Source organism: Variovorax sp. CF079 (assembly GCF_900101545.1).
Taxonomy (GTDB): Bacteria; Pseudomonadota; Gammaproteobacteria; order Burkholderiales; family Burkholderiaceae_C; genus Variovorax.
Genome location: NZ_FMZU01000002.1, coordinates 56,877 through 111,855 on the forward strand (window position 1 = coordinate 56,877; position 54,979 = coordinate 111,855).

Genomic DNA, 54,979 nt, shown 5'->3' on the forward strand with positions numbered 1-54,979 from the left:
CAGGGCCGCCGCGGCCATGCCATCGAGTTGCTTGTGCCAGCTCTGCCCGCCGTCATCGCTGCGCAGGATGGTGCCCAGGTGGCCCGCCGCCCAGCCGGTGCGCTCATTGACGAAGCACACGCTGGTGAGCGTGGCCTGCAGCGGCACCCGGGCCTGTGCCCAGCGCGCGCCGTGGTCGTCCGACAGCAGCACCGTGCCGCGTTCGCCCACCGCCACCAGGCGCGTGCCTGCACGGCCCACTGCCAGCATGGCGGCGCCCAGCGCCTTGGGTGTGACCACCGCCGGCAACGACAGCACCGCGGGCGTGGCCGGTGCGGCACGGGCGCGCATCGGCAGCAGCGCGGGCACCGCACAACCGGCCAGCCCCACCACGGCCACGCGCCGTGTCAGCCCGATGGGTGCCGAATCGGCCATCAGCGTCCGCCCTCGTTGGCCAGGGCTTCCGGGCTGAAGAATGTGCGCGGAATCGGCGGCAACAGCTCGTACTGCTTGCGCAGCTCGTTGGAGGCCATGTTCAGGTAATAGGCGCCGGTCTGCATGTCATAGCCGCCCCACAGCACAAAGCTGGTCACCGCCGGGATGTCCGGCGCAGTGAGCATCAGCGAATAGTTGGTGCGCCACAACTGGCCGTTGGCGTCCCAGCCGTCGAACAGCACGATCTGCCAGGAGTCTTCGTCGATGTAGTACTTGCGCTTGGGCACGACGTGGCGCTTGCCCGCAGCCAGCGTGGCCTCCACTTCCCACACGCGGTGCAGCTCCCAGCGCACCTGCGCCGGGTTGAGCGTATTGGGCGTGACGAGTTCGTCCACCTTGGCGGCGGCCGCGCGGTTGTTGTTGTAGGGGATGTAGATCTCCTTCTTGCCCACCAGTTTCAGCTCGTGCTTGTCGATCGGGCCGAACAGGTTGAAGGCTTCGTCGAACAGGCCGATGCCCGAGGTCACCGAGTCGGGCGTGTCGTAGGCGACCGAGGGCGCCTTGCGCACGCGGCGCTGGCCCACCAGGTATTGCCACAGGCCGCGCGGCACCGACTCGTTCATGCCGTCGTGCGCCAGGATGGCCTCGCCGGCCTTGGAGCCGGGCTCGGTCACGAGGAACTTGCCGAACTGGTAGTAGCCGTCGAACTTCTCGGCGCTGCCGTCCTTGTCGTAATAGGCTTGGCGCACCGTCTGCACACCGCCCGAAGCCATTGCACGCCGACCGTCGGACGTCACCACCCACACGCGAACGGGCATGGCGTAGTTGCCGCCCTTCCACGCCAGGCGGTGGTTCCAGATCGCCTCGTAGCCGTCCTTCGGAACGGGGAACGGAATGCCGCCCCAGGCGCCCTCCACGCCGTGGCCTCCATCCACCGTCTTGGCATGCGTCGCGTTCTTGAAGGTGTTGTCGTACACCGATTGCGGAGCCGCCGCGGTGCGATGCGTGGGATAGACGTCGATGCGGAAGTCGGGGTACTTCTTCATCAGCGCCTGCACGCCGTCGGTCAACTTGTCGGCGTACTGCGCCATGTTCTTGGCGTTGATCGACAGCACGGGCTTCTCGCCCGCGAACGGGTCGGGCCGCACGTCACCGTTCTTGTAGCCGGGTGGCGCCTTGGCCAGGCCGCCGTCCCAGGTGGGGATGGTGCCGGCCTTGTTGCCGGCCTTCTCCGCGCCTACCGGGGTCAGCGTGGACTTGAGCTTTGCGGCCTCATCCGCGCTGACGGCGGCCTGCGCCGAAGCGGCGGATGCCAGCAAGGCGGCCAGCAGCAATGATTGTTTTGCGATGTGCATCATGGTGTGTCTCGATGAGTTTTTTTCAGAAAGTGCGGGAGACGGTGAACGACAGGTAGTTGCGGTCCTTCAGCGTCTGGCCATAGGACAACATGCGCGTGGGCGTGCGCGCGTCGGCGACCGTGAAGGTGTTCTCGCTGCCGAAGAAGGCGGTGTAGCTCAGGCCGATGTTCCAGGTGTTCTGGTACTTGCCCTTGATGCCGAGGGTCACATCGCCCGCATTGGTGGCGCCGCCCGCGAAGTTGAAGATCGCCGAGGAGCGGCCGCCGAAGTTGTAGCCCAGGCCCATCGGGATCGACAGGTCCAGGCCGGGCAGCACCTGGAAGTACTGCGGCTCGAAGATCATGCGGAAGGCGGCGGCCGAACGCGTGGTGTTGGGGTCCAGCCCGCCGAAGCCGGTCGTGCCCGGGTTCTTGGTGACGCTCATCACGCGGTTCCACGCCAGCTCGGCCAGCACCACGCCGCCGTCCCACAGGCCGGACTTCTTCAGCACGTAAATGCCCGACAGGTTCAGGTGGGCCGTCTTGCCGATGGCATAGCACGGGTTCGCCGCCGTACCATCGCAATTGACCGGCGGCATGAAGGGCGCGCCGCCCAGCACGGCCGGGTCGCTGGTGAGCGGCGCGTCGGCGCGCATCGAGCCTTCGAGCGCCCAGTTCAGCTGGCCGATCGACGACGTGACGCTGGCGCCCACGGTCTTGATGCCCTTGGCGTAAACGGTGTGCGCGTTGCCGTTGATCAGGTCGAACACCGGCACGGCCGGCGTCTTGTCGTTGTAGCGCGCCGCATAGACGCCGTACTCGAAGGCACTGCCGGTCGGCGACCAGCGCAACTGCGCGCCGAACTGGCCGTTGTTGCCGGGCGTTTGGTTCTTGCTGTCGTCGGTGACCAGCACCGGCGGCAGCGGCGGGCCGAAGTACACGCGGCCGCCGCCGATGTAGTCCTGATTGGAGAAGTAGCTGCCGACCCCGGGGATCTTGCTGGGCCGCCACTTGAGCTGGTAGTAGCCGCCCAGCGTCACGCCTTCGGCCACCTGCAGCGTGCCGGAGATCTGCTCCACCGGCAGCAGCACTTCCTTGAACTGCCAGTTGGGCACCGAGGCAATCTTGGCGATGTCCACCGGCCCTTGCGCCGCTGCAATGCCGTTCTGGCCGAAGAACAGGCTCTCGCCGTATTGCAGCGCGTGCTTGCCCACGCGAATGGAGGCGGGCATGTCGCCGAGCGATCCCTTGGCATAGACGAATGCATCGAGGAACTGTTGGCCCCGGCCGTGCTGGCTTCGCGTAGCGGGAATGAACTCGTTGGCCGCCTGGCCCAGCTGGTTGCTCACGCCCAGCGAGCCGTCGTTGGCGTTGGTGCCCAGGTACTTGGAGTCGTACCAGGCCGCGTGACTCAGGCGCACGCCCCAGTTGCGGTGGTTGAAGTCGAACTCGGTCAGCAGATCGAAGCGGTTGGAGACCACGCCTTTCCTGAAGTTGGCGTCGCCATCGTTCTCGTTGGTCACGCCGCCGTCGCCCCGCGCTGCGGGCGAGGTCAGCACGGCCGAAGGCTCCTTCAGCCGAGATGCCAGGCTGTACTTGGGCGTGAAGTCCAGCCGGATCTTGGCGTCGGGGTCGCTGGACTCCAGTTCCATCGACAGCGCCGGCAAGGCGCAAGCCAGGGAGCTTGCCAGGACCAGCGCGCGCGGGCGGAAGGGGATGAATGCAGATGTCATCGTGTCTCCTCGTCTCTCTATTTGTTGTGTGGATTGCGGCTCAGATGTAGGTCGATGCCAGTCCGCCGTCGACCGGGATGTTGGCGCCGCTGATCCAGCGCGCTTGGTCGCAGCACAGCCACGCGATCACCGGCGCGATCTCGTCGGCGAAGCCGGGGCGCAGCATGCGGTGCGCATCGGCCTGCACCCGCTCCTGGCCGAGCATGCTCACGAAGTCGCCCAGGATCGGCGTGAACACCGGACCGGGCGCGACGCAGTTCATGCGCACGCCGTGTTCCAGAAACCATTTCTGCGACTGCGTGGCGCTCCAGACGATCAGCGCTTCCTTGAAGTACTGGTAGCAGGTCTCCTGCGGCACGGGGTGGTCGCGCAGACAATGGGCGCCGGCCTCGAAGCCTTGCGCGGCGGCGAGGGCCTTGTGTGGCTCCAATCGCTGCGGCCATTCGGCGCCGAGGATGGAGGCCACGTTGACAATGGAACCACCACGCGGGATGCGTGGCAGCGCCTGTTCGGTCAGATGGCGCAGACCCAGGTAGTTGATGTCGGCGACGAGCTTGACGGGCGCCGTGCCGGGCACACCGGCGATGTTGCACAGCGCGTCGAAGCGCTCGGGCAATTGGGCCACAGCCGCATCGATGGCGGCGGCAGAACTCAAGTCGGCCTTGACGAAGCCGTCGAGCGTGAGGCTGGGGTCGTTGCGGTCCATGCCGATGACGCGGGCGCCGGCAAAGCGCGCGACGCGTACCACCTCGGCGCCAATGCCCGACGACACGCCGGTGACGACGATGGTTTTTCCTTGAAGCTGCATGAAATGTCTCCTCGTGGGTTCAGTCGATAACACTCAGAACGGATAGGGATGCGGCGCCTGCTTGATGGTCAGCCACTGCCACTGGGTGTATTCCTCCCAGTCGGCCGGGCCGCCCACGCTGCTGCCGTTGCCGGCGATGCCAGGGCCGCCGAAGGGGTTGACGCACTCGTCGTTGACGGTCTGGTCGTTGATGTGGACCATGCCGGAGTTCAACTGCGCGGCAATCGCCATGGCCCGTCCGATCGAGGGCGAGATCACCGCCGACGCCAGGCTGCCCTGGTGGTTGTTGGCCAGGGCCACGGCCTCGTCGTCGGTCTTGAAGGTGATGATGTTGGCGACGGGGCCGAACACCTCTTCGTCGTACACGCGCATGCCGGCCCTCACGCCCGCCAACACCGTGGGTTTGTAGAACAGGCCGTCGCTGCTGCCGCCGGCCAGCAACTGAGCGCCGGCCGCGATGCTGTCCTGCACGATGGCGTGCACGCGGTCGCGCTGCCTGGCGTCGATCAGCGGCCCCTGGGCCACCTGGCCGCTGGCGCCGTCGCCCACCGGCAGGTGCTGGGCCTTCGAGACCAGCCGCTGGGTCAAGGCAGCGGCGATGCTCTCGTGCACGATGATGCGATTGGTCGCCATGCAGATCTGGCCCTGATGCAGGTAGGCGCCCCAGGCGGCATTGCTGGCCGCGATGTCGAGGTCGGCGTCTTCCAGAATGATCAGCGAGTTGGCGCCGCCGAGCTCCAGCGTGACCTTCTTCAGATGACGCCCCGCCAGTTCGCCGATGCGCCGGCCCACGGCGGGCGAGCCGGTGAAAGCGATCATCGGCACGTGCGCATCGGTCACCAGGGCTTCACCGGCGGCGGCGTCACCGGGCAGCACCTGCAGCAGGCCGGCGGGCAGGCCTGCCGCTTCGAACACGCGGGCGATCATGAAGCCGCCGCTCACCGGCGTGCGCGAGTCGGGCTTGATCACCACGCCGTTACCGGCCGCGAGGGCCGGCGCCACGGCGCGAATGGTGAGGATGAGCGGAAAGTTGAAGGGCGAGATCACGCCCACCACGCCACGCGGCACGCGCCGCGCCAGGCTGGTGGTGCCGCTCGCGCTCGGCAGGATCTGCCCCTGCGCCTGCAGGGGCATGGCCGCCGCCAGATGGCACAGGGTGATGGCCTCGCGCACCTCATGCTGTCCTTTGGGCAGGATGGCGCCGGTCTCTCGGGCGACATAGAGCGCCAGCTCGTCGAAGTGCTGCTGGAACAACGCCGCGGCCCGTTGGAACACCGCGGCCTTCTCACGCGGCGCAACCTGCGTCCAGCTTTTCTGCGCTTGCGCCGCGGCGGCCGTGGCCAGCCCCACGTCCTGCGCGTCGGCGATGCCGACGGCCGCCATCACCTTGCCCGTGGCCGGCTCGACGACGTCGCGCACACCGCCTCCGGATGCGACCCACCTGCCGTTGAACACCTTGCCGGTCCAGGCCGCCGCGTCCAGGAACGCCGGCTTCTCCGAAACACCCATGACTCACCCCTTGCGAAAAAAGTTGATCGGCTGGCCGCGGGTGGAAATGCCCGCGGCACTGCCTTCTTTTCGCAACGGGCATACCAGCGGCGCCGCGGCGGGGTGGGCCGACGCCGCTGCGCGACGCTGTTTTTCATTTGAGGATTAGGGGAATTCCCGGAGTCGTGATAGTTATCTTGAATAACTGGTTTACCCTGATCAGCGCTTTCATCAAATGATGAAAAATCAGTCACGCGTTTCACCAAACGATGAGCTCGAAATTGACCAAAGCCACTGCCTCACCGGTCCCGGAGCGGATCTCGCTGGCCGAGGTGGCGCGCGCCACCGGCGCCGCGCTGGGCCGTTTCGACGGCGCCGAAGTGGCGCGTGCGATGAGCCGCTTCGAGGCCTCGCATGTGAGCAGCGAAGAGCACCCGACGATTGCCGACATCAGCGAATGCCTGTTCTTTTCGCCCGGTGATGGCCGCATCTGGCTGCAGGATCAGCGCATGGTGCTTCTGCATACCGAGGCGCTGGGCTCCCTGCGGCGCGAGCTGATCGACAGCCTGGGCCAGGAGAAGGCCCGCGGCCTGTTCACGCGCGCGGGCTACGTCAGCGGCGCGCGCGACGCGCGGCTGGTGCGCGAACATTGGCCCGAGGCCGAGCCGGCCGCGGCCGCGATGGCCGGCACCCGCCTGCATGCCCTGGAAGGCCTGGTGAAGGTCGAGCTGGTGCACGCGCGCTATGACCCCGAGACCTCGGACTACGAGGGCGAATTCATCTGGCACCACTCGAGCGAAGACGACGAGCACATCGCGGCCTACGGCATCGGCGGCTCGCCGGCCTGCTGGATGCAGGTGGGCTATGCCACCGGCTACGTCAGCACCCTGTTCGGGCGGCTGGTGGTGTTCCGTGAAGTCGCCTGTCGCTCGATGGGCGAGAGCCAGTGCCGCGTGATCGGAAAATCGGCGGAGCGCTGGGACGATGTGGAAGAAGACATGCGCTACCTGCGCGCGCGCGACTTCGTCGGCGTGTCGCAGTACGGCGACGCGACGCCGCAGGCCGCGGAGTTGCCCACGCCGCGGCGCAAAAGCGGCGCGATGGTGGGCGCGTCATCGGCTTTCAACGCGGCCTGCCACCTGTTGCATCGCGTTGCGCCGACCACAGCCACTGTGCTTTTTACCGGTGAGTCCGGCGTCGGCAAGGAAAAGTTCGCCAGCATGCTGCATAGCATCAGCCCGCGGCGCGACAAGCCCTTCGTCGCGGTGAATTGCGCGGCCATTCCGGAGACGCTGATTGAGTCCGAGCTGTTCGGAGTGGAGCGCGGCGCTTACACCGGCGCCGGCGCGGCGCGGCCGGGACGCTTCGAGCGCGCCCACGGCGGCACACTGTTTCTGGACGAGATCGGCACGCTGAGCTACGCGGCCCAGGGCAAGCTACTGCGCACGCTGCAGGAGGGCGAAGTCGAGCGCGTGGGTGGCACGCGCAGCGTACAGGTGGACACGCGCGTCATCGCGGCCACCAACGTCGATCTGCGCCAGGCCGTGCGCGAGGGCAAGTTTCGCGACGACCTGTTCTTCCGGCTCAATGTCTTTCCCATTCACCTGCCGCCGCTGCGCGAGCGACGCGATGACGTGCCTCTCTTGATGAGCCATTTTCTGCAGCACTACGGCCGCAAGCACGGCCGGCAGGTCACTGGCTTCACGCAAGCCGCTGTCAAGGCGCTTCTGAACTACGACTACCCCGGCAACATCCGCGAACTGCAAAACCTGATCGAGCGCGCCTTGATCGTCGCCCCCGAGGGCGGCCTGCTCGAAGTTCACCACCTGTTCACAAGCGGCGAGACGCTGGACAAGAACGTGCTGTCGGTACGACCGGATGGCCACTTGGCGGGCGTGGGCGCTGCCGGCGCCCCGACCCCGCAGGCCACGCCTGCAAGCCACGCCGTGCCGGACCGCGCCGGCTCCAGTTCATTGGGGCAAGCGGAAGAGGCGCTGATACGCCGTGCGCTGGAACAATGCGGGGGAAACCTCTCCGCGGCAGCGCGTGTGCTGGGCGTCACGCGTCCCCAACTGGCCTACCGTGCGCGCAAGCGCGGCATAACAAGCTGACGAGCGCTTGCTCCTGTCGGCTCTGTGCCACTGAATACTCGCTAGACCACCATCGGCGTCAGAGCGCCGTCCATCGTGATGAGCGCCCCCGTCACATAGCTGGCACAGTCCGATGCGAGAAAGACGGCCGCGTTGGCAATCTCCTGAGGATGCGCGTAGCGACCCAACGGGATTCGGGCTTCGTTGGCCTTCAGCAGTTCTTCCTCGGGCTTGCCGGTCAGACGCGATTCCGTCTCGAGCGAGTTCTTCACGCGGTCGGTATAGGTCGCCCCCGGATTGATGGCGTTCACGCGAATGCCGTGACCGCCCCATGCGTTGGCCAGGCCCGCGGATACCAGCATCAAGGCCGCATTGGCCGCCCCGCCCGGCAGGTGCATCGCGCTCGCGACCTTGCCACCCGTTCCGATGATGTTGACGATCGATCCCGCGCGCCGCGCGACCATCGACTTCAGCGCCGCGTCCATCGCGTGCACGTAGCTGAAGTATTTGGCGTCCATCGCGGTTCGCCAGGCCTGCGCGTTCAGTTCCGCCGGCACGACGCGCTTTGCGCCGCCGGCCGAGTTGACCAGCACGTCGATCGGGCCGAGCGCCTCTTCCACCTGCGCGACTGCAGCGAAGGCGCTGCGCGGGTCGATGAAGTCCGCCACGGCGCAAAGTACGTCGAAGCCTTCCCTGGCGAGTTCGGCAGCGGCGGCGCGCAGGTTCTCCTCGCTTCGCGAAGCGATCGCCACGCGCGCGCCTTCGGCCGCAAAGGCCCGCGCGCATGCCAAGCCGATGCCCTTGCTGCCGCCCGTCACCAGGACCACCTTGCCTTGCAGATTCAGATTCATCTCGATTCTCCTCATTGAAGGCGCCGCACCGGCACCGCACTGCGGCGCCCATTACTCAGCCTTGATGTTCGCCTCTTTGACCACCCGGGCCCAGCTTCTCAGATCGGATTCGATGACGGTCGCCATCGCTTCCGGCGTGCTCGAACGAACCTCGATTCCTTGCTTGGCAAGCACTGCCTGGACGTCCGGCATGGCGAGGACACGCATGACATCGGCATTCGCCTTGCGGATCACATCCGCAGGCGTCTTCGCCGGCGCGACGAAACCCGCCCAGATGTCGACGCAAAAGCCGGGCAGGGCTTCGCCCACCGTCGGCAGCTGCGGCAGCGACGCATAGCGAGTTGCGCCCGTACCGGCAAGCAGCCGCAGGCGCCCGGACTCGATATGCGGCAGCAACGCATTCGCCTGGCCAAGGAACAGATCCACGCGCCCCGCGAGCAGGTCCGGCAGCGCGGCCTGTGCGCCCTTGTAGGGAACGTGCTGGATCGATGTTCCGCTCATGCTCTTGAGCAACTCGAGCGAGAAGTTCTGCGGCGAACCCGGTCCGCCGGAGGCGTAGGTGAGTTGTCCCGGCCGCGCCTTCGCAAGCGCCAACAATTCCTTGACGTTCTTGGCCGGCAGTGCCGGATGGACCACGAGCAGGTTCTGCACGGAGATCGCAAGACCAAGGGGGGCGAAGTCCTTGACGGGGTCGTAAGGGACCGCGCCGAGCAACGGCGCGAAGACCAGCACGCTGTTCGGGGCTACCAGCCACGTGTAGCCGTCCGCGGACGCGTGCGCCACGGCCTTGGCCGCAATCGCCCCGCCGGCGCCCGGCTGGTTCTCCACGATCACCGGCTGTCCCCAGATTTCCTGGAGCTTCTGCGCCACGGTGCGGGCGAGCACGTCGGGACTGCCGCCTGGCGTGAAGGGCACGACGATCTTGACGGGCTTGTTCGGATAGGGCTGCGCAACGGCAAGCCCAGGGATGAGGCTCGACAAGGCAAACGCTACGAAAGCGCAGAAGCGCCATGAGCACATGTGTATGTCTCCCAATCAATTCGGCCGTACGGCGAGCATCCGGTCGATCAGGCCCGGAGTGTGCGCAGCACCTCGGGGTTGTGAACGGCGATCGGCTCGCCGGCCTCGAAGGCCAGGATTTGCCGAAACGCGTTCCCGTAGGCGATCTCGTGATTGTCGATCTCGACGTAGCCGATGTGCGGGGTGCACACTGCATTGGGAAGCGATAGCAACGGGTCGGCGGCGCCGAGGACTGGTTCGTGGTCCAGCACGTCGACCGCCGCCATCCCCGGCCTGCCTGCCTTCAATGCTGCCACCAGTGCGCCAGGGGCGATCAGTTCCGCACGGCTGGTGTTGACCAGCAGCGAAGTGGGTTTCATGCGTGCCAGGTCGTCGGCCGTGACGCTCCCGCGCGTGTCGTCGCTGAGCCGCAAGTGCAGCGAGATCACGTCGCAGCGCCGGAAGAAGTCGGCGCGGTCTCTTGCCATCGCGAGCCCATCGCCCTCGGCCGCGATGCGGCTGCCTTCGCGCCCCCACACGAGCACCGGCATCTCGAAAGCCTTGGCGTAGCCGGCGATCACTTTTCCGATGCGGCCGTAGCCGAGGATGCCCAGCGTGCGGCCCCGCAGCCCCCGTCCTATCGTGCTCTGCCAGCGCCCCTGCTTCAGCGCTTCGACTTCAAGCGGAATGTGGCGCAGGGCCGCAATCATCAAGCCCCATGTCAGCTCCGCTGCCGCGTAGGAAGGCCGCGACGTCAAGGTCGCACTGACAAGCACGCCATGACGCGTGCATGCCGCAAGGTCGATGTGCGGAACATGGCCGTTCTGACTGATCAGCTTGAGCTTCGGCAGTCGTTGCAGCAGCGCCTCGCCGATCGGCGTTCTCTCGCGCAGCAGCACGATCGCTTCCGCGTCCTGGAGCCGATCGGCGAGTACATCGAGGTCGCTCACGTAGTCGGTGTAGATGGTGACGGCCTTGTCCGCGATCAGGCTGAAGCAGTCCAGCTTGCGGACAACGTCCGCGTAATCGTCGAGGATGGCGATGTTCATGGGTGATCCGCTTCAGGCGTTCGTCGGCAGGTCCGCGACGGGGCGGCCTTCGTCGATGAGCCGGCATTTGCGCTCCTCGGCGGCGGCCTTCTTCAGGGCGAGTTCCAGCACTTCGCGCGCCCTGGCTCGAGGAATGAAGCAGACGCCGGTGTCGTCGGCGAATGCGATGTCCCCCGGAGAAACGCGAACGCCGCCGATGTTCACGTCGCCGTTGATCTCGACCGTCTCGATGCGCCACTTGCCTGTCATCGGCGTCACTTCGGTGGCCCACACCGGGTAGCCGACGTTTCGCGAGTGCGGCACGTCGCGGATGCCGCCGCTGACGATCGCGCCAGCCTCGCCCTGGCGCTTCCCGGTCTGCGCCGAGATGCCGCCCATGTTCGACACACCCGCCACGCCGTCAATCACGATGACATCGCCCGACTCGGCCAGGTTGTGCGCTTCGAACTCGGCCATCCTGTTGACCTTTGCGCGGGCAGCTTCATACGGGTGCTCGCGCAACGCGATGTTGCGTACTGTCAATGCAGGGCCGACGATGCACGTGCCTGCCATCGTCGGCTTGAACCAGCTGGCGGGCAGCACGCCCGTGATGCCGAGTTCGTCCATGATGTCCGACAGGATGCCGCTTGCGTCGCCCAGCGAGAGGAAGCCGGCGATCAGATCTGGATCGGGTCTCGGGAGCGCCGTCATGAGGATGCGCTCGGGCGCGATCTTTCCAGTGAGCTTTCGTTCTGCCATTGCGCGTCCTATCGGGTTGTGCTTGCGTCTTGCCTGAGCGATTCGCTGCCGGCCTTGGCAACTTGCCCGTCCTGGACCGACGTGCCGCCGCCCACACCGATCGAGCCCGCGATCTTCCCGTCCACGACGATCGGCACGCCGCCCTCCAGCGGCATGGCTCCTCGAAGCGCCAGATAGCGCAACCCGATCCCGCCTCGCGCCAGCACCTCCTCGAGGTCCTTGGTGGGACGCCTGAAGTGAAGCGCGCTGCGCGCCTTGTCCTCGGCTCCCGCCAGAGCACCGTACTGGGTGTTGTCGAGTTTCTCCTGCATGACGACGTGGTCGGCGCTGTCCATGACGACGATCACCATGCTCCAACCGTTCCTCACGGCCTCCGCCTCGGCAGCGGCCATCACCTTCTTGGCCTGGGCGAGGCCGATGGGCGAGCCGTAGGGCGTGGTAGGAGGCGGCGGCGGAGATGGCGCCGTCTGCGCGAATGCGGCAGCGGCAGAGAAGATCCAAGCGAGGGCGAACGGTGCGGCAATGGTCCGCCGTGTCGTGCGCATGGTGGGGCGCAAGGAATGGAGCTGTTGGAGCATGGAATCACCTTTCATATCATTTCGACTCGGCCGTGCTGCAGGTCAACGGCCGCGCGGCTCGGCCGGTGCGACGTCGAGTCCATCCACGCCGCTGCGCAACACCGAATCCGCCAGGAAGCCGCTCGCGCGCAGGTCGTCCAGCGCCGCGTTGATCCACTTCAGTCGATCACTGCGGTCTAGAGGAACCGCGATCGCTTGCGGTACGCCATAGAAGTTGTCGGGCAGCAGCCGAAGTCCCGATGCGTCTCGCGTATTGGCTGCCAGTCGCTGCCGGTTGCCGGCAAAGGCAATCACGGTTCCGTCCGTGAGCCATTGGACGGCCTCTCGCAACGTGTAGTCGGGCGTTGCACGAACACGCGCGGCGCCCAGCCGCTCTTGCAGCCATACGCCCACGCTGTCGTCCGTGTTCACCCCAACTGCTTGTTTGGCACCGTCCAAGTCCCGGACCGACTGCATCTTCGAGTCGGCGCGCACCAGTGCGCTTTGTTGCACCAGCATGTAGGTTTGGGAGTAGAGCACCGTGCCCTTTCGCTGCGGATTCGGGGCTACGAATCCGATGTCGGCCGATCCGCTTCGCACTGCTTCCAGGACATCAGCCGCCGTCGCGAGAGGTGCGATGGCCGTCGGCACGCCCGCTCTGCGACCCAGCTCACGGGTGAGATCGGCCACCACGCCCGAGACGACGCCGGTGGCGGGATCGCGGCGCGCCTGCGCCAGGTTGGCGACGATGTATGCAGCTCGCAGCTGACCCGTGGGCGCCAGGACCGGTTCGGCGGCCATGACGGTTCCAGCGAGCAGCGACAACAACAATGGGGAGTAAGTAGCCAGCCTGGTCATGCAACATCGCGCTTTCAGTGTCCGCCGTATTTCTTGCACGCATCTTCACGCGCATGGATGCACGCGTCCAATTTAGAATTCGCCGGTATCGTCATCATCCCAGTGAATAATGTGCGGCTGGATCTCAATCTGGTTTCCATCTTGGAAGCCGTCATGCTCGAACGCAACGTGACGCGCGCGGCGGCCAGTCTCGCGATGACCCAGCCCGCCGTCAGCAACGCGCTTCGTCGCGCCCGCCGACTGACCAACGACGATCTGTTCATCAAGGTGCCCAATGGCGTTCGGCCGACGGCGCGGATGTTGGCGATGTGGCCTGGGATCCATCGGTCGCTCGCCGTCTTGCGCGCCTCGATCGCGCCGCAGCACTTCGATCCTCGTGCGGACGCCACCACCTTTCGCATCGCGGTGACCGACAGCCTTGCATCCGAGGCGGTCTCCGGCATCACGCTAAAGCTGAGCGAAGCCTCTCCTTTCGGACGCGTCGTGTTCTCCCACCACACGAATGCCAGTTCACTCGAGGCGATCGAACTCGGCACGCTGGACTGCGCAGTCGGGATGTTTCCAACGCTGCCCCACAGCGTCCACGTGCACAGTCTTCGCGCGGACCACTACGTCTGCGTCATGAGGCGAGGGCACGATCTCGGTCGCGCGATGTCTCTGGATGCGTTTGCCGATGCGCGGCATGTGCTTGTATCGCCGTCGGGCCAGGACATGGGCATCGTCGACAGCTGGCTCAGCCTGCATGGCCGCGGCCGCAGCGTGGTCGCGGTCGTCAACCGCTTCGCCGACGCACTGCGGGTCGTGGCCGACAGCGACCTGCTGGTCTGCGTTCCCAGCGACCTCCTCCATGGCCAGTCTCGCAAGCTCATGGTCAAGAACAAACTTGTGACACGGGACCTGCCGTTCGAGGTCGAGAAGCTCCTGTACAAGTTGATCTGGCACGAGCGGCTGCATGCTCACCCTGCTCATCAATGGTTCCGCTCGCTCGTGGCGGAGGTCTGTGTTCAGGCGAGATAGTCGTGCTCGACCGTGTCGAGCGCAAGCGTCATGTCAGCGATGTAGTGGACCGCCGATTCGACTTCCAGCACCGGCAGATCGGCCACCGGCGCCAGCGCATGTGGGTGCAGCTCGAGCGAGGCCGGCGCGGTCCATGCGCCGTGCATCTTGACATCGACCATGTAGTAGCGCACGAGCTCGCAAATTCGGGCGCTGCCGTCGACATGCGGAATGATCTTGAGCAAAAAGTTCGGCCCCGCGATGCCCGCCAGGATCGACGCAGCATCGAGTGCGCGGTGCTTGAAGCCCATGGTCGCCTTGGCCACGCGTGCATTGCCGTAGTCGAGCGTACCGGCGATCGTCTCGGTCTCGTAGTCGAGCACCGGTGAGGCGATCTTTTTCGGGAAGCCCCAGAGCTCACGCCCGCCAGCAATGGGCGGATGGTCGTTGAGGTACATGGCATGCACGTAAGCGCCGTGCTCCACACCCTTGGCAGTGCGCAGTTGCACCGGAATGACCTGGCCCGACTCGGTGTAGTCGCCGAAACCAGTGGAGTCGGGCATACGGATGAACTCGTACTTGACCAGCGGCTCCACCACTTCGAGCGGCTCGGGCACCACGGCGCGCAATGCGTCCATGTCAGTACGGTAAGTGATGACGACGAACTCGCGCCGCGTGAAACGGTAGGGCCCCGGCGGAAAGGCCGGGCTGGAAATCGGCATGGCAAAGGCCTGCCGGCGCACGTCTGCGATGTTCATGGAACTCCTTTGGTCGGGAAAACAACCTTAGCGCGCCTTGGTGGACGGCAAGCCGCCTGACGCGATCGTCCTCATGGGTCGACGAATACGCGCTTCCCCGGGTTCGGTCAGGTCGAAGGTCGTAACGCCGCTGGCCTGCGTCTGGGTGCGCAGCAACTCCGGGTGCGCCAAAGTATTGCGCATGTCGCGCGCGCCGGCCTCCCAATGCTCGAGGACCGTGATGCGCGAGAACTCGTAGTCCTTGGAATCGAGTTCGTAGGGCTTGTAGCGGTAGATCAAGTGCACGATGTCGACCGGCTCGTGCTTCATGTGCGCACACAAGCTGGCCACGCCCGGCTCCTCGCGCATCTCGGGCGGCAGCCGGTCGAGCAGGTCGACCAGTGACTGCCGCAGGTTCAGACGGGCGGCACACGCGTCGGTATTCATCCGGGTCCGACTGGAGTGCTGGATGTCCTTCTGGCGCGCCATCACCTCGGCCAGCGTTTGTGGCATCGACCCGCGGGCGTTGAACAGGTCGACCTGCAGTGCCACGAGCGGCTCGCTGCGCGGGTGTTCGTCAAGCACCGCGGCGCGCTCTTGCAATCAAGACTGCAGCGCCCATTCATCCCTTTAGCGTCGACATGCGTACCGCCACCAAGGCGCTGGTGCTGCAGGGTGGCGGCGCACTGGGCGCATACCAGGCCGGCATCTACGAAGTGCTCGCCGAGCGGCCTGCTCGAGGCTGGCGACACCGCTGTCATCGGCGATGCCACCCAGAGCAGGAAGAAATCGAAGGCATCGAGCATCCAGCCGAGGAAGGTGGCGAAGACCACTCTCCTTTGTGCGGTGGTCAGCGGCATCGGTGTCGCTCCGGAGATCCGGCGTGAGGTCATCGCAGTAGCTCCTGTGTCAGTGGTTGAAAGGCCCCGAAATGCCGCAGCGTCACGAGTGCTGCAAGATTCGCTCGTGCGTGTGTCGGTACGGTTACTCCCGGGGCGACGGGAGATGACGTTTGAAGCTGCGCTACTGAGCGGGCGCAGTACGACGCGGGGCCCCAAGACACGTTCATGAGCGGATCCGATGGGTTCATTTGCTTTACTCGTTGGACAGGCCGAGTTCGAGCTTCTCTAATTCCTGCGTCACTGCAAGAACGAGGAGACGCTTCATGCTTCACATGTCCGGAAAGATCGCCGCCGCGGCCTGCGCGCTTGTGGTCGGATGCGGGAGCATCGGGGCCGCCGCCGCCGCCTCGATCGGCGGGCCCCTGAACCTGGCCGACGAAGGAATGTTCTTCGTCAACGGGAAGGCCGTCACTTCCAAACATCCGGGGGTTTCGCCTGCCGGTCCGGTTCGCCCAGGGACGGTGACCGTCAACCAGATGTACGTGCACTATCGCGTCCCCGCAAGCAGAACCAGCGCCATCCCCATCGTGCTGGTGCATGGCGGTGGGCTGACCGGCATGAGCTACGAGACCACTCCCGACGGACGGGAGGGGTGGGCAACCTACCTCGTGCGCAAGGGGCATGCCGTCTACGTCGTCGACACGCCCGGGCGCGGACGCTCCGGCTTCAACTCGACAGCCATCAACGAGGCCAAGGCCGAGGGAAGCGTCTCGGGGCTGCCCGCCAGCGTGTTGATGGTGACTGCCGAACTTGCCTGGCCTCTCTTTCGCTTCGGGCCTTCGCACGGAACGGCGTATCCGGATACCCAGTTCCCGGTCGAGGCGTTCCCGCGATTCGCTTCCCAGGGCGTGCCTTTTGCCGAGGCCATGCTCGAGGGAGGTGGCATGGGCACGGCCCCGCAGGCGCTCGCGGCGCTGCTGGACGATATCGGGCCCGCGATCGTCGTGGTGCACTCGCTGGCGGGGCCCTTTGCCGATGCCTTGATCGGTCTGCGTCCCGCCCTGGTCAAGGCGGTCGTCAACATCGAGGGTGCGCAGTCGGTCGTTCCCACCGACGCGCAGATCGCGGCCTACAGAGGTGTCCCCGTGCTGGAACTGTTCGGCGACCATCTCGACGCTCCCGTGTTCACGGGCCAGCCTCGCTATGAGGCACGCAAGGCCGTGGTCGAGCGGATCAATCGCCTCGAGGCAGGCAGGGCGAGCCTGGTGCGGCTTCCCGACGTGGGCATCAAAGGCAACTCGCACATGATGATGCAGGACAAGAACAACCTGGAGGTGGCTGACTTCATCCTGCGCTGGATCGCGGACAAGGTGCGCTGAGTCATCCGCCGGCGTTGTGTGACGGCAATGACGAGGCCGAACCAGCTCCTGTCCGACCGCGGGACCGGCCGTTCGCTACGAACGCGGCGCGTTGCCGCGATCCTCCGCCACGACATCGTTGCGCAGGATGCCAATGCCCTCGATCTCGACTTCGATGGTGTCGCCCACCTGGATCGGGCCGACGCCCGCGGGGGTGCCGGTCATGATCATGTCGCCCGGCAGCAGGGTCATGTACCTGCTGAGGTAGGAGACGATGGCAGGCACCGAGAAGAGAAGATCCGCGGTCGTGCCGTCCTGGCGCACGGCACCGTTGACCCGCGTGATGATTCCGAGCCTGGAAGGGTCCAGTCCGGTGGCGATCACCGGCCCCATCGGCGCGAAGGTGTCATAACCCTTGCCCGCCAGCAGGCAGCCGAATTCGCTTTCGCGGCGCTGCAGCACCCGATCGCTCACGTCGTTGCCGCAGGTGTAGCCGAGCACATGGTCCAGCGCATTCGCCGGGGACACGTGGCGCGCTTGTTTGCCGATGACAACAGTGAGCTCGCCCTCGAAGTGGATGTTCTGTCCATCGTCGGGGTAGACGATCGACTCGTTCGGACCAATGACCGTCGTGCTCGGCTTCATGAACAGCACGGGCAACTGAGGAACCGCCTTCCCGACCTCGTTCGAATGCGCGGTGTAGTTGTAGCCGAGCCCGAACACGCGCGGCCGCTCGATGGGGGAGAGAAGGCGCACAGCCGCAAGCGCATCGATGGCCCCGCTGCGCGTCAGGCCGTCAAGCGGCGAACCCTCCAGTCGAACGATCGTTGTCTCGTTCTCGATGACTCCGTAGTGGACGCATTCGTCCAACGCGTATCTGGCGATGTGCATGGGTGGGGTTCCGTTTCTTCCGTTGGGACCGATATCTAATGCTAACGTTAGCCTGAGAGGCATTGATTGTCAACGAAGGCCATGTACAAGTAATAATTTTCGAAAGATCGTTGACAAGCCGATTGCGCGTTTGCAAGAATATGCGCAAACGTTAGCACAAACAAGGAGACATTCGCTCATGAGCAAAGTTGGACACCATCTGCGGTTCGCCCCTGTCGGCACCGCATCGCCCGGACGGGATCCCGAGTCGGGCGCGCGCGCATCATGAGCCTGACGCTGCTCGCACAATCGGCCATCGGCGGCTTGTTGCTCGGTGGCATCTACGGGTTGCTTGCGCTCGGACTCAGCTTGAGCTGGGGCTTGCTGCGCCTGGTGAACCTGAGCCACTTCGCCTTGGCCTTCCTGGGTGCCTACCTCACCTATCAGCTGGGAACGCAGTTCGGCATTGCGCCGTGGTTGTCGGCGCTCGTCGTGGTGCCTGCGTTCTTCGTCGCGGGGCTCGCCTTGCACGCGCTCTTCGTGCGCTTTCAGGTCAGCGAGTTCGCGTCGATGCTGGTCACTTTCGGGATCACGATCCTGATCGAGTCCCTGATTCAATGGATCTGGTCTGCGGACTTCCGGAAGTTCGAGTCCGGCTACGCCCAGGAATCGCTGCGGATCGGAGCAGTGTTCGTGCCCGTGCCCGAGCTCGCCGCCTTCGCTTGCGCGGCGCTCCTTGCAGTCGCCGCGTGGGCAGGGCTGAACCGGACCTTGCTCGGCAAGGCATTGCGCGCCGCCGCCCACGATGGCGCTATCGCGGCAGCCTTCGGCATCAACGCCAGGCGGCTGTCGTACCTTCTTGCCGGCCTGTGCGCCGCCTCGGCCGGCGTCGCCGGTGTGTTCATCGCGCTGACCTCGACGCTCGCGCCCTCTCAGATAGAGGCCTGGATCGGCGTCGTCTTTGCGGTCGTGATCATCGGCGGGCTGGCCAGGCCGCTAGGCGCTCTTGCCGCCGGCTGTCTGATCGGCGTGTCCGAGTCGGTCACCATGGCGGCGGTCAATCCCGCCTGGGCGCCGCTGGTCGCTTTCTCGATCCTGATCGTCCTCCTGCTGTGGAGGCCCAAATGGCTCTGACCCGACAGCCTGCCCGGACGGCGGCAGTTGCGGCCGTCGCGCTTCTGGTCGCGCTTCCCTACTCGGGCGTCGCCGACTTCTACCTGTCGTACCTCTATGTCGTTTTCTTCTGGATTGCGCTCGCCACGAGCTGGGGCATCTTGAGCGGCTATTCGGGGTACTGGAGTTTCGGCCACGCGGCATTCTTCGGTGCCGGCGTCTATACGACGGCCACGCTGGCCGGCAAATGGGGCGTGCCCTTTCTGCTGACTGTTCCCGCGGCAGCGGCGATCGCGGCCGCGCTGGCGCTCGGCATCGGGCTCGTGGTGTTCCGCATCAAGACCCTGCGCGCCGAGTTCTTCGCGCTGCTGACGCTCTCCGTCACCTTCGTGCTGGCCGCGATCATCTCCAACACGCCGCTCGACGGCGGCGGCGGGATCTACCTGAGCAACGTCGCCGTCCCGCAGTTCGGCACGACGGTACCCGGCGCCATCTATCTCCTGGGGCTCGCGCTTGCGCTTGCCGCGCTCGCCGTTTCGCGCCGGGTCCTTCGCTCGCGCCTGGGGGCGGGTCTGCTGGCGATCCATGACGACGAGGACGTGGCGGAAGTCAAGGGCGTGCCGACCTTGCACTACAAGCTCATCGCCTTTGCCATCTCCTCGGCGATTGCCGGTGCGGCGGGGGCGATCCAGGCCGCTTACGTGGGCTACGTCACCGTCGGGGAGACCTTCTCGATCACCGTGCCGCTGTACGTCGTGCTCATGAGCATCCTCGGTGGCGCCCGTCATTGGGCCGGGCCCGCCATCGGCGCCACCTTGATCACCGTCGCGTTGAGCATCTTCATCGGCGGCGGGCACGCCGAACTGGGTCGTGCCGGCGTCGCGCTCGCGCTCGTGGTGGTGATCCTGGTCCTGCCCAGAGGGATCGCCCCCAGCCTGCTGGGTCGTCTGGTGCGCCGGAAGGACGCCGCGCCTGCGGCTGCGCAAGAGCTTCGCAACGTGGTTGTGATGAGGTCGCCTGCGATCCAGACTGCCACCGGACGGCCGCTGCTGATATGCCGCGGCGTCACAAAGTCCTTCGGTGGCATCCGGGCGCTGCAGGGTGTTCATCTGCAGGTCTACGAGGGGGAGATCCTGGCGCTTGTCGGGCCGAACGGCTCCGGCAAGTCGACGCTGATCAACATGATCAGCGGGCACTTTTCGCTCACCTCCGGCTCCATCCAGCTTGCGGGCGCGGCCATCGACGGCCTAGCACCCCATGAGATCGCGCGCCGCGGCATCGCGCGCACCTATCAGATTCCCCGCCTCTTCGACCACCTGACGGTGCTGGAGAACGTGCGGCTGTGCGCCTTCTTCGGTGGTGCGCGCGAGACGGCAGGGGAGAGCAGTCCGGACGCGCTGGCCCGTCGCTGGCTTGCATTCACTGGACTGGAGGCCAAGGCAGACGCGCTGCCGCCCGCGCTCAATCTGCATGAACGCAAGTTCGTCGAATTCGCCCGCGCGCTGGCGGCTCGGCCACGGCTTCTGCTGCTGGACGAGGTGCTTTGCGGCTTGACGCCGACCGAAGTCGACCAGGCCATCACGATGATCCGGAAGATCAGGGCGGGCGGCACGACCATCGTCTTCGTCGAGCACCTGATGCGCGCTGTGGTCGCTCTCGCCGATCGCATCGCGGTGCTCGACCAGGGGACGCTGCTCGCCCTGGGGCCACCGCGTGAAACGATGCAGGATCCCCGCGTCGTGGGCGCCTACCTGGGGACCGCCCATGCTGCTTGAAGTGCGAAATCTTCACGTGTCCTACGGCGATGCGCCGGCTCTCTGGGATGCGACCCTCGACATCGGCGCCGGCCAGATCGTCGCGGTGGTCGGGCCGAACGGCGCGGGCAAGAGCACGCTGATCAACGCCATCGCGGGCATCCTGCGCCCGAGGCAGGGTGAGGTCCGGCTCGACGGCACGGACATCGCGCGGATTCCGGGCCATCGCGTGTGCGACCACGGCATCGCCATCGTCCCGGAAGGAAGGCGCCTGTTCACCCACATGACCGTTCTTGAGAATCTCGAGCTCGGCAGCTATCGCGCCGAAGCGCGTGCCTCGGGGGAAGGCTCGCTCGACAAGGTGTTCTCGCTCTTTCCGATCCTCAAGGAGCGGCGACACCAGATCGCCGGCTCGATGTCCGGGGGGCAACAGCAGATGGTAGCGATTGGCCGCGCGCTCATGGCGCGCCCCCGGCTGTTGCTGATGGACGAACCCTCGCTCGGCCTCTCGCCGGCTGTGGTCGACGACATGTTCCGGATCATCCGCACGATCAACGAGCGTGGCGTCGCCGTGCTGCTGGTCGAGCAGAACATCCACAAGGCGCTCGAGATGGCGCACCACGCCTATGTCATCGAGCAAGGTCGGATCGTGACCTCGGGCAAACCCGACACGCTGCTCAGCAACCCTCGCATCCGGGAGGCCTATCTTGGCGTCTGATTTCTCACGTGACGAAGGGGTGCCGCTTGCCGTCCGCCGGCTCGTCACCGGGCACGATGGGGGCGGCGCGTCGGCGGTGACGCTCGACACGACGGTCCCGCGTTCCAACGCCTTCCAGCACATTCCGGGCATGGTGTCCCGGCTCGTGTGGGCCACCGCGCCGGTGCCCGGCTTGCCTTTCGACGGCGCGGACCCGACGCCAGCCGTCGCCGACATCGTTCCGGCATCCGGTGCGACGCGCTTTCTGATCGTCACCTTCCCGCCGGACAGCGTGTTCTCGGCGCCGGACTTCGATCCGGCCGCCGCTGCCGCAGAAAACCTGGCGATCAGCCCGGGGCTGGCCGAGCGCTTCGAACCCGATGGCATGCACACCACAGAGACCGTGGACTACGGCATCGTGCTCGACGGCGAGATCTGGCTCGAGCTCGACGAGGGGCGCTCGGCACATCTTCGGCGCCATGACGTGGTGGTTCAGAACGGAACCCGCCATGCGTGGCGAAACAAGAGCGAGCGCTGCGCGACGCTCGCCTTCGTGCTGATCGGGGCTTCGGCTGCGGCACGGGACAACACGCCATTCGACACAGGAAATTCTCATGACTGATACAAGAATCACGCGGCTGCACGGGCGGCGCGTGTGGGATTCGCGCGGACGCCCGACGGTGGAGGCGGAGGTCGCCCTGGCGTGCGGAACCGTGGCTCGCGCCATCGCGCCCGCTGGCGCTTCCACCGGCAGCGGCGAGGCGCTCGAGTTGCGTGACGGCGGCACGCGCTTCGGCGGCCTGGATGTGACGAAGGCGCTCACCTCGATCCGGGAAATCGCGGCATCCCTCGTTGGGTTCGATGCACGCGACCAGGCCGGAATCGACGCGCGTCTGGTGGCACTCGACGGCACCCCGGACCGCAGCCGCCTGGGCGGCAACGCGATCGTGGCCACCTCGATGTCGGTGCTGCACGCCGCGGCTTCGGCGGCGGGGCAGCCCTTGTGGCGTTATCTCGCCGGCGAACGGCCGGTGCGCATGCCGCTGCCCGAAGTGCAGATCTTTGGCGGTGGCGCGCATGCAGCGCGGCGCGTCGATGTGCAGGACTTCATGGTGATGTGTCCCGCTGCCGGCAGCTTCAGCGAGGCGCTCGAATGGACCGCGGAGATCTACCGCGCCGCCGGCGCCCTGATGAAGAAGGCAGGCAAGCTCCAGGGGGTCGCCGACGAAGGAGGCTACTGGCCAGCCTTCGACTGCAACGAACAGGCGCTGGACATGCTGATGCAGGCCATCGCCGATGCCGGCCTGCGCCCGGGCGAGCAGGTCGGCATTTCCCTCGATATCGCAGCCTCCGAATTCGGCCGCGACGGACGCTACGCGCTTGCGCTCGATGGCCGCAGCCTCGACACCGGCGAAATGATCGCGATGCTCGGCGCTTGGCTCGACGCGTATCCGATCCTGTCGATCGAGGACCCGCTCGCCGAGGACGACCCGGCGGGTTTCCGTCAGTTCACAGAAGCCTATGGCGCCCGCTGCCAGATCATCGGCGACGATTTTCTCGTGACAAACGCGGCCCGCGTGGCGGCCTCCGCCGCCGAAGGATGCACGAACGCGGTGCTGATCAAACCCAACCAGGCCGGCACCATCACCGAGACGCACGCGGCGCTGGGCGCCGGCAAGCAGGCGGGCTTTGGAACCATTGTTTCGGCGCGCTCGGGCGAAACCGAGGACGTGACCATCGCGCATCTCAGCGTCGGCTGGGACGCCGGCCAGCTCAAGGTGGGTTCGTTCTCCCGCTCGGAGCGCATGGCCAAGTGGAACGAGGTCCTGCGCATCGAGGAATCGCTGGGCCGCGACGCGGTGTTCAGCGGGTGGTCCGCATTGCCGTTCCTCGTTCCATCAACACGGCGCAAGCCACACTAGAAGGCAGTCATTCCCATGAATACGATCCGGCTGGCAGGCATTTCGGGCAGCCTGCGACAAGCTTCCAGCAACACGTCCATTCTCCGCACGCTCCAGGCATCGCTGCCATCGGGCGTGGAGATGACGCTGCTGCCGCTCGACGGCATTCCCCTGTACAACCAAGACCTCGACGGGCCCGGGCTTCCCGACTCCGTGCGGGAATTCAAGGCGGCGATCGATTCAAGCCACGGTGTCGTGATGTGCTCCCCGGAGTACAACTTCGGAATGCCGGGCGTCCTGAAGAACGCGATCGACTGGGCGTCGCGACCGGCATTTGCTTCCCCGCTGAAAGGCAAGCCGGTGCTGGTCATGACCAGCTCGCCGGCATTCACCGGCGGCGTGCGCGCGCAAGCCCAGCTGCGCGAAGCGCTGGGCGGCACCCTGTCGCGCGTCATCTCGAGACCGCAGGTCGTGATCGCCGGCGTCAACGGAAAGATCGAAGACGGGCGACTGACTGACCCCGCGAGCCTGACATTCGCGCTCGAAGCCATCGATGACCTGATCGCCGAAATCGGCCTGCTTCGTACGGCACGAGCGCTGTCAACGCAGCGCGCCGAAGCCTGAGCAACAAGTCCATCCCTCAACAACCCATCCGCGAGGTCCATTTATGCTGCCCGCCGTCAACCTTCGTCCGCCGTTCAACATCACGCGTGCCAGCCACGTCGTCCTCCATGTCTCGGACCTCGCAAAGAGCCGGGACTTCTACGTCAACATCGTCGGACTCGTCGTCTCGGAGGAGGGCGCAGGCATTTGCTACCTCCGAGGCTTGGCTGAAGCCTGCCATCACAGCCTGGTGCTGGTGCAGTCGCGCGGCGAGCAGACCTGCAAGCGAATCGGCTTTCGCGTCTTCTTCGAGGAAGACCTCGACAGCGCCTACCAGTTCTTCAGGGCCGAGGGACTCTCTGCCGAATGGGTCGATGTTCCGCACCAGGGGCGAACGCTCCACGTAGAGGATCCGATCGGGACCAGGATCGAGCTGTGCGCCCAGATGAAGACGCTGCCGCGGATGTATCTCAAGCGCGAGAGCTTCACCGGCGCGCATGCACAGCGTCTCGATCACTATCAGCTGCTGGCGCCGGATACCTATGCGCTGTGCGAGTTCTACAGCCGGCTGGGCTTTCGAAACTCCGAGTACATCGCCCATGGCGACAAGCTGCTGGGCGCCTTCATGTACCGAAAGGGCACCTGCCTCGACCTGGCGATCGTGCAGGGCGAGGGGCCTCGCTTGCACCACTTCGCCTACACCGTCCCGGAGTCGCACCAGATCTTTACCGCCTGCGATCTGGCAGGCAACTACGGCTACTCCGCTTCGGTGGAGCGGGGGCCGGGCCGACATGGGCCGGGCGGGATGCTGTTCGTCTATCTGCGGGATCCGGATGGCCACCGCGTGGAACTGTTCAACAGCCACTACCAGACCATCGACATCGAGATTGAGCCCGTCCGGTGGGAGGCCGCTTCGCTGAGCACCAACGTGCGCTGGGGACTGCCGGCCCCGGCTCGCTGGTACTTCGAGGCGACCGACTTCGCGGGTGCCTCCCTCATCGAACCAGCCGAGAAACCCAATCCCGAAACGCTGGAGAGCTATGCGCTGAAGCTCTCCTCTCAGAAGTAAAGACGAGAAAGGTCAAAACCATGGCGCGAGTCAAATATCTCCAACGTTCGGACACCGACGCCGATCAGGCCCTGTTCGACAGGCTGGAACGTGAGCGCAAGGTGCCCACCGCCAACATCTTCAGGGCGCTGGCGCACGCTCCGCAGATCCTGGATGGGTTCATCTCCTATGCCAACACGCTGCGCGGCTCCAAGCTGAGCCCGAAGCTGCGCGAACTGGCGATCCTCACCGTCGGCCACTGCACCTCGTCGGCGTACGAGATCGCACATCACCAGTCTCACGGACTGAAGGCAGGCATCAGTGCCGAACAACTCCGGGCCGTGCCCGCATTCGAAAGCTCCCCGCTCTTCGACGAAGAGGAACGCGCCGTCATGGCGCTGGCGCGCGAGTCCACCCTGCGCGTCGATGTGAGCGAGCCCACGTGGCGCAAGGCCGCCGCCTTCCTGTCCGAGCGCGAGCAGGTGGAGCTGGTCCTCACGATCGGCTGGTACAACTCCGGCGTTCGCATCATGGGAGCGCTCTCCATCGAGCTGGAAGACGGATACCGATGAAGCCCGCCGCACACCGCGCCGGCATCGTCCAAGCCGTTCATCCGAGTTCAAGGAGACAACCATGAGCACAACGAAATCCCAATTGCAGCGTCGCGCCTTTCTTGCAGTCGCAGGCAGCCTGGCGCTCGCACATGGCCTGCCGGCGCGCGCACAGCAGGGCGGCGTCGGCCCGATCCGCGTCGGCGGCACGCTGCCTCTCACCGGACCGCTCGCGCCGGTGGGCGGCATCCACAAGGTCGCCGGCGAGGTGTTCGTCGACGCGCTGAACAAACGGGGTGGATTGCTGGGGCGCAAGCTGGAGTTGATGCTGCTGGACGATCAGTCGCAGCCAGCCAACACGCGCACCTTGTACGAGCGCCTCATCACGGCCGAAAAGGTCGATCTGCTGATGGGGCCCTATGGCACCAGCTCGATCATCGCGGCGATGGGCGTGGCACAGCGCTTCGGCAAGCTGTTCATCCAAAGCAGCCTCGGCGACCCGAGCCTGGCACCTTACGACATGCAGTTTCCCGCGCTTCCGCTGGGGCCGGAGCCGCGGACGGCCGATACCGAGGTGCTGCTCGACGCCTATGCCGGTACCGCCACGCCGCCCAGAACCATCGCCTTCGTCACAAGCAAGTTTCCGTCGGCCCTCGATCTCGCCAAAGGCGGACAGGAGGTCGCGGCCAGGCGGGGTTTGAAGGTCGTGCTGTCGCTCGAGTACGAGTTCGGCACGCGCGACTTCGGCGGCATCGCGGCCCGCATCAAGGACGCCAAGCCGGACCTGCTGTGGTCGGGAGCGCTGGGACTGGAGGCCACGCAGTTGCTCGACGCCATGAAGCGCATCGACTATCAGCCTGCGCGCCAGTTCCACCTATTTCCCGCGCCGGGGCCGACCGTGTCGAATCCGCAGGCGGGCGGCCTGACCACGCTCACCTGGTTCGAGGACCACGCACCCTTCACGCAGAACGCGGGGGCGGCCGAGTTCGTCGCTTCCTACAGCGAGCGTGCGAAGGCGGCAGGGCTGTCTTGGCCGCACGTCGACTACCAGGCCGCAGCGGAGTTCGCGGCCTGGCAGATCCTGGAGGCTGCAGCGACCGCCGTGGGCCGCCTCGACGACAAGGCCATGGCCGCCTGGCTCAGGGCCAATGCGGTCAACACCGTGCTGGGAACGCGCCGCTTCGACGGCAGGTTCAACAGCGGCGTGGCCGACACCAAGGTCAAGCAGGCCCAGAACGGGAAGTGGGTCACCGTCTGGCCGCCCAAGTTTCGCCCTCCGGGGGCGGCATTCGTCGCACCCTGAGGTCTTCACGCAAGAGATCCATATGAACAGAACCATGATCGCAGCAAGGCTGCACGCGCTCGCCACCCCGATGTCGCTCGACACGATCCCGATTCCCAAACCCCGTCCCACGGACGTGCTGGTGAAGGTGATGGCGTGCGGCATCGTCCCCAACATGGCCAACGTCATCAACAACTGGCCGACCTGGTTCCCTCACCAGCCCTTGCCGCGGTTTCCGGCGGTCTTCGGGCTGGATCCGGTGGGGGTCATCGAAGAAGTCGGCGAAGCCGTGATCAATGCCAAGCCCGGGGACCGCGTCTACGTGAGTCCGCTGCGTTCCTGCGGCTCCTGCAAGGCATGCCGCGCCGGCCAGCGCAGCCACTGCCGCTACTTCACCCTCAATGGCTACTTCAGCACGAGCCGGGACGGCCAGCGCATCTTCGACCTGTATCCGTACGGCGGCTTCAGCCAATACATGACGGCGCCGGAGTACGCGATCGTCAACATTCCGGACAACCTGAGCTTCGAGCAGGCGGGGCGGTTCGGCTATCTGGGAACTTCCTACGGCGCCCTGAAGAATGCGGGCGCAGGCCCCGGCCAAGTCGCCCTGATCGACGGCATCACGGGCACCCTGGGCGTCGCAGCCACGGTGCTGGGGCTGGCCATGGGCCTGTCGCAGATCCTCGGCACCGGGCGCGACGAACGGCTGCTGAGCAGGATCAAGGCGCTTGCGCCCGAACGCATCCAGGTGATGAAGCTCGGCGAAGGGTCCAGCGGCGAATGGGCCAAGTCGCTCACAGGCGGGGAGGGCGTCGACTTCACCATCAGCGCATTGGGCGCGAAGGCGCCTGCAGCTACCATGCTCGACTCGATGAAGGGTGTGCGCCGTGGCGGCAAGGTGGTCAATGTGGGCGGCGTGGCGGAAGACCTGCCGATCGACGTGAAGTGGCTGATGGACGAACAGATCCAGTTGATCGGATCGAACTGGTTCACGACGGCACAGGGCCAGGAGATGGCGGAGATGGTTCGAACGGGCACGATCGACCTGTCGTACCTGGAGCACCGAACGTTCCCGCTCTCGCGCGTGAACGAGGCCATCTCCGGCCTGAAGGACCGCGACGGCGGCTTCAGCAACTACGTCGTGCTTCCCCAGGTTTCGGACGCGGCGTGAACAGTCCGGAATCTTCGCTCGGCGCATTCCTGGTGTCGCAGGGCCTTGCAAGTCCGCAAGAACCGGCGCGTTGGCATTCGCTTGCGGGCGGGGTGTCGTCCGATATCTGGCGCGTCGAGCTCCCTGGTCGATCGCTCTGCATCAAGCGCGCGCTTGCCAAGCTCAAGGTTTCAGCAGACTGGCACGCCCCGGTGTCGCGCAACGCGTACGAATGGGCATGGTTGCAGTTCGCGGCATGCCACGCGCCCGACAGCGTGCCGCGTCCGCTCGCCCATGATCCCGAGGCAGGCCTCTTCGCCATGTCCTTTCTCGCACCTGAAGAACATCCGGTCTGGAAAGAACAACTGATGGCCGGCGATGTCTCGACGAGCACGGCGCGTGCTGTCGGGCATGTTCTCGGCGAGCTGCATGCGGCAAGTGCGGGAAAGGCCGAGCTCGCAGCCGCGTTCGACACCACGGACAACTTCCGGGCGCTGCGTCTCGAGCCCTACTTCGTCGCGACGGCGCACCGGCATCCGACGCTCTCCGCTCGGCTGATGGAGCTGGCGGAGCGCACGGCCGGGCTGCACATCGCGCTTGTGCACGGCGACGTCAGTCCGAAGAACATCCTGGTCGGCCCTCGCGGGCCCGTGCTGCTCGACGCGGAGTGCGCCTGGTACGGAGACCCCGCCTTCGACCTCGCTTTCTGCCTGAACCACCTCATGCTGAAGTGCCTCGTCCGTCCGGACCGTTGCGCGGCCCTGCTTGCGGCCTTCACGGCGCTGACCGGTGCCTACTTCGAGCAGGCCAGCTGGGAGCCGCGCGGGGATCTGGAAGAACGTGCCGCTCGCTTGCTGCCCGCCCTGCTGCTGGCCCGCATCGACGGCAAGTCGCCGGTCGAGTACGTGAGCGATGAAGCCCGGCGGGAAGTGGTGCGTGAGTTCGCCCGCCCGCTGGTGCTTCGTCCCGTGAACCGACTCTCGCTTATCGCAAGAGAGTGGACCTTTGCATTGCTTCGCTGATCTCCATCGGCGAGCGAGGCGCGCCGGAGCTATCGTTGCGCCGGCGCGTTGCGTGCTTGCTGCGGTGCTTCGCCGCGCAGCACTCTCACGACTTCCTCGGCCGCGCGCCTGCGCAGCTCGACCAGCGATGCGTCCGACGAGAAGGCGACATGCGGCGTGAGCATCGCGCCGGGGTGGGTGCGGAGCTGAGCAGGAACATCGGGTTCGGACTCGAGAACGTCCAGTGCGGCGGCGGAGAGCTGACCGCTGCCGAGTGCTTCGATCACGGCGTCCGTATCGACGACGGCGCCGCGGCTGACATTGATCAGCAGGCCACCGGGAGGCATCTGCGCGATCCGCTCGCGGTTGATCAGATGCCGTGTCGTTTCCGTCAGCGGCGCGTGCACGATCACGATGTCGCTGCGTGAGAGCAGGGTGCCGAGATCCACGCTCTGAACGCCCTCGCCGCCGTCGGCAAGGTGGGGATCGTGTGCCAACACCCTGCAGCCGAAGGCGCCGAGCTTGCGCGCGGTCGCGCGGCCTATGCGCCCGAAACCGACGATCCCGCACGTGAGCGCGGCAAGGCGGCGCAGCCTGGCCGTCGCGGGATCCCAGCGACCGGCGCGCACTTCGCGGTCGAAGCGAACCAGACCGCGCGTCCACGCGAGCGCGAAGCCGACCGCATGGTCGGACACTTCCTCCACGCAATAGTCCGGCACGTTGGTGACCCAGATGCCCCGCGCGGTCGCGGCATCGACCGCGATGTTGTCGAGCCCTACGCCAAGCCTGGCAACGATCTTGAGATCCGGCGCAGCGGCGATGGCGCCAGCCGATACAGGAGCCCAGCAAGTGAGGATGGCCGAAGGCCGATGCTCGCGCGCCAGCACTTCAATGCCATCCGCAGGCAACGGCGTCGCCGGACCGCTCACGAGGCCCATGCCAGCGGCTTCGACAATGTTCCGCTCGATGCTGTCGTCGGGCCAGGCGTAGTCTGTGAGCAGGACGGTGTGATTCATGGTCTGGATGGATCGGACGGTGGAATGCCTAGCCGGCGAGCTGACGTGCCTGGCCGCGCTTGGCGTTTGCCGCGTCCACCGGCCGGGTGCTGCCGCGCACAACGAGCGTGGGGGGTGAGACGGAGCTGTAAGGCGCCGCGCTTGCAGGCTTCTGCTTCAGCTGATGGATGAACCAGAGCCCGCACGCGGTGGCCAACTCGGAGACAGGAAGGCTCATGGTCGTGAGACCAGGTCCCCACCATCTGAAGCCCAACTCGTCTCCGAACCCGACGACGGACAACTGTTCGGGCACGCGTACGCCGCTTGCCAGCAGTTCCTCCAGCACGCCCTGCGTGTTCTGGACCGAACCCAGGACCACCGCCGTAGGCGGGCTGCGCAGTGCGAGCAGGCGCCGTATCGCATCACGGCCGAAGTCCGTCGATGACGGCACTCCGAGTTCCTCGCGCGCATGCGTGGCCGCCTTGCTGCCGGCGAGAGCGTTTTGAAAGCCTTGCAGCCGCGCGGCTCCGGTGGGCAGGTCCGTGGTGCCGCCGATATAGGCGATGCGCTGATGGCCGAGTTCGACCAGGTGACGGGTCGCCTGGAAGAGCGCCTGCGTGTCGTCGATGCCGAACCAGTGCTCGCCCAGCGAGGCATGCCTGCGCAGCAACTGGATGCGCGGCGTCATCTTGAGAAGGCGCACCGACTCCGGATGCGGCCGGGCCGTGGGCACGATGATGATGCCGGCCACGTTGACGCTGGTGAGTTCGCGGATATGGCGCAGCTCGACCAGGCGGTCGTCGTCAGTCTCGGACAGCGTGAGTTGCAGGTCCGCGCTCTCCAGGCATTTCGACAGCGCATGCGCGATGGTCGAGTAGAAGCTGTTGCGTATATCCGGAACGACCAGGCCCACCAGGTTGCTGGAGACGCCGCGCATCATGCGTGCTGCACGGTTGGCGACATAGCCCAACTCGTTCGCGATCTCGAGCACCTTCTGCTTCATGGCGGAGCTGATGCGCGGGTCGTCGGCCAAGGCCCGCCCGACGGTGGACGCGGAAACCTCGAGGCGGGCGGCAATGTCTTTGATCGTGACCATCGAATGAGATGAATGCAGGAATGCACTAACGATAGCACAGCGTAGGCAGCTTGCCAAGCCGCGCCACCCCTGCCAAACGTCGCGCGCTCTCGCCAGAGAGTCGTCGCACCTCTGACGAAAACGCACATCGAAGTCGTTGACTTTCTCGAAGCAGTCTTCATAGAATTTATGCTAACGATAGCACAAACCGGATCGGACTGATCCACCGGCCGGCCAATCCGCCCGGATCACAACGAAAACAGGAGACAACAACGTGAAGCGCAACCCTTGTGTACGTCATGCAGACAAATTGAAGAGCTCATTGCTTGGCATGCTCGCCCTCGGCTCGAGCGGCGTTGCATGCGCCCAGTCGTCCGTCACGATCTTCGGCGTCGTCGATGCGTCGATCAGCCACTACGCCAGCAAGTCGGAGGACCGGAACTTCGCAACGCCGGCGTCGCCACTCTACGTCAACCAAGGGTCGCGCTCCGTCAGCCGAACCGCGCTGGCGAACTCGGCATACAACAACAGCCGCCTGGGCTTCCGAGGAACGGAGGATCTTGGCGGCGGGCTCGCAGCCGGCTTCTGGCTCGAAAGCCCTATCACCAACGACGACGGCGCGACCGGCCTCGCGAACTTCAGCCGGCGTTCCACCGTGAGCCTCATGGGCGGATTCGGCGAAATTCGCTTGGGGCGCGACTTCACGCCAACCTTCTGGAACGACACGGTGTACGACCCTTTTGCCGCGGTCGGCGTCGGCGCCAACCTGATCTCTTCAGCCAGCCTTTTCAATTCCACCGGTGGCGCCGGCGGTTTTGGCGGCAATGCCAACTACATACGTGCCAGCAACTCGATCGGCTACTTCCTGCCCCCCGCGCTGGGCGGGTTCTATGGCCAGTTCATGTATGCGCTGCACGAGAACAACACCTTCGAGCCAGGCACCGCGACGCCGCCGGGCGTGAACCCTCTCACCGGCCAGGTGAACGCCGGCCCTGTCGCCAACACCCGCGCCGGCCGCTATGTGGGAGGCCGCATCGGCTATGCCAACGGCCCCTTGGACATTGCACTCGCCTATGGCAGCAGCACTGCGGGGGACGACTATTTCGCGGGCACCACCGACTATGTGAAGACGGCCAATCTGGGCGCGTCGTACGACTTCGGCATCGTCAAGCTTTTCGGCGAACTGTCTCGCGTCAGCAGAACGCGCGACCATGCAGTCGCGCCCTTGGTCCCTTTGCCCGATACCGACCTCAAGGGCTATTTGATCGGAGCCACCGTCCCCGTGGGTCCGGGCCTCATTCGCGCCGCCTATTCGCGCGTCAGGTACGACATGAATTCGGCGCCCACAGCCTTAGCGCCGGTGCCCAATCCGGAAGCCAGCAAGTTCAGCCTCAGCTATGTGCACAACCTGTCCAAGCGCACAGCGCTGTATGCAACTGTCGCTCGCGTCAGCAACAAGAACGGCGCTGCACTGACGGTGGGCGGGCCGGCGTTCATCAGCACGAGCGTGTTTGCGCCGCGAACTTCAAGTGGGTACGACCTCGGCATCCGCCACGCGTTCTAGCGCACCTTGCTTCGAACCCGTTTGGTCGGTGTTGGTTGCTGCGCTGCCCGCGGCGCGACGATGAAGTCGACGAAGCCTTGCGCCGCGTGGGAGAGTGAAACGCCCGCGCGTTGCACGAGCGAGACCTCGCGGTCGATCAAGGGGTTTTCTACACGGCGCCAGCCGATGCGCGCAGGGTCCGTCAGCTTCACCGCATAGCCAGGGAGGATCGCGACGCCGAGCCCGGCGTCAACCATCCCGATGAGCGAGCCTGCATAGTTGGCCTCCCTTGCGGGCTTCAGCATCAGCCCGGCAGCCGCAAAGCCCGCTTCGGTGAGGTCGCGGAACACGCTGCCGCGGCTCAATGCGAGCACCGGCTCCTGCGCGACATCCGCCCAGGTCAGTTGCTGCAAGCGGCTGAACGCATGCCCCGCCGGGAATGCGGCTGCCATGGCTTCCGAGAAGAGAAGCGTGCGCTGGATGTCGGCTTCATCCGAGGCGAAGGTGCCGATACCGACGTCGGCCGCACCGCTGCGCACCAGCGGCAACACCTGATTGGGCAGCGTGTCCTGCAGTACGACTTCGATGCCCGGGTACTGCGCGCCGAAGGCGGCGAGGATCGGCGGTAGATAGGTGCTGGACAGAATCAGCGGCGCCGCCACCACCACGCGCCCGCGCTCCCTCGCCACGAGCTTGTCCACGCCCGCGAGCGCCGACTCGAGCTCGGCCAGCACCCGTTCCGCGCGCGGGAAGAAGTCGCTGCCCGCCGCCGTCAGGGCCACGGCTCGCGTAGTGCGGTCGAACAGCCGGCTGTCGATGGCTCCTTCGAGTTCGCGCACAAGCAGGCTGAGTGCCGATTGCGTGAGGTGCATGGCCTGCGCGGCACGGGTGAAGTTGCCAAGCCGCGCGACCAGCACGAAAGCTCGGAGCTGGCGGAGAGTCACATTCATGAGCGGAGCCAATCATTCGATTGGAAAGTCTCGATTGAATCATAGCCACGCGCGTCTTCTAATCACTGCCATGCAAGCCGATGGAGAGACCCGGTCTGCCCCTCAACAGAAAGACAGAGACATGAAACGCCGTGAACTCCTCGCCGCCGTGCCAGCGCTTGCTGCCACCGCCTTGCCGTCATGGACCGCAGCGCAACCTGTTTATCCGAGCGCGCCCGTCAAGGTGCTGGTGGGTTTCCCGCCCGGCACAGCAACTGACGTGGCGGTGCGTGCCGTCGTGGAGCAGATGTCCAGGCGCCTGGGCCAGCCCTTCGTCGTGGACAACAAGCCCGGCGCCGGCAGCAACATCGCCGCCAAGGCCGTGGCCACGGCGCAGCCCGATGGCTACACCGTCTTCGCGATCACGATCGCCAACATCATCAACGCCGCGTTCCCGGGCGCCAATGCGGTCGATCCACTGAAAGACTTCAAGCCGATCACGCTGATCGGGAACGTTCCCAATGTCCTGGTGGTTCATCCCTCGCTGAAGGTCGCGACCGTGGCCGAACTCATCGCACTCGCGAAGGCCAAGCCGGCCTCTCTGGCCTATGCATCATCCGGCGTCGGCACCTCGCCTCACCTGTCTGGCGAACTGTTCGCACTGATGGCCGACGTCAAGATGGTCCACGTTCCGTACCGGGGCAGCACGCCCGCGGTGACCGACTTGCTCGGCGGCCAGGTGCAGCTCATGTTCTCGCCGGCTTCGACCGTGCTGCCGCACGTGCGCGCGAACAAGCTGGTGGCGCTGGCCGTCACCAGCCCTCGCAGGACCTCGATCGCGCCGGATCTGCACACGCTCGACGAGCTGGGGCTGAAGGGCTTCGACACCTCGGTGTGGATGGGGCTGGTGGCCCCGGCCCAGACGCCATCCAGCGTCATCGGCAAGCTGCGCACCACGGCCCACGCGGCGCTCGATTCGAGCGAGATCCAGGCGATCTACAAGGCGCAGGCGATCGACGTTCTCAAGACCAGCGACGAAGCGCTGTCCCGCTTCCTGCAGAGCGAGGGCGCGCGGTGGTCGAAGTTCATTCAGCAGACGGGCATCAAACCCGAGTGAGAGAAGCATTTTCTTCAGAAAGGAATATCGAAATGTCCAAGCTGCGCGCTACCGAGTGCCGCGAGTTCATCGCGGCGGTCACCGAGAAGGCTGCCGAGATGGGGGTGCCCATCTCCGTTGCCATCGTCGGGCCCGAAGGCCATCTGATCGCGCTCGAGCGCATGGACGACGCGGGCTTCATCACCCCGGACACGGCCCGCGCGAAGGCATTCACCGTCGCCGCTTTCCGCTCGATGAGCCCGCGTTTCAGCGACGGCCTGGTCATTCAACAATGGTTCAAGGAGCGCAACCCGCAGATGCTGGCCAACGCATCGGTCTTCACCAACGGCCAAGTGGTTGCCTCCGGTGGCTGTGCGCCCGTGTTCAAGGGCAACGAGATGGTCGGCGCCTACGGCATCAGCGGTGCGACGGGCGACCAGGACGAGGAGATCGGCCAGCACGCCCGCGCGAAGGTGGGTTGGGCACACATGCCGGTCGACGACACCACGCCCGAAAGCGTGAAGAAGCACGTGAACGAGATCTACAGCAAGGTGGGCCTGAAGGACCGCGCCCTCTGAGCACCGTGGCCGGCGGCTGAGCCTGCCCGGTATCCCCATCCGAGAATTTTCAATCTGCCCGCCGCGCGCGGGCAACGGAGAACCCATGCCTTCCCAACCCGCCGTGCTGGCTGAAGCAGCCGACGCCCTATGGAACGCCGGCAGGACCGGCAACTACATCCAGCCGTTGAGAGTCTCCTACCCGGAGTTGGATGCGGCCGATGCATACGCCATCCAGCGGATGAACACCGAGCGCAGACTGGCCGAAGGCCGTCGCGTGGTCGGATGCAAGATCGGCCTGACGGCGCGCGCCGTCCAGGCGCAGCTCGGCGTCGATCAGCCCGATTTCGGCGTGCTCTTCGATGACATGAGCTTCGGGGACGCTGAGCCGATTCCCATGCAGAAGCTCCAGCAGCCGAAGGTCGAGGCAGAGATTGCTTTCGTGCTCGGCCGAGACCTCGACATGGGCAACCCCGGGCACGCGGACGTCATCAAGGCGGTGGACCACGTCCTTCCGGCGATCGAAATCGTGGGTAGCCGCATCGCGGGCTGGGACATCCGGTTCGTCGACACGGTCGCGGACAACGCATCGTCTGGCGCCTTCGTCCTGGGCGGAAGCCCGCGGCTTCTCAGGGAGCTGGACCTCAGGTTGTGCGGCATGGTCATGAACCGCCGCGGCGAGCCGGTGTCGGTCGGCGCGGGTGCGGCATGCCTGGGCAACCCGATCAATGCGGTGGTCTGGCTGGCCCGCACCATGGCCGCGCTCGGCCAGCCGCTGCGCGCCGGCGACCTGGTGCTCTCGGGCGCACTCGGCCCGATGGTGCCGGTCGCGCCGGGCGACGTGTTCGAAACCCACATCAACGGCCTCGGAGGCGTCAAGGCCGTATTCGAAGCCGCTGCCGCCGCGAAGGAATGCAAATGAGCCAGACACCCGAATTCGCGCAACTGCTGGACGATGCGGCCCGTCACGCCAAAGCGGTGCCGCAGATCGACCCGAAGGGCGAGCTCTCGCTGGCCGAGGCCTACGCGATCCAATCTGCCTCCGTTCAGCGACGCGTTGCGCGCGGCGAGCGCCGCGTCGGCGTGAAGATGGGCTTCACCAGCCGCGCCAAGATGGTTCAGATGGGCATCGACGACGTCATCTGGGGGCGCCTGTCGAGCGGCATGCAGGTGGAGGAGGGCACGCCGGTGAAGTTTGCGCGCTTCGTGCATCCGCGCGTCGAGCCGGAACTGGCCTTCGTGCTGAAGAAAGCGCTGGCCGGCGACGTCACCGCGGCCGAGGCGCTCGCCGCGGTCGAAGCCGTGGCGCCGGCGCTCGAGATCATCGACTCGCGCTACCAGGACTTCAAGTTCAGCCTGCCCGACGTGATCGCGGACAACGCCTCGTCGAGCGGCTTCGTGATCGGTGCCTGGAGCGACCCGCACCAGGATTTCAGCAATCTGGGCCTGACGATGAGCATCGACGGGCGCGTGGTGCAGGTCGGTTCCACCGCCGCCATCCTGGGCCATCCGCTGCGCTCCTTGGTCGCCGCGGCGCGCCTCTCGGCGGCGGCCGGCGAGCCGCTGCAGGCCGGCTGGGTGGTGATGGCTGGCGGCGCCACGCCCGCCGAGTGGATCAAGCCGGGCCAGTACATCTCGATCGAGATGGAGCGCCTCGGAACCGCCGGCTTCCACGTCGAGGAGTGAACCGTGCCCATTGCCTTGATCAAGATCATTGAGGGGCGCAGCCCCGAGAAGAAGCGCCGGCTGATAGAGAGCGTTTCGCAGGCCATGGCGGACAGCCTCGAGATGCCGCTCGACGCAGTGCGGGTCCTTCTCCACGAATACCCGTCAGGCCATTGGGGACGCGGGGGCCGCCTGGTGTCCGACATCCAGGCGAAAACGCCCTCCGAATCACCCAGTGCACAGGTGGCCGACGCGACGGCCAAGCTGCTGGCGAACTGAAAGAAGCAACATGACGAACAAACTGAAGGTCGCAATCATCGGCCCGGGCAATATCGGCACTGACCTGATGATCAAGGTCATGCGCAACAGCAAACACCTCGAGATGGGTGCGATGGTCGGGGTCGACCCGAAGTCCGATGGGCTGGCCCGCGCCGAGCGCTTCGGCATCGCCACTACCGCAGAGGGCATCGAAGGGTTGGTGCAGCTCGGCGTGTTCCGCGACATCGACATCGTGTTCGATGCCACCTCGGCCGGTGCCCACAAGCGCCACAACGAGGTGCTGCAGGCCCATGGCGTGCAGGTCATCGACCTGACACCCGCTGCCATCGGCCCCTACGTGATCCCCGCGATCAACCTCGATGCCGAGAACGCCAGCAACATGAACATGGTGACCTGCGGTGGGCAGGCGACCATCCCCATGGTGGCCGCCGTGTCGCGCGTTGCCAAGGTGCACTATGCCGAGATCGTCGCATCGATCTCGAGCAAGAGCGCCGGCCCCGGCACGCGCGCCAACATCGACGAGTTCACCGAAACCACCCGGGCCGCGATCGAGAAGCTCGGCGGCGCAGAGCGCGGCAAGGCGATCATCGTGCTGAACCCGGCGGAGCCGCCGTTGATCATGCGCGACACGGTGCTCGTACTGTCCGAAGCGGCCGACCAGGCGGCGGTGGAAGCCAGCATCGCGCAGATGGTGGCGAGTGTGCAGACCTACGTGCCTGGTTACCGCCTGAAGCAGCGCGTGCAGTTCGACGTGATCCCCGCCGACCGGCCGCTCAACCTGCCCAAGCTCGGCTTGCGCCATGGGCTCAAGACCTCGGTGTACCTCGAGGTCGAAGGCGCCGCGCACTACCTGCCGGCCTACGCCGGCAACCTCGACATCATGACCTCGGCCGCGCTCGCGTGCGCGGACCTGATGGCGCAACGGCGCATCGCCAGCGGCATCGCTCGCGGCCTGAAGGAGCTTGCATGACCGCGGGCAAGAAGCTCTACATCAGCGACGTCACCCTGCGTGACGGCAGCCATGCCGTTCGCCACCAGTACAGCATCGCGGACGTCAAGGCGATATCCGCGGCACTGGACGCTGCCGGCGTCGACAGTATCGAGGTCGCGCATGGCGACGGGCTGGAAGGCTCCAGTTTCAACTACGGCTTCGGTGCGCATACCGATGTCGAATGGATCGCGGCAGTGGCCGAAACGGTCAAGACCGCAAAGGTCGCAACCTTGCTGTTGCCCGGCATCGGCACCACGCACGACCTGCGCAACGCCTACGATGCAGGCGCGCGCATCGTGCGCGTCGCAACGCACTGCACCGAGGCCGACGTGTCTCGCCAGCATCTGGAATATGCGCGCGAGCTCGGCATGGATGCGGTGGGTTTCCTGATGATGAGCCACATGACCACGCCGAAGAAGCTGGCCGAGCAGGCGCTGCTGATGGAAAGCTATGGCGCAAGCTGCGTCTACGTGGTCGACTCCGGCGGCGCGCTCGGCATGGACGACGTGCGGGACCGGTTCCGAGCGTTCAAGGAGGTGCTGAGAGCCGATACGCAGACCGGCATCCACGCGCACCACAACCTGGGCCTTGGCGTGGCGAACTCGATCGTGGCCGTGGAAGAGGACTGCGATCGCATCGACGCCAGCCTGGCCGGCATGGGCGCCGGTGCCGGCAACGCGCCGCTCGAGGTGTTCATCGCGGCGGCCGAGCGCCAGGGCTGGCGTCACGGCACCGAGCTCTACAAGCTGATGGACGCGGCCGACGACCTGGTGCGCCCGCTGCAGGACCGTCCGGTGCGCGTCGATCGCGAGACGCTGGCGCTGGGCTATGCGGGCGTCTATTCGAGCTTCCTGCGCCATGCCGAAGCGGCCGCGAAGAAGTATGACCTGAAGACCGTGGACATTCTCGTCGAGCTGGGCGCACGCAAGATGGTGGGCGGCCAGGAAGACATGATCGTCGACGTGGCGCTCGATCTGCTTCGCAGGTCCGAGCACGACCGTGTGCAGTCCGGACTCGCGATGAGCTAGGCAGCGAGGTGCCAGCTGAGGCGATGAGTGCGCCCAGCTCGGCACTCCACTGCGGTGCGCTCCTACATGCATTGCCGAGGGGCGCGGTGTACGTTGTCATTCCAACCGAAGGAGGCACGTCATGGCCACTCAGCAGACACCGTCCCGTCCACGGTCCACTGACAAATCGAAGGTTCTTCCCGAGAGCCCGGCAACCATTGTCCCTGCGGAAGCCGATAGTGACAGCGAGTATGCCGACGCGACCGAATCCACGGGCGGCAGCGCCGCCGACCAGGCAGACGCGGTCAAGCCGGTCGGGGATCAGAACGCCCCAGGTTCCGTCAAGCGCAAGGAGGCCTCGATGGAGCCGGGCCACCGTGGCTTGGTTGTCGGAGGCTTTAGACGCACGTCCGTCTGATCGGCGTGAGTGCACGTTCGCCTCTGGGTCGCAGGGCGGAAGTCCTTGATGTCAAGGATTGCCATCCGCCTCGGTGCGGCGTATCTTGGCTGCCGAGAAGGAGCGATCCATGCCTTCACCAACAAGCTTCGTACGAAGAGACAAGCGCGGCACGCCCCCGATGCGCTCGAGCTCATCGAGCTACGCCGGAGCAATGACGCCGCCATCGGATGCCGAGTTGTGCGAGCGCGCCGTGCTGGCGATTTGGCGCAGTTTGGACGAGCACGATCTCGTGGACGAGCGGGTACGAGCCGACCTGGCAGGTGTCCTTGAGCCGTTGGTCGCTCTTGCCCTGGGAGATCGTCCGCAACGGTTGATCAGCACGCTCAGGTTGCCAAACCCGATCGATGCGTCCCACCTGTATTGGCTCACTCGCAGGCTCCTGACTTTCGTCCCCGAACTGCAAGCCATGGCCGCCAAGCCGGGAGGCGATGGACCTCCGCCCCTCGCCTGACGCGATGTCGTTCGAGGCGTCATCGCCCGAAGCATCGGCGCCTGCGCGGTGAGATCGGGTTGGCGTGCGCCGTGACAGCGGTCACGAGGGCGTTCAGAATAGCGTTCGCCACTACCCAAGGAGGAGCTGGCCCTACCACCGGCGCTGCGGGACATGCTGCGGCTCACATGCCGCGACGCCTATCGGAGTCGCTCGTGACGAAACGTAAAGACGACGAAACGCTGTCGCGCCCGGCGCGTCAGCCTTTCGAGCGGCAGGTCGAAGCCTCGCTGCGCGAGCACGCCGACCTGCTGAATCTCACGCACGACGCCATGTTCGTGCGCGACATGGAAGCAGCGATCAAGTACTGGAACCGCGGCGCCGAGGAGATGTATGGATGGACGGCTGAAGAGGCGCTCGGCAAGTCCGCGCCCGAGCTGCTGAAGACCATCTCCACCGTGCCGCTCGAGCAGATCGAATCGCAGGTGCTGAGCACCGGACGCTGGGAAGGCGAGCTGGTGCATCACAGGCGAAACGGAACGCCGGTGGTCGTGGCGAGCCGCCTGGCATTGCAGCGAGACGAGCAGGGCGAGCCGGTGGCGATCCTCGCGACCAATACCGACATCACGCAGCACAAGCGGGCCGAGGAGGCCCGGCAGGATCTCGAGGAGCAATGGAGAGCGGCCTTCGAAGCCAATCCCACGATGTACTTCATCATCGATGCGGCCGGCGCGATCCTGTCGGTGAATCCCGTCGGCGCAGAGCAGTTGGGTTGGCGCGTGAGCCAGCTGATCGGCCAGCCGGTGCTGAACGTGTTCTACGAAGCCGATCGGGCGTTCGTCCAGGGAAACGCCGAGCAGGCTTTCCGGCAGCCGGGGCGCGTGATGCGCTGGAAGGCGCGCAAGGTCCGCAAGGACGGCACGATGCTGTGGGTCCGGGAGTCGGCGAACGCGGTCGTGCTGAGGGGCGGGCCGGTGCTGCTTGTGGCGTGCGAGGACATTACCGAGCGCAAGCACGCCGAGGAGGCGTTGCGCGAGAGCGAGGAGCGCTTTCGCACGCTTGTGAAATTCTCTTTCGACGTGTACTGGGAGAGCGACGCCCAGCATCGCTTCACCCGGCAGGAGTATTCCGCCCAGTTCGACCGCGCGCCGGCGCCGGGCTCGGAGATCGGCAAGACGCGGTGGGAAGTGCCCTATCTGGGGCCGGACGAGGAGGCTTGGCGCCAGCACCGCTCAGCGCTCGATGCCCATGTCCCGTTCCGCGACTTCGAGCTCACCCGGGCTACGTCCGACGGCGGCATACGCCATGTGTCGGTATCCGGGCTGCCGATGTTCGACGAGGCGGGGCGCTTCACGGGCTACCGGGGCGTCGGGCGGGACATCACCGAGCGCAAGCGCGCTGAAGATGCGTTGCGCCGGAGCGAGAAGGAGCTTCGGGAGGTGCTCGAGACGATGCCGGCGATTGCCTTCGTCACCAACGCCGATGGCTCCGGTGTGCTCGTCAACCGGCGCGGGAGCGAATACACCGGCTTCTCGCTCACCGGGGCGAACTGGCTGGCTGCAATTCATCCCGAAGATCTGCCCGGCTACGTGCGAGCGCGGGCGCATCACATGGCGACCGGCGAGCCTTTCGAGCAGGAAGCGCGTGTTCGTCGCGCGGACGGCGAATACCGCTGGTTCCTGAGCCGCGCCGTGCCGATGCGCGGCGAAGGTGGAAGGATTCTGAAGTGGTATGGAATCCTTACCGACATCGAAGACCGGAAGCGCGCGGAAGAGGAACGCCGCGCGCATCTGTGGTTCCTGGAAAGCATGAACCGCGTCAACCGCGCCATGCAGGGAACCAACGACCTCGAGAAGATGATGAGCGATGTGCTCGATGCAGTCCTCGACATCTTTGCTTGCGACCGGGCATGGCTCACCTATCCGTGCGATCCGGAAGCTGGCTGCTGGCGCGCGGTCATGGAACAGACGCGGCCTGAGTTTCCCGGCGCGTTCAGCCTGGGCGCCGAGGTGCCCCTCGATGCGGATGTCGCCACGGTGTTCCGGACAGCGCGCGCTGCGAGCGGAGCCGTGTCATTCGGTCCTGGCTGCGAGCTCCAGGTGCCGGCGCAGCTCGCGGAGAGTTTCAGCATCAGATCCGTGCTCGCCATGGCGCTGTACCCCAAGGCCGATCAACCTTACCTCTTCGGGCTGCACCAGTGCTCGCGCCCGCGCGCCTGGACGGCGCAGGAAACGCGGCTGTTCGAGGAGATCGGACATCGGCTTGCCGACGCGCTCACCAGTCTTCTCATCTTCCGCAGCCTGCGCGAAAGCGAGCGCAAGCTCGAAGAGGCGCAGCGCATGGCGCATCTCGGTCATTGGGAAGCCGACCTGGACAGCGGTCGCGTGACCGCCTCGGAAGAAGCCTTCCGCATCCACGGCCTTAAGCGGCCCGAGTCCGGGCAATTGGAAGGCCGGTTGCTGGACCTCGTCCATCCGGACGACCGGGAACGGGTGAAGCAGGCCAATGAGGCCGGCGTGCAGGGCGGTCCGCGCTTCGACATGGAATACCGGGTGGTGCGTCCGGACGGCGAGGTGCGCGTGGTCCACAACAGCGCCGACGTGGCGCGCGATCCCTCCGGCCGGCCTCGGCGCTTCTTCGGCATCGTGCAGGACATGACGGAGCTCAGGCATGCGGAAGAGGAGCTGCGCGAAAGCGAAAGCCGATACCGGCACATTTTCCAGGGCGCGAGCGTTTCGATCTGGGAAGAGGACTTGTCCGCGGTCGAGGCGGCCATCGACGGACTCAAGGCGCAGGGCGTGCGCGACTTGCGCCGGCACCTGGCCACGCATCCCGAGTTCGTCCGGCAGGCCCTCGCCCTGGTGAAGGTGCTCGACGTCAATGACGCAACCATCGAGCTGTTCGGGGCGCGGAGCAAGGAGGAGCTCATGGTGTCGCTCCCCAAGCTCGTCCTGCCGGAGACCGAGCAGGTGTTCGCAGAAGAGCTGTGCGCCCTGGCAGAGGGCCGGACTTCCTTTACGGCCGAGACGGTGCGCGGAACGCTGAAGGGAGACAAGTTGTCCGTCCTCCTCACGATCGCGTTTCCGCCTCAGCCGGCCAAGTTCGGCAGCACGCTCGTGAGCATCATGGACATCACCGAGCGCAAGCGGGCCGAGTACTTGACGCGGCAGATGTTCGAGAGTGCCTCCGATGGCGTGGCCGTGATCGGCCGGGATTACCGCTATCAAAGGGTCAATGCGGTCTACGAGCGCAACTGGAGGATGCCGGCCGAGAAGATCGTCGGCATGCATGTCGCCGATCTCCTCGGGACCGACGTCTTCGAGCGCACCGTGAAGCCGAGTCTCGACCGCTGTCTCGCCGGAGAGCAGTTCACCGTCGCAGAATGGTTCACGACCGAATTGGGGCGCTTCTACCTGTCGGTGTCCTACTCGCCGCTGCGGCTCGATTCGGAGCGCCTGGAGGCAGCGCTTGTGATCACGCGCGATCTCACTGACCACGTCCTCGCGTCGGAAGCCCTGCGCGAGGCGCAGGCGGCGCTTGCGCGAGTGAACCGCGTGACCACGCTCGGCGTGCTGGCGGCCTCGATCGCGCACGAGGTCAACCAGCCGCTCGGAGCCATGGTCGCAAGCGCGGGGTCCTGCGCGCGCTGGCTCGCAGCCCAGCCGCCCGAGCTCGAAAAGGCCCAGCGTTCGCTCGGACGCATTGCCAGGGACGGCAAGCGCGCGAGCGAAGTCATCGACCGCATCCGCGCCCTGGTCATGCGCCAGCCGCCGCGCCGGGACCGCGTCGACGTCAACCAGACCATCCTCGACGTGATTGCGCTCACGCGCGACCAGATGCGCCGCAACGACATTGCGCTCGAGAAGACGCTTGCCGACGGCCTGCCGCCCGTATGGGGCGACAGGGTGCAGCTCCAGCAGGTGATCCTCAATCTGATCGTCAACGCCATCGAGGCCATGAGCGCGCCCGGCAATCGCCCGCGACAGCTGGTCATCGGCGCGAGCGAAGCGGAGCGCGGCGTGTGCATCGAGGTGCGCGACTCGGGCCCCGGCATCGCGCCCGAGATCGCGGACAAGCTCTTCGAGCCCTTCCATACCTCCAAGGCGCAGGGCATCGGCATGGGGCTTTCGATCAGCCGGTCGATCGTCGAGGCCCATGGCGGACAGCTCCGGACCGCGCCGAACCTGCCCCACGGCGCCGTGTTCCGGTTTTCGCTGCCGACCGGGGAACGGGAGCCGTAATGGCAACCGAGCGGCCCGTCGTCTTCGTGGTCGACGACGACCTGGCCATGCGCGAGGCGCTTCAGGACCTCCTCGCCTCCGTCGGCATGGACGTGCGCCTTTTCGCCTCGACGCAGGACTTCCTGCAGGCGCAGCGCCCGGACGCGCCCGGCTGCCTGGTGCTCGACGTGCGGCTGCCCGGCGCAAGCGGATTGAGCTTCCAGGAAGAACTCCCGCGAGCGGGCGTCGATCTGCCGGTGATCTTCATCACCGGGCACGGCGACATTCCGATGACGGTGCGCGCCATGAAGGCCGGCGCAGTCGAGTTCCTGAGCAAGCCCTTCCGCGACCAGGAGCTTCTCGATGCGATCGATGCTGCGGTCGAGCGGCACCGCGCGCAGCGCCGCGAGACGGCGCTCGTCGCGGAGCTCCGGCAACGTTTCGCCGCGCTCACCCAGCGCGAGCGCGAAGTCATGGCGCTGGTGAGCACCGGGCGCGTGAACAAGCAGATCGCGGCCGAGCTGGGCATCAGCGAGGCCACCGTCAAGGTCCACCGCGGGCAGATCATGCGCAAGATGCAGGCGAAATCCCTGGCGCAGCTCGTGCGCATCGCGGACACGCTCGGCCTCTCCAACCCGAGGCCTTAGGCGCCTAAACCAAAGTCGTAGCGCACGTGACGCACGTGCAATGGTCTTGCGCGCGCAATCGGCCTAGTCTTGCGTCAACGTTCAAGAAGACCTGCAAGGAGATCCAAGTGCGCAACAACCCGACCGTAGCGATCGTGGACGACGATGAATCGGTTCGAGACACCACGAAGGACCTGCTCGACTCTGCCGGCCTGTCCGCCGCCACCTTCGACTCGGCCGAGAGCTTCCTGCAATCGAAGGGCACGTGCGCCATCCAATGCCTCATCGCCGACATGCGCATGCCGGGGATGACCGGGCTCGAGCTGCACGGCCGCCTGGCCGCCGCCGGCACCCCGATTCCTACGGTCCTCATCACCGCCTACCCCGACGAACGGGAGCGCGCGCGCGCCTTGAAGACGGGCGTGATCTGCTTTCTCGCAAAGCCCTTCAGTGCGGAAGACCTCCTCGCCTGCATCCAGACCGCCCTGCGCGGACGCGATCCTGCGTGAGGCGCACGACCATGCTTCCCGGAGCTGCTTCATCGAAATGAACCACGAGGACACCGCCATGCACGCCGCGCGCCATTCATCCGCTGCACAGTCCGCCTTCGAGCTGCGCTTTCCCTCGCTCAGCGGCACGGGCCGCGCCCTGTCATTTCCCTGCGATGCCAGCGGCTCGGTGCAAATGGACAGCTTGAGCGAGCGCGCGCTGAACAACTACCTTCTTGCGCGCGCACTGACGGGCCGCGACTACGGGTGGCCCAGCGTGCAGGCCTCGTGCCAAGTGCAAAGCTGAAGCGAAGGAGCAAAGCCATGAGCGATCGATCTGCCGAAATCCCGGACGGCGAGGTGCCGTTCCAGGATCCGACTCCCCACGCGTCGCTCGGCGGCGAAGGAGTCGCAGCGAAGGCCGACAGCGCAGTGAAGGTCATCATCGGCGTAGCCTCGCCCGCGCTTCTGTGCGGCCTCGAATCGCTGGTGAGCGGCACCGCGGGCCTTGCTTTCGGGCGCTCGGCGCCGACACTGGACCGTTTGCTCGTCTGCTGCATGGAGGCCGAGGACTGCATCGCTCTGGTGGATCCGACCCTCGGTCCGCAGGGGCTGCGCGCATTCATGCAATTGCTCCGCATGATGGCTGCCAGGGTGCGCGTCGTGCTCATCAGCGACATGCATTCGCCGCACATGGTGCGGGAGGCAATCCGGTGGGGCGCCAGCGGATTCGTCGAGAAGACGGCCCAGCCCGCCGAGATCCGCGCCGCGCTGGTCGCGGCCGCTCGCTCGCAACGCTACCTTTCGCCGCGGATGGCGGCGGACCTGGCCGATTCCTTCGTGCTGCAGGACCTGACCCCACGCGAGATGGATGTGCTCGCCCTCCTCACGCGCGGCGACTGCAACAAGCTCATTAGCTCATTGCACCCGAATTGGCGGTGACCGGAGCTTTCACGATATTCCGCCCGCCGCACGGCCGGAAGACCCACATGCAATCGCTGCAAGACCTCCTCTATGAAAAGAGGGCGGGGATCGCCTACGTCACGATCAACCGCCCGCAGGCGATGAACGCGCTGAGCCACACGGCGCTCGACGAGCTGAGATCGGTGATGGAGGACGCGCGAGGGGACCCCGTCGTCCATGGCGTGATCGTGACCGGCGCGGGCGACAAGGCCTTCGTCACCGGGGCCGACATCACCGCGGGCGCGTCGATTTCCGCCATCGACGCGCACGCGTTCACGCGCAGCGGCCGGCTTGCGTTCGATCTGATCGAGCAGCTCGGCAAGCCGGTCATCGCCGCTGTGAATGGCTGCGCGTCGGGCGAAGGATGCGAACTGGCGATGGCTTGCACCTTGCGTCTTGCAACGGCGCATGCGAGATTCGGCAGCCCGGAAGCGAAGCCCGGTTTCGTTCGCGGCTTCGGCGGGACGCAGCGCCTTCTGCGTCTCGTCGGCAAGGGCCGGGCGCTGCAGCTCATTCTCACGGCGGACACGATCGACGCGACAGAAGCGCACCGGAACGGCCTCGTCAACGAGATTGTCGATGCAGACCAGCTCATCCCCCGTGCGGAAACGATCCTCAGCCGAATGGGGGCTCATCGAACTGGAACAGGGGAAGCAGCGTCTGCGAGCGCCAGCCGAAGCTGATCACCGTGCGCGAGATGATCCATCGCGCGACCAGCGAGATGGGTTTCGCAGGCGGATCTGCCACCGGTCGCAGAGAATCTTCATCCTTCTACGACTCTGTTCCCGGCAAACAATGAAGACGCTTCAACTTGCAACAGGCACTCCGCTGCCCGTGCTCGGCCTGGGCACCTGGCGCCTGGGCGAAGACCGCGCGCTGCGCCGCACCGAGATCGCCGCCGTGCGCGCGGCCATCGAGATGGGCTACCGCCTCATCGACACCGCCGAGATGTACGGCGAGGGCGGCGCCGAAGAAGTGGTCGGGCAGGCGATCGCAGAGGCGCTGCGCGCCGGCGACGTGACGCGCGGCGAGCTCTTCGTCGTCAGCAAGGTCTATCCACACAACGCGAGCCGCAAGGGCACGCCGGCCGCTTGCGCGCGCAGCCTGGCGCGGCTGGGGCTGGAGCAGATCGACCTCTATCTGCTGCACTGGCGCGGCGAATACACGCTTGCCGAAACCTGCGAGGCGATGCGCGCGCTGGTCGACGGCGGGCGCATCCGGCATTGGGGCGTCAGCAACTTCGACACCGGCGACATGGACGAACTGGCCGCCGTGTGCGGCGAGCCGCTGGACTGCACGGCGAACCAGGTCTATTACTCGGTGCGCGAGCGCGGGCCCGAGTTCAGCCTGCTGCCCTGGCAGCGTGCCCGCGGCATGCCGCTGATGGCCTACAGCCCGATCGACCAGGGCGCGCTGGCGGGCGATGCGGCATTGAAGAAGACGGCGCAGCGGCTCGGCGTCACGGCGGCGCAGCTTGCGCTGGCCTGGGTCATTGCACAGCCCGGCGTCGTCGCCATTCCGAAGGCGGTGCGCGAGGCGCATCTGCGTGACAACCTCGCTGCTGCCGAACTGCAGCTCGGCGACGAAGATCTCGCCGAGATCGATAGACTCCATCCCCCGCCGCGGCGCAAGAAGCCGCTTTCGATGATTTGATCCCGACGACCCAGTACGCAACTACCGAAACCCCGATGACTCCTTCCGTACGCCCCGTCACGCAGAACGACCACGCCGCCTGGCGGCCGCTTTGGGACGGCTACAACGCCTTCTACGGCCGCCATGGCGCGACTGCGCTGGCCGAGCACGTGACGCAGACGACCTGGCAGCGCTTCCTCGATCCGGAGGAGCCGATGTTCGCGCTGGTCGCGGAAGACGAGGGGCAGCTCGTCGGGCTGGCCCATTGCGTCATCCATCGCAGCATGACCCGTGTCGAGCCGGTGTGCTATCTCTCCGACCTGTTCACGCTCGAATCCCGGCGCGGGCGCGGCATCGGCCGCCTGCTGATCGAGGCGGTCTACGAGCAGGCGAAATCGGCCGGCGCCTCGCGGGTCTACTGGCAGACGCACGAATCGAACGCCGCGGGCAGGCTGCTCTACGACAAGGTCGCGAAGCACCTTGGATTCATCGTCTACGTGAGGGAGTTTTGATCACCATGCCCACGGAGAATCCGATGCAGTTCGTCGCATGCACGCACGACACCCACGCCGTTGCGATCCTGGAGATCTTCAACGATGCCATCGTCAGCTCGACCGCCCTCTACGACTACAAGCCCCGCACGCTGGAGAGCATGGTCGGCTGGTTCAAGACCAAGGAGGCGGGCGGGTTCCCCGTGATCGGCGCCATCGGAGAAGACGGCGGACTCCTCGGCTTTGCCAGCTACGGCACTTTCCGCGCCTGGCCCGCGTACAAGTACTCGGTCGAGCACTCGGTCTACGTTCACAAGGACCACCGGGGAAAAGGCCTGGGCCTGCTGCTCATGCAGGAACTGATCGCGGCTGCCAGGGCGCAGCAGTATCACGTCATGGTCGGCGCCATCGACCTGGCCAACAAGGGCAGCATCGCCCTGCACCAGAGGCTAGGCTTCGAGCACGCCGGAACCATCAGGCAGGCCGGATTCAAGTTCGGCCGATGGCTCGACGTGGACTTCTGGCAGCTGGTGCTCGAAACGCCGGCGAATCCGGTCGACGGCTAGCCTGCGTCCTTCAGGCCAGCAAGGCCTTCACCAGATCGAGCTGCCGGTCCGGCACCCCGCTCGTGAGCTGCAGATTCGCCTCGATGCGCGACAGGTGATCCGTCATGCAGGCCACGGCAGCCTCCACGTCGCCGCTGCGGCATACGCGCAGGAAGTCCGAATGCTCGTCCGAAGAGCAGTGCGGATCGTTGGAGGAGTGGTAGAGCATCGCGATCAGCGAGCTGCGCGCGACCAGTTCGCGCACCAGCTCGGCCAGCGTGCCGTTGCCCGCGGCCTCGGCCAGCGCGACGTGGAAATCGCCCAGCAGCTTTTCGCGCACGGTGCCCGTGGTCGTGGAGCGCAGCGCGCTGCGCTCGAACTGGATGTGCTGCTCCAGCGCGCGGTAGTCCGCGGGCCGGGCCTTGGCGATGAAGAGGCGCACCACTTCGCTCTCGAGGATGCGGCGCACGCCGAAGACCTCGCGCGCTTCCTGCACGCTGGGCTTGCTGACGAAGGCGCCCTTGTCCGGAATCATCTCGATCAGCTTGTCCTTGGAAAGCGTCAAGAGCGCCGCGCGGATCTTGGTGCGGCTCACGGCATAGACGCGCCCCAGCGCCTCCTCGCGCAGCCAGGTGCCGGGCGGCAGGCGCTTCTCGACGATGGCGGTGGCGATGTCCTGCGCGATGCTTTCGATGGTCGCGCTCTTGTCGGGCGCGGCGGCCGCTTCGGGAACGGCCGCCGGCGTGGTCGTGGTTGCTTTGGTGACGCGGGGCATGGCGCGATTGTGGACGAGCGGCGCCGCGTCGCGCGCGGGCTTCAGGCCGCGCGTTTCAGCGCCGGCGCCGGAGACGGCAGCGTGAAGCCTTCCAGCAAGCCGGCGACCGGCTTCGGCAGCGGCTGCGCCAGCTCGCCGCGCTTGCTGGTGGCAAGCCGCAGGTTCACCAAGGATTCGATCAGCTGCGTACTGGCTGCCACGCCGTCGACCACCGGAACGCCCAGCACCTGGCCGATGTGCGCGCACAGGTCGGCCATGCCGGCGCAGCCGAGCACGATGGTGTCGGAGCCGTCTTCGTCGAGCGCACGCCGGCATTCGTCGACGATGCGCTCGCGCGCCTTCGAGCCCGGCGCCTCCAGCTCGAGCACCGGAATTTCGCAGGCCCGCACGTTGGCGCAGAAGCGCTTCATGCCGTAGGCCTCGGCCAGGTGCCAGGCCTGGCCCGTCGTGCGGCCCAGCGTGGTCACCACGCTGAAGCGAGTGCCGACCAGGCTGGCCAGGTGCATGGCCGCCTGCGCGATGCCCACCACCGGCGCGCGCGCCAGCTCGCGCGCGGCCGCGAGGCCCGGATCGCCGAAGCAGGCGATCACATAGCCGTCGATGCCTTCGCGTTCGCCCGCGGCGATCTCCTGCAGCAGGCCGGGCACCGCCAGCGCCTCGTCGTAGTGGCTCTCGATCGAGGTCGGGCCCATCGAGGGGCTGACCGCCACGATCTCGGTGCCGGGCCGCGCGACCGAGCGCGCGCAGGCGCCGATCTTCTCGGTCATGCTCCAGGTGGTGTTGGGGTTGATGATCTTGATGCGCATGAAAGTTCAGGGCTTGCGGTTGAGGAGGGCGTAGATCACGAAGCCGAGGCCCATGCCGATGAACCAGGCGTAATTGGCGGCGCCGCGCCAGGCCGGGATCAGCACGCACAGGATCGGGATCAGCGCCGAAGGGATCATGGTCCACACGGCCTTCAGGTTGTAGCCCTTGCTGTACCAGTAGCGGCCCTTGGGGCTCAGCGTGTAGAGATCGTCCACCACCACCTGCTGCTTGCGCACCAGGTAGAAGTCGGCGATCAGGATGCCAAACAGCGGGCCGATGAAGGAGCCCAGGATGTCCAGCGTGTAGTGGATCACCTCGGGGTTGTTGTAGAGGTTCCAGGGCGTGAGGAAGATCGAGCCCACCGCGGCGATCATGCCGCCGGTGCGCCAGCTGATGTGCTGCGGCGCGACGTTCGAGAAGTCGAAGGCCGGCGAGACGAAGTTGGCGACGATGTTGATGCCGATGGTGGCGATCATGAAGGTCAGCGCGCCCAGCACGACGGCGGTGGTGCTGTCGATCTTGCCGACCGTGTGCACCGGGTCGGTGATCAGCTCGCCGAAAACCGGCAGCGTCGCGGCCGTGGTGATCACGGTGAGCAGCGAGAAGAACACGAAGTTGACCGGCAGGCCCCAGAAGTTGCCCTTTTTCACCGCGTCGAAGCTCTTGCTGTAGCGCGAGAAGTCGCCGAAGTTGAGCATCGGGCCGCTGAAGTAGCTCACCACCAGCGCAATCGCCGAGAGCATCACCGGCAGCGCGTCCCAGCCCTGGAACTTGACGCCGCCCAGGTTGAGGTCGATGCGGCTCCAGCCGGCCTTCCACACCAGCCAGCCGCACAGGATCGTCATCACCACGTAGACCCCCGGGCCGGCCCAGTCGATGAACTTGCGGATCGCTTCCATGCCGTGCCAGAACACGAAGGCCTGCAGCACCCACATCACCATGAAGGCCAGCCAGCCCAGCGCCGACAGGCCTGCGAAGCCGTGCAGCTTGACGTCGGCGTACGGCGCGAGGTTGGGGAACAGGTGCAGCGCGAGCACCATGAAGGCGGCCGAGGCCAGGTAGGTCTGGATGCCGTACCAGGCCACCGCGATCAGGCCGCGGATGATGGCCGGGATGTTGGCGCCGCGCACGCCGAAGGAGGCGCGGCAGATCACGGGGTAGGGCGTGCCGGTCAGCTGGCTCGGCTTGGCCACCAGGTTGCAGAAGAACTGCACGATGCAGATGCCCACCAGCAGCGCCACCAGCACCTGCCAGCTCGACAGGCCGAGCGCGAACAGGCTGCCCGCGGTGATGTAGCCGCCGACGCTGTGCACGTCGGACATCCAGAAGGCGAAGATGTTGTATTGGCCCCAGGTCTGCTTCTTGAGCGGCGCGAGGTCTTCGTTGGTGAGGGCGGGGTCGTAGCCCGGCTTGATGAGTGCGTTGGATTCGGTATGCGGCGCATGGCCGGCGATCGGCAGGTCCATGCTTCCTGGGCTGACGGCTGTGTTCACGGGTGTCTCCTCGTGGGGGATGGGCGGATGTCCGAACGGCATGTTCGGTTCGTTGATTGCACCCTATATTTGTATACAAAAAATGGGTGCAATCAAGGAAGATCTGCGGCCTGGTGGTTGGTGTTTACCCTTGCTTGAGGAACAATCGCGCCATGAACCCTGGCGACAAGAACGAGGCGATCGAGTGCCGGCTGGTGCGCTTGCGCGGCCGCGTGCAGGGCGTCGGCTACCGGGATGCCTGCCTGCACCACGCGCGCGCCAAGGGCATCACCGGTTGGGTCCGCAACCGCGCCGATGGGTCGGTCGAAGCCATGCTGCAGGGCTCTCGCCGCGAACTGGATGCCATGTGCAACTGGCTGCGCGACGGCGTGCCCGGCGCATGGGTCGACGCGCTCGAGCTCACGCAGGTGCCGCCGCCTTTCGATCGCCTCGATCGTTTCGAACGGCTGCCCAGCTTGTAGAGCAGACGCAAAAGAATCTATCTTTTGTCCTTGTCGAAGCCGCTTCAACCGGCGCGCCCGGCTGGCCACACTCCGGGCCAAAGGAGACAAAGCATGAAAGCCAGCCACTACTTCGCGCGTCGCGCGATTCTTCGGGCCTGCCTGGCCTGCGGCATAGCCCTCGGTGCCCCCTTGGCCATCGCCGCCTACCCCGACAAGCCCATCAAGCTGGTCGTTCCCTATCCGCCCGGCGGCGCCACCGACGTGATCGGGCGCATCGTCGCGCTCAAGCTCGGCGAGCTGCTCGGGCAGCAGGTCGTGGTCGACAACCGCGGCGGCGCCGGCGGCAACATCGGTGCCGAGGCGGTCGCGAAGGCAGCGCCGGACGGCTACACCCTGCTGATGGGCGCGCTGACTTCGCACGCGACGATGGCGACGTTGGAGAAAGGGCGCCTGCGCTACGACATCTCGAAGGACTTTGCACCCGTCATGATCGTCGGGTCGGTGCCGCTGGTCGTGGTGGTCAATCCGCAGGTTCCGGTCAAGACGCTGAAGGAACTCATCGCCTACGCCAAGGCCAACCCCGACAAGTTGAACTACGCCTCGTCCGGCGCCGGCGCGCCCCAGCGCATGGCCGCCGAAATCCTCCAGCGCGAGACCGGTATCAAGATGACGCACATCGCCTACAAGGGCAGCGGTCCGGCGATGACCGACGTGGTCGGCGGCCAGGTCGGCCTGATGGTCGAGACGGCGCCGGCCTCGCTTCCCTTCATCATTTCGGCCAAGCTTCGTGCGCTGGCGGTCACGACGCCGCAGCGGATCTCGATGCTGCCCGATGTGCCCTCGGCGGCCGAGGCGGGCGTGCCGAACCTCGAAGTCAGTTCCACCTTCGGCGTCCTGGCGCCGGCGGGCACTCCCGCGGCCATCGTGGCGCGCCTCAACGAGGCGCTCGCGAAACTCGTGCAATCGCCCGAAGCCAGGGAGATGCTGCTCAAGCAGGGCGTCTATGCGGCGGCGCCGACGACGCCGGCGAAGTCGGACGAGCAGATCCAGGCCGAGATTGCCCGCTGGAAAAAAGTCATTGCCGACGCCAATATCAAGTCCGACGAATGAGGGCCCACTGAACATGTCCAAAGCCTCCTCCAAGCCCGACGGCACCGATGAACCCTCGGGCATGCGCAAAGGCCTGACCAGCTACGGCGACCAGGGCTTCTCGCTCTTCCTGCGCAAGGCCTTCATCAAGGGCGCCGGCTATACGGACGCGGCGCTCGATCGCCCCGTGGTCGGCATCGCGAACACCGGCAGCGCCTACAACCCCTGCCACGGCAATGCGCCGCAGCTCATCGAAGCGGTGAAGCGCGGCGTGATGCTCGCCGGCGGACTGCCGATGGACTTTCCGACGATCTCGATCCATGAGAGCTTCGCGGCGCCGACGAGCATGTACTTGCGCAACCTCATGTCAATGGACACCGAGGAGATGGTCCGCGCACAGCCGATGGATGCCGTGGTCCTGATCGGCGGCTGCGACAAGACGGTGCCGGCGCAGCTCATGGGCGCGGCCTCGGCCGGCATTCCCTCGATCCAGCTGATTACCGGTTCCATGCTGACGGGCAGCCATCGCGGCGAGCGCGTCGGCGCATGCACCGACTGCCGGCGCTACTGGGGCAAATACCGCGCGGGCGAAATCGACGACGAGGAAACCGCCGACGTGAACAACCAGCTGGTGGCGAGCGTGGGGACCTGCTCGGTCATGGGCACGGCCAGCACCATGGCCTGCATTGCCGAAGCGCTGGGCATGACGATGCCGGGCGGCGCTTCGCCGCCGGCCGTCACGGCCGACCGCATCCGCATCGCGGAGCAGACCGGCGCGCAGGCTGTTCAGATCGCGCGCGACGGCCTGACCATCGACAAGGTGCTCACACCCGCTGCCTTCGAGAACGCGATGCGGGTGCTGCTCGCGATCGGCGGCTCGACCAACGGCATCGTGCACCTCGCCGCGATCGCGGGCCGGATGGGCCTGGACATCGATCTGCACGCGCTCGACCGCATGGGGCGCGAGACGCCCGTGCTGCTGGACCTGAAGCCCTCGGGCCAGCACTACATGGAAGACTTCCACAAGGCCGGCGGCATGGCGACGCTGCTGCGCGAACTCCAACCCTTGCTGCGGCTCGAGGCCATGACCGTCACCGGCAGGACGCTGGGCGAAGAGATCGAACGCGCGGGGCCGGGATTCGCGCAGGACGTGGTGCGCACCGTGGACAACCCGATCTATCCGCAGGGCGGCATCGCGGTGCTGCGCGGCAACCTGGCGCCGGGCGGGGCCATCATCAAGCAGTCCGCGGCGGATGCGGGGCTGATGGAGCACGAAGGCCGCGCCGTGGTCTTCGAGAACATCGAGGACCTGGTCCTGCGCATCGACAGCGACGATCTCGACGTCGCGCGCGAGGACGTGCTGGTGCTCAAGAACATCGGCCCCAAGGGCGCACCGGGCATGCCCGAGGCAGGCTACATCCCGATCCCGCGCAAGCTCGCGCGCGCGGGCGTGAAGGACATCGTGCGCATCTCCGACGGCCGCATGAGCGGCACGGCCTTCGGCACCATCGTGCTGCACGTGACGCCGGAGTCGGCCATCGGCGGTCCGCTCGCGC

The 54,979-nt window shown here is 66.2% G+C and carries 57 protein-coding genes (2 of these 57 only partly in view); 37 read left to right on the forward strand and 20 right to left on the reverse strand.

Annotated features, from left to right (window positions below; all coding sequences use genetic code 11):
• The 5 genes in view from BLS74_RS02660 to BLS74_RS02680 are tightly spaced (at most 40 nt apart) and all read right to left on the reverse strand, a layout consistent with a single transcriptional unit that may run on beyond the window.
• Window positions 1-414 carry the start of a WD40/YVTN/BNR-like repeat-containing protein gene (locus BLS74_RS02660; protein WP_093102758.1) on the reverse strand. It extends 675 nt beyond the left edge of the window, so only the first 414 of its 1,089 coding nucleotides appear in the window; its start codon is at window positions 412-414; the stop codon falls past the left edge of the window.
• A complete protein-coding gene (locus BLS74_RS02665) occupies window positions 414-1,772 on the reverse strand; it encodes a DUF1329 domain-containing protein (protein WP_093102759.1) in 1,359 nt (452 codons plus the stop codon). The genes BLS74_RS02660 and BLS74_RS02665 overlap by 1 nt, the downstream gene beginning before the upstream one ends.
• A 22-nt stretch (window positions 1,773-1,794) precedes the next feature.
• Window positions 1,795-3,483, reverse strand: a complete 1,689-nt coding sequence (locus tag BLS74_RS02670) for a DUF1302 domain-containing protein (protein ID WP_093102761.1) — start codon at window positions 3,481-3,483, stop codon at window positions 1,795-1,797.
• 40 nt (window positions 3,484-3,523) lie between these two features.
• Window positions 3,524-4,291, reverse strand: coding sequence for a coniferyl-alcohol dehydrogenase (locus BLS74_RS02675; protein WP_093102762.1), 768 nt, complete (start codon window positions 4,289-4,291; stop codon window positions 3,524-3,526).
• A gap of 33 nt (window positions 4,292-4,324) precedes the next feature.
• Window positions 4,325-5,800 (reverse strand): benzaldehyde dehydrogenase, encoded by a 1,476-nt coding sequence (locus BLS74_RS02680; protein ID WP_093102764.1) that lies wholly within the window; start codon window positions 5,798-5,800, stop codon window positions 4,325-4,327.
• A 248-nt stretch (window positions 5,801-6,048) separates the two neighbouring features.
• On the opposite strand from BLS74_RS02680, the gene BLS74_RS02685 reads away from it, so the two are divergent.
• Window positions 6,049-7,890 carry a sigma-54-dependent Fis family transcriptional regulator gene (locus BLS74_RS02685; protein ID WP_093102765.1) on the forward strand — a complete coding sequence of 614 codons (1,842 nt, stop codon included), beginning with the start codon at window positions 6,049-6,051 and terminating at the stop codon, window positions 7,888-7,890.
• 41 nt (window positions 7,891-7,931) lie between these two features.
• On the opposite strand, the gene BLS74_RS02690 is transcribed toward BLS74_RS02685, so the two are convergent.
• From BLS74_RS02690 to BLS74_RS02715, 6 genes are all read right to left on the reverse strand, one after another.
• Window positions 7,932-8,720 carry an SDR family oxidoreductase gene (locus BLS74_RS02690; RefSeq protein WP_093102767.1) on the reverse strand — a complete coding sequence of 263 codons (789 nt, stop codon included), beginning with the start codon at window positions 8,718-8,720 and terminating at the stop codon, window positions 7,932-7,934.
• Between the two features lie 51 nt (window positions 8,721-8,771).
• Window positions 8,772-9,701, reverse strand: coding sequence for a Bug family tripartite tricarboxylate transporter substrate binding protein (locus tag BLS74_RS02695; RefSeq protein WP_244503727.1), 930 nt, complete (start codon window positions 9,699-9,701; stop codon window positions 8,772-8,774).
• A gap of 86 nt (window positions 9,702-9,787) precedes the next feature.
• Window positions 9,788-10,768 carry a D-2-hydroxyacid dehydrogenase family protein gene (locus BLS74_RS02700; protein ID WP_093102770.1) on the reverse strand — a complete coding sequence of 327 codons (981 nt, stop codon included), beginning with the start codon at window positions 10,766-10,768 and terminating at the stop codon, window positions 9,788-9,790.
• Between the two features lie 12 nt (window positions 10,769-10,780).
• Window positions 10,781-11,506, reverse strand: coding sequence for an RraA family protein (locus BLS74_RS02705; RefSeq protein ID WP_093102771.1), 726 nt, complete (start codon window positions 11,504-11,506; stop codon window positions 10,781-10,783).
• A gap of 8 nt (window positions 11,507-11,514) precedes the next feature.
• Window positions 11,515-12,084 (reverse strand): GlcG/HbpS family heme-binding protein, encoded by a 570-nt coding sequence (locus tag BLS74_RS02710; RefSeq protein ID WP_244503728.1) that lies wholly within the window; start codon window positions 12,082-12,084, stop codon window positions 11,515-11,517.
• Between the two features lie 42 nt (window positions 12,085-12,126).
• Window positions 12,127-12,864 carry a transporter substrate-binding domain-containing protein gene (locus BLS74_RS02715; protein ID WP_170855481.1) on the reverse strand — a complete coding sequence of 246 codons (738 nt, stop codon included), beginning with the start codon at window positions 12,862-12,864 and terminating at the stop codon, window positions 12,127-12,129.
• Window positions 12,865-12,978: 114 nt separating this feature from the next.
• On the opposite strand from BLS74_RS02715, the gene BLS74_RS02720 reads away from it, so the two are divergent.
• Window positions 12,979-13,938, forward strand: a complete 960-nt coding sequence (locus BLS74_RS02720) for a LysR family transcriptional regulator (RefSeq protein WP_244503729.1) — start codon at window positions 12,979-12,981, stop codon at window positions 13,936-13,938.
• Here BLS74_RS02720 and BLS74_RS02725 read toward each other — a convergent pair.
• Together BLS74_RS02725 and BLS74_RS02730 are read right to left on the reverse strand one after the other, a co-directional pair.
• Window positions 13,926-14,675 (reverse strand): acetoacetate decarboxylase, encoded by a 750-nt coding sequence (locus BLS74_RS02725; RefSeq protein WP_093102776.1) that lies wholly within the window; start codon window positions 14,673-14,675, stop codon window positions 13,926-13,928. The two genes, BLS74_RS02720 and BLS74_RS02725, sit on opposite strands and share 13 nt — an antisense overlap.
• A 27-nt stretch (window positions 14,676-14,702) precedes the next feature.
• A complete protein-coding gene (locus tag BLS74_RS02730; RefSeq protein ID WP_244503730.1) occupies window positions 14,703-15,257 on the reverse strand; it encodes a DUF3734 domain-containing protein in 555 nt (184 codons plus the stop codon).
• Window positions 15,258-15,295: 38 nt separating this feature from the next.
• On the opposite strand from BLS74_RS02730, the gene BLS74_RS02735 reads away from it, so the two are divergent.
• The gene (locus tag BLS74_RS02735; protein WP_093102777.1) at window positions 15,296-15,541 is read left to right on the forward strand and encodes a hypothetical protein; all 246 of its coding nucleotides are present in this window, start codon (window positions 15,296-15,298) and stop codon (window positions 15,539-15,541) included.
• Between the two features lie 278 nt (window positions 15,542-15,819).
• Window positions 15,820-16,875: an alpha/beta hydrolase family protein gene (locus tag BLS74_RS02740; RefSeq protein WP_093102779.1), complete on the forward strand. Its 1,056-nt coding sequence runs from the start codon at window positions 15,820-15,822 to the stop codon at window positions 16,873-16,875.
• 75 nt (window positions 16,876-16,950) lie between these two features.
• On the opposite strand, the gene BLS74_RS02745 is transcribed toward BLS74_RS02740, so the two are convergent.
• Window positions 16,951-17,745 carry a fumarylacetoacetate hydrolase family protein gene (locus BLS74_RS02745; RefSeq protein ID WP_093102780.1) on the reverse strand — a complete coding sequence of 265 codons (795 nt, stop codon included), beginning with the start codon at window positions 17,743-17,745 and terminating at the stop codon, window positions 16,951-16,953.
• 264 nt (window positions 17,746-18,009) lie between these two features.
• Between BLS74_RS02745 and BLS74_RS02750 the strand changes: the two genes are divergently transcribed.
• From BLS74_RS02750 to BLS74_RS02800, 11 genes are all read left to right on the forward strand, one after another.
• A complete protein-coding gene (locus BLS74_RS02750) occupies window positions 18,010-18,858 on the forward strand; it encodes a branched-chain amino acid ABC transporter permease (RefSeq protein WP_093102782.1) in 849 nt (282 codons plus the stop codon).
• Window positions 18,849-20,612, forward strand: coding sequence for a branched-chain amino acid ABC transporter ATP-binding protein/permease (locus BLS74_RS02755; RefSeq protein WP_093102783.1), 1,764 nt, complete (start codon window positions 18,849-18,851; stop codon window positions 20,610-20,612). The genes BLS74_RS02750 and BLS74_RS02755 overlap by 10 nt, the downstream gene beginning before the upstream one ends.
• Window positions 20,602-21,309, forward strand: coding sequence for an ABC transporter ATP-binding protein (locus BLS74_RS02760; protein WP_093102785.1), 708 nt, complete (start codon window positions 20,602-20,604; stop codon window positions 21,307-21,309). Before BLS74_RS02755 ends, BLS74_RS02760 begins: the two co-directional genes overlap by 11 nt.
• Window positions 21,299-21,910, forward strand: coding sequence for a cupin domain-containing protein (locus BLS74_RS02765; protein ID WP_093102786.1), 612 nt, complete (start codon window positions 21,299-21,301; stop codon window positions 21,908-21,910). Before BLS74_RS02760 ends, BLS74_RS02765 begins: the two co-directional genes overlap by 11 nt.
• The gene (eno, locus tag BLS74_RS02770; protein WP_093102788.1) at window positions 21,903-23,210 is read left to right on the forward strand and encodes a phosphopyruvate hydratase; all 1,308 of its coding nucleotides are present in this window, start codon (window positions 21,903-21,905) and stop codon (window positions 23,208-23,210) included. Before BLS74_RS02765 ends, eno begins: the two co-directional genes overlap by 8 nt.
• 15 nt (window positions 23,211-23,225) lie before the next feature.
• Window positions 23,226-23,813: an NADPH-dependent FMN reductase gene (locus BLS74_RS02775; protein WP_093102789.1), complete on the forward strand. Its 588-nt coding sequence runs from the start codon at window positions 23,226-23,228 to the stop codon at window positions 23,811-23,813.
• A gap of 43 nt (window positions 23,814-23,856) precedes the next feature.
• Complete coding sequence (locus tag BLS74_RS02780) at window positions 23,857-24,861, forward strand: VOC family protein (RefSeq protein WP_093102791.1); 1,005 nt, start codon at window positions 23,857-23,859, stop codon at window positions 24,859-24,861.
• A gap of 20 nt (window positions 24,862-24,881) precedes the next feature.
• Window positions 24,882-25,412, forward strand: coding sequence for a carboxymuconolactone decarboxylase family protein (locus BLS74_RS02785; RefSeq protein WP_093102792.1), 531 nt, complete (start codon window positions 24,882-24,884; stop codon window positions 25,410-25,412).
• Between the two features lie 61 nt (window positions 25,413-25,473).
• Complete coding sequence (locus tag BLS74_RS02790; protein ID WP_170855482.1) at window positions 25,474-26,694, forward strand: amino acid ABC transporter substrate-binding protein; 1,221 nt, start codon at window positions 25,474-25,476, stop codon at window positions 26,692-26,694.
• A 34-nt stretch (window positions 26,695-26,728) separates the two neighbouring features.
• Window positions 26,729-27,844, forward strand: coding sequence for an alcohol dehydrogenase catalytic domain-containing protein (locus BLS74_RS02795; protein ID WP_244503731.1), 1,116 nt, complete (start codon window positions 26,729-26,731; stop codon window positions 27,842-27,844).
• 32 nt (window positions 27,845-27,876) lie between these two features.
• Window positions 27,877-28,845 (forward strand): phosphotransferase family protein, encoded by a 969-nt coding sequence (locus BLS74_RS02800; RefSeq protein ID WP_244503732.1) that lies wholly within the window; start codon window positions 27,877-27,879, stop codon window positions 28,843-28,845.
• A 29-nt stretch (window positions 28,846-28,874) separates the two neighbouring features.
• On the opposite strand, the gene BLS74_RS02805 is transcribed toward BLS74_RS02800, so the two are convergent.
• Window positions 28,875-29,840, reverse strand: a complete 966-nt coding sequence (locus BLS74_RS02805) for a C-terminal binding protein (RefSeq protein WP_093102797.1) — start codon at window positions 29,838-29,840, stop codon at window positions 28,875-28,877.
• Between the two features lie 28 nt (window positions 29,841-29,868).
• Window positions 29,869-30,915, reverse strand: coding sequence for a LacI family DNA-binding transcriptional regulator (locus tag BLS74_RS02810; protein WP_093102798.1), 1,047 nt, complete (start codon window positions 30,913-30,915; stop codon window positions 29,869-29,871).
• Between the two features lie 289 nt (window positions 30,916-31,204).
• Between BLS74_RS02810 and BLS74_RS02815 the strand changes: the two genes are divergently transcribed.
• Window positions 31,205-32,458 carry a porin gene (locus tag BLS74_RS02815; RefSeq protein ID WP_093102800.1) on the forward strand — a complete coding sequence of 418 codons (1,254 nt, stop codon included), beginning with the start codon at window positions 31,205-31,207 and terminating at the stop codon, window positions 32,456-32,458.
• Here the strand turns inward: BLS74_RS02815 and BLS74_RS02820 are convergent.
• Window positions 32,455-33,387: a LysR family transcriptional regulator gene (locus BLS74_RS02820; protein WP_093102801.1), complete on the reverse strand. Its 933-nt coding sequence runs from the start codon at window positions 33,385-33,387 to the stop codon at window positions 32,455-32,457. The two genes, BLS74_RS02815 and BLS74_RS02820, sit on opposite strands and share 4 nt — an antisense overlap.
• 121 nt (window positions 33,388-33,508) lie before the next feature.
• Between BLS74_RS02820 and BLS74_RS02825 the strand changes: the two genes are divergently transcribed.
• The 18 genes from BLS74_RS02825 to BLS74_RS02910 all read left to right on the forward strand — a co-directional run bounded on the left by BLS74_RS02825 (window position 33,509) and on the right by BLS74_RS02910 (window position 48,837).
• Complete coding sequence (locus tag BLS74_RS02825) at window positions 33,509-34,483, forward strand: tripartite tricarboxylate transporter substrate binding protein (protein ID WP_093102803.1); 975 nt, start codon at window positions 33,509-33,511, stop codon at window positions 34,481-34,483.
• A gap of 32 nt (window positions 34,484-34,515) precedes the next feature.
• A complete protein-coding gene (locus BLS74_RS02830) occupies window positions 34,516-35,040 on the forward strand; it encodes a GlcG/HbpS family heme-binding protein (protein WP_093102805.1) in 525 nt (174 codons plus the stop codon).
• A gap of 85 nt (window positions 35,041-35,125) precedes the next feature.
• Window positions 35,126-35,941 carry a 2-keto-4-pentenoate hydratase gene (gene mhpD, locus BLS74_RS02835; RefSeq protein ID WP_093102806.1) on the forward strand — a complete coding sequence of 272 codons (816 nt, stop codon included), beginning with the start codon at window positions 35,126-35,128 and terminating at the stop codon, window positions 35,939-35,941.
• On the forward strand, window positions 35,938-36,705 hold the full coding sequence (locus tag BLS74_RS02840; RefSeq protein ID WP_093102808.1) for a 2-keto-4-pentenoate hydratase: 768 nt from the start codon (window positions 35,938-35,940) through the stop codon (window positions 36,703-36,705). The genes mhpD and BLS74_RS02840 overlap by 4 nt, the downstream gene beginning before the upstream one ends.
• Window positions 36,706-36,708: 3 nt before the next feature.
• Window positions 36,709-36,963, forward strand: a complete 255-nt coding sequence (locus BLS74_RS02845) for a 4-oxalocrotonate tautomerase family protein (RefSeq protein ID WP_093102809.1) — start codon at window positions 36,709-36,711, stop codon at window positions 36,961-36,963.
• Between the two features lie 10 nt (window positions 36,964-36,973).
• Window positions 36,974-37,933, forward strand: a complete 960-nt coding sequence (locus BLS74_RS02850; RefSeq protein ID WP_093102811.1) for an acetaldehyde dehydrogenase (acetylating) — start codon at window positions 36,974-36,976, stop codon at window positions 37,931-37,933.
• Entirely contained in the window at window positions 37,930-38,982 is a 1,053-nt protein-coding gene (gene dmpG, locus BLS74_RS02855; protein WP_093102812.1) for a 4-hydroxy-2-oxovalerate aldolase, read from the forward strand. The genes BLS74_RS02850 and dmpG overlap by 4 nt, the downstream gene beginning before the upstream one ends.
• A gap of 121 nt (window positions 38,983-39,103) precedes the next feature.
• Window positions 39,104-39,379 (forward strand): hypothetical protein, encoded by a 276-nt coding sequence (locus BLS74_RS02860; protein ID WP_093102814.1) that lies wholly within the window; start codon window positions 39,104-39,106, stop codon window positions 39,377-39,379.
• A gap of 109 nt (window positions 39,380-39,488) precedes the next feature.
• A complete protein-coding gene (locus BLS74_RS02865; RefSeq protein WP_139191615.1) occupies window positions 39,489-39,872 on the forward strand; it encodes a hypothetical protein in 384 nt (127 codons plus the stop codon).
• A gap of 71 nt (window positions 39,873-39,943) precedes the next feature.
• Complete coding sequence (locus BLS74_RS02870; RefSeq protein WP_139191616.1) at window positions 39,944-44,092, forward strand: PAS domain S-box protein; 4,149 nt, start codon at window positions 39,944-39,946, stop codon at window positions 44,090-44,092.
• On the forward strand, window positions 44,092-44,718 hold the full coding sequence (locus BLS74_RS02875; RefSeq protein ID WP_093102818.1) for a response regulator transcription factor: 627 nt from the start codon (window positions 44,092-44,094) through the stop codon (window positions 44,716-44,718). The genes BLS74_RS02870 and BLS74_RS02875 overlap by 1 nt, the downstream gene beginning before the upstream one ends.
• A 107-nt stretch (window positions 44,719-44,825) precedes the next feature.
• A complete protein-coding gene (locus BLS74_RS02880) occupies window positions 44,826-45,206 on the forward strand; it encodes a response regulator transcription factor (RefSeq protein ID WP_093102820.1) in 381 nt (126 codons plus the stop codon).
• A 58-nt stretch (window positions 45,207-45,264) separates the two neighbouring features.
• Window positions 45,265-45,492: a hypothetical protein gene (locus BLS74_RS02885; protein WP_093103245.1), complete on the forward strand. Its 228-nt coding sequence runs from the start codon at window positions 45,265-45,267 to the stop codon at window positions 45,490-45,492.
• 17 nt (window positions 45,493-45,509) lie between these two features.
• Window positions 45,510-46,127, forward strand: coding sequence for a transcriptional regulator (locus BLS74_RS02890; RefSeq protein WP_093102821.1), 618 nt, complete (start codon window positions 45,510-45,512; stop codon window positions 46,125-46,127).
• A 47-nt stretch (window positions 46,128-46,174) separates the two neighbouring features.
• A complete protein-coding gene (locus tag BLS74_RS02895; protein WP_093102823.1) occupies window positions 46,175-46,831 on the forward strand; it encodes an enoyl-CoA hydratase-related protein in 657 nt (218 codons plus the stop codon).
• Between the two features lie 112 nt (window positions 46,832-46,943).
• Entirely contained in the window at window positions 46,944-47,801 is an 858-nt protein-coding gene (locus BLS74_RS02900) for an aldo/keto reductase (protein WP_093102825.1), read from the forward strand.
• 35 nt (window positions 47,802-47,836) lie between these two features.
• Entirely contained in the window at window positions 47,837-48,292 is a 456-nt protein-coding gene (locus tag BLS74_RS02905) for a GNAT family N-acetyltransferase (RefSeq protein ID WP_093102827.1), read from the forward strand.
• 23 nt (window positions 48,293-48,315) lie between these two features.
• The gene (locus tag BLS74_RS02910) at window positions 48,316-48,837 is read left to right on the forward strand and encodes a GNAT family N-acetyltransferase (RefSeq protein WP_093103247.1); all 522 of its coding nucleotides are present in this window, start codon (window positions 48,316-48,318) and stop codon (window positions 48,835-48,837) included.
• A 10-nt stretch (window positions 48,838-48,847) separates the two neighbouring features.
• Here BLS74_RS02910 and BLS74_RS02915 read toward each other — a convergent pair whose 3' ends face one another.
• Genes BLS74_RS02915 through BLS74_RS02925 form a run of 3 tightly spaced genes read right to left on the reverse strand, consistent with a single transcriptional unit; the run spans window position 48,848 to window position 51,864 of the window.
• Window positions 48,848-49,591 (reverse strand): GntR family transcriptional regulator, encoded by a 744-nt coding sequence (locus BLS74_RS02915; RefSeq protein ID WP_093102828.1) that lies wholly within the window; start codon window positions 49,589-49,591, stop codon window positions 48,848-48,850.
• 41 nt (window positions 49,592-49,632) lie between these two features.
• The gene (locus BLS74_RS02920; protein ID WP_093102830.1) at window positions 49,633-50,397 is read right to left on the reverse strand and encodes an aspartate/glutamate racemase family protein; all 765 of its coding nucleotides are present in this window, start codon (window positions 50,395-50,397) and stop codon (window positions 49,633-49,635) included.
• Window positions 50,398-50,403: 6 nt separating this feature from the next.
• On the reverse strand, window positions 50,404-51,864 hold the full coding sequence (locus tag BLS74_RS02925; protein WP_093102832.1) for an NCS1 family nucleobase:cation symporter-1: 1,461 nt from the start codon (window positions 51,862-51,864) through the stop codon (window positions 50,404-50,406).
• A 179-nt stretch (window positions 51,865-52,043) separates the two neighbouring features.
• Here BLS74_RS02925 and BLS74_RS02930 point away from each other — a divergent pair, with 179 nt between their 5' ends.
• From BLS74_RS02930 to BLS74_RS02940, 3 genes are all read left to right on the forward strand, one after another.
• Window positions 52,044-52,352: an acylphosphatase gene (locus tag BLS74_RS02930; protein ID WP_093102833.1), complete on the forward strand. Its 309-nt coding sequence runs from the start codon at window positions 52,044-52,046 to the stop codon at window positions 52,350-52,352.
• A gap of 93 nt (window positions 52,353-52,445) precedes the next feature.
• Entirely contained in the window at window positions 52,446-53,444 is a 999-nt protein-coding gene (locus BLS74_RS02935; RefSeq protein WP_093102835.1) for a Bug family tripartite tricarboxylate transporter substrate binding protein, read from the forward strand.
• Window positions 53,445-53,457: 13 nt separating this feature from the next.
• A protein-coding gene (locus BLS74_RS02940; RefSeq protein ID WP_093102836.1) for an IlvD/Edd family dehydratase crosses the window boundary here: on the forward strand, window positions 53,458-54,979 show its 5' portion. 209 nt of this gene lie beyond the right edge of the window; the window shows 1,522 of its 1,731 coding nt (coding positions 1-1,522); the start codon lies at window positions 53,458-53,460; its stop codon lies beyond the right edge, outside the window.

Excerpts from the sequence above, each read along its gene's own strand:
- BLS74_RS02810 (WP_093102798.1), bottom strand. The coding sequence starts at position 30,915 with ATGGTCACGATCAAAGACATTGCCGCCCGCCTCGAGGTTTCCGCGTCC.
- BLS74_RS02705 (WP_093102771.1), bottom strand. The coding sequence starts at position 11,506 with ATGGCAGAACGAAAGCTCACTGGAAAGATCGCGCCCGAGCGCATCCTC.
- BLS74_RS02775 (WP_093102789.1), top strand. The coding sequence starts at position 23,226 with ATGAATACGATCCGGCTGGCAGGCATTTCGGGCAGCCTGCGACAAGCT.
- BLS74_RS02670 (WP_093102761.1), bottom strand. The coding sequence starts at position 3,483 with ATGACATCTGCATTCATCCCCTTCCGCCCGCGCGCGCTGGTCCTGGCA.
- BLS74_RS02750 (WP_093102782.1), top strand. The coding sequence starts at position 18,010 with ATGAGCCTGACGCTGCTCGCACAATCGGCCATCGGCGGCTTGTTGCTC.
- BLS74_RS02900 (WP_093102825.1), top strand. The coding sequence starts at position 46,944 with ATGAAGACGCTTCAACTTGCAACAGGCACTCCGCTGCCCGTGCTCGGC.
- BLS74_RS02825 (WP_093102803.1), top strand. The coding sequence starts at position 33,509 with ATGAAACGCCGTGAACTCCTCGCCGCCGTGCCAGCGCTTGCTGCCACC.
- BLS74_RS02895 (WP_093102823.1), top strand. The coding sequence starts at position 46,175 with ATGCAATCGCTGCAAGACCTCCTCTATGAAAAGAGGGCGGGGATCGCC.
- BLS74_RS02820 (WP_093102801.1), bottom strand. The coding sequence starts at position 33,387 with ATGAATGTGACTCTCCGCCAGCTCCGAGCTTTCGTGCTGGTCGCGCGG.
- BLS74_RS02715 (WP_170855481.1), bottom strand. The coding sequence starts at position 12,864 with ATGGCCGCCGAACCGGTCCTGGCGCCCACGGGTCAGCTGCGAGCTGCA.
- BLS74_RS02805 (WP_093102797.1), bottom strand. The coding sequence starts at position 29,840 with ATGAATCACACCGTCCTGCTCACAGACTACGCCTGGCCCGACGACAGC.
- BLS74_RS02745 (WP_093102780.1), bottom strand. The coding sequence starts at position 17,745 with ATGCACATCGCCAGATACGCGTTGGACGAATGCGTCCACTACGGAGTC.
- BLS74_RS02785 (WP_093102792.1), top strand. The coding sequence starts at position 24,882 with ATGGCGCGAGTCAAATATCTCCAACGTTCGGACACCGACGCCGATCAG.
- BLS74_RS02910 (WP_093103247.1), top strand. The coding sequence starts at position 48,316 with ATGCAGTTCGTCGCATGCACGCACGACACCCACGCCGTTGCGATCCTG.
- BLS74_RS02885 (WP_093103245.1), top strand. The coding sequence starts at position 45,265 with ATGCACGCCGCGCGCCATTCATCCGCTGCACAGTCCGCCTTCGAGCTG.
- BLS74_RS02760 (WP_093102785.1), top strand. The coding sequence starts at position 20,602 with ATGCTGCTTGAAGTGCGAAATCTTCACGTGTCCTACGGCGATGCGCCG.
- BLS74_RS02755 (WP_093102783.1), top strand. The coding sequence starts at position 18,849 with ATGGCTCTGACCCGACAGCCTGCCCGGACGGCGGCAGTTGCGGCCGTC.
- BLS74_RS02920 (WP_093102830.1), bottom strand. The coding sequence starts at position 50,397 with ATGCGCATCAAGATCATCAACCCCAACACCACCTGGAGCATGACCGAG.
- BLS74_RS02690 (WP_093102767.1), bottom strand. The coding sequence starts at position 8,720 with ATGAATCTGAATCTGCAAGGCAAGGTGGTCCTGGTGACGGGCGGCAGC.
- BLS74_RS02725 (WP_093102776.1), bottom strand. The coding sequence starts at position 14,675 with ATGAACATCGCAGACGTGCGCCGGCAGGCCTTTGCCATGCCGATTTCC.
- BLS74_RS02865 (WP_139191615.1), top strand. The coding sequence starts at position 39,489 with ATGCCTTCACCAACAAGCTTCGTACGAAGAGACAAGCGCGGCACGCCC.
- BLS74_RS02790 (WP_170855482.1), top strand. The coding sequence starts at position 25,474 with ATGAGCACAACGAAATCCCAATTGCAGCGTCGCGCCTTTCTTGCAGTC.
- BLS74_RS02915 (WP_093102828.1), bottom strand. The coding sequence starts at position 49,591 with ATGCCCCGCGTCACCAAAGCAACCACGACCACGCCGGCGGCCGTTCCC.
- BLS74_RS02875 (WP_093102818.1), top strand. The coding sequence starts at position 44,092 with ATGGCAACCGAGCGGCCCGTCGTCTTCGTGGTCGACGACGACCTGGCC.
- BLS74_RS02710 (WP_244503728.1), bottom strand. The coding sequence starts at position 12,084 with ATGCTCCAACAGCTCCATTCCTTGCGCCCCACCATGCGCACGACACGG.
- BLS74_RS02830 (WP_093102805.1), top strand. The coding sequence starts at position 34,516 with ATGTCCAAGCTGCGCGCTACCGAGTGCCGCGAGTTCATCGCGGCGGTC.
- BLS74_RS02860 (WP_093102814.1), top strand. The coding sequence starts at position 39,104 with ATGGCCACTCAGCAGACACCGTCCCGTCCACGGTCCACTGACAAATCG.
- BLS74_RS02665 (WP_093102759.1), bottom strand. The coding sequence starts at position 1,772 with ATGATGCACATCGCAAAACAATCATTGCTGCTGGCCGCCTTGCTGGCA.
- dmpG (WP_093102812.1), top strand. The coding sequence starts at position 37,930 with ATGACCGCGGGCAAGAAGCTCTACATCAGCGACGTCACCCTGCGTGAC.
- BLS74_RS02935 (WP_093102835.1), top strand. The coding sequence starts at position 52,446 with ATGAAAGCCAGCCACTACTTCGCGCGTCGCGCGATTCTTCGGGCCTGC.
- BLS74_RS02720 (WP_244503729.1), top strand. The coding sequence starts at position 12,979 with ATGCACGCGTCCAATTTAGAATTCGCCGGTATCGTCATCATCCCAGTG.
- BLS74_RS02740 (WP_093102779.1), top strand. The coding sequence starts at position 15,820 with ATGCTTCACATGTCCGGAAAGATCGCCGCCGCGGCCTGCGCGCTTGTG.
- BLS74_RS02795 (WP_244503731.1), top strand. The coding sequence starts at position 26,729 with ATGATCGCAGCAAGGCTGCACGCGCTCGCCACCCCGATGTCGCTCGAC.
- BLS74_RS02680 (WP_093102764.1), bottom strand. The coding sequence starts at position 5,800 with ATGGGTGTTTCGGAGAAGCCGGCGTTCCTGGACGCGGCGGCCTGGACC.
- BLS74_RS02700 (WP_093102770.1), bottom strand. The coding sequence starts at position 10,768 with ATGAACATCGCCATCCTCGACGATTACGCGGACGTTGTCCGCAAGCTG.
- BLS74_RS02905 (WP_093102827.1), top strand. The coding sequence starts at position 47,837 with ATGACTCCTTCCGTACGCCCCGTCACGCAGAACGACCACGCCGCCTGG.
- BLS74_RS02735 (WP_093102777.1), top strand. The coding sequence starts at position 15,296 with ATGCGTACCGCCACCAAGGCGCTGGTGCTGCAGGGTGGCGGCGCACTG.
- mhpD (WP_093102806.1), top strand. The coding sequence starts at position 35,126 with ATGCCTTCCCAACCCGCCGTGCTGGCTGAAGCAGCCGACGCCCTATGG.
- BLS74_RS02675 (WP_093102762.1), bottom strand. The coding sequence starts at position 4,291 with ATGCAGCTTCAAGGAAAAACCATCGTCGTCACCGGCGTGTCGTCGGGC.
- BLS74_RS02685 (WP_093102765.1), top strand. The coding sequence starts at position 6,049 with ATGAGCTCGAAATTGACCAAAGCCACTGCCTCACCGGTCCCGGAGCGG.
- BLS74_RS02840 (WP_093102808.1), top strand. The coding sequence starts at position 35,938 with ATGAGCCAGACACCCGAATTCGCGCAACTGCTGGACGATGCGGCCCGT.
- eno (WP_093102788.1), top strand. The coding sequence starts at position 21,903 with ATGACTGATACAAGAATCACGCGGCTGCACGGGCGGCGCGTGTGGGAT.
- BLS74_RS02930 (WP_093102833.1), top strand. The coding sequence starts at position 52,044 with ATGAACCCTGGCGACAAGAACGAGGCGATCGAGTGCCGGCTGGTGCGC.
- BLS74_RS02850 (WP_093102811.1), top strand. The coding sequence starts at position 36,974 with ATGACGAACAAACTGAAGGTCGCAATCATCGGCCCGGGCAATATCGGC.
- BLS74_RS02890 (WP_093102821.1), top strand. The coding sequence starts at position 45,510 with ATGAGCGATCGATCTGCCGAAATCCCGGACGGCGAGGTGCCGTTCCAG.
- BLS74_RS02780 (WP_093102791.1), top strand. The coding sequence starts at position 23,857 with ATGCTGCCCGCCGTCAACCTTCGTCCGCCGTTCAACATCACGCGTGCC.
- BLS74_RS02925 (WP_093102832.1), bottom strand. The coding sequence starts at position 51,864 with ATGGACCTGCCGATCGCCGGCCATGCGCCGCATACCGAATCCAACGCA.